This window comes from Brevundimonas variabilis, assembly GCF_014199945.1.
GTDB lineage: Bacteria > Pseudomonadota > Alphaproteobacteria > Caulobacterales > Caulobacteraceae > Brevundimonas > Brevundimonas variabilis.
In genome coordinates, this window is sequence record NZ_JACHOR010000001.1 from 732,106 (window position 1) to 788,005 (window position 55,900).

The following is a 55,900-nucleotide window of genomic DNA, read 5'->3' on the forward strand; positions in this document are numbered from 1 at the left end:
GCCCGCTTCATCCTGTTCGGCCTGCACGGGATCGCTGGTGTCCGGATCGAGTTCCGGGGGCTGGAACACCGTCCGGTCGGACCCGCACTGGTGGCCTGCAAACATCAGTGCATGCTGGACATCATCATCCCGTTCGTCGTGCTGGAAGACCCCTGCATCATCGCCAAGAAGGAACTGATGAGTCTGCCGTTCTTCGGCTGGTTCGCCATCAAGACGAAGATGATCTCGGTCGACCGCGAAGCCCATGCCAAGGCGCTCAAGGACATGATCCGCCAGACCCGCGCGCGCGCGGCCGAGGGCCGCCAGATCTGGATCTTTCCCGAGGGCACCCGGGCCGAACCCGGGACGCCGCCCGACTACAAGCCCGGGGTGATGGCCCTGTATCGGGAACTGGGTGGTCCCTGCTGGCCTGTGGCAACCAATGCCGGGGTCCACTGGCCGCCGCACGGCTTTCGCCGCTATCCCGGAACGATCGTCTACGAGTTCCTGCCCCGGATCGAGGCCGGGTTGAAGCGGCCGGACTTCATGGCCGAGCTGGAGGCCCGGATCGAAACCGCCTCGGATGCCCTTCTGCTTCCCCGCGCCTAGGTTGCCGCGAACTCGCTGAGCGCGTCGATGACAGCGCGGTTCTGGTCCTCGGTACCGACCGTGATGCGCAGCCCATCGTGGATGCCATAGCCGCCGACGGGGCGGACGATGATCCCTTTAGAGTTCAGATAATCATTGGCGGCTGCAGCCGTGCGCTTGCCATCCCGGAACAGCACGAGGACGAAATTCCCGGCGCTGGGCAGGACCTCGAAGCCGAAGCCGCGGATCGCCTGGGTCAGGCGCGGGCGCCAGCTCTGCACCAGATCGCGCGAGGCGGTCTGGTGCGCCTCGTCGGCCAGCGCGGCCGTGGCGGCGTCCAGCCCGGGGACCGACACATTGAACGGCAGCCGAATCCGGTCGATCGCCTCGGCCACGGCCAGGGGGGCATAGCCGAAACCGACCCGCAGCCCGCCAAGGCCATGGATCTTGGAAAAGGTTCGCGTGACGACAATGTTGGCGGCGTCGCGGGCCAGGGGAAAGCTGGTTTCCCAGTCGGCCTCGGTGACGAACTCGGCATAGGCCTCATCGACGACCAGTACGACATCGGCGGGCAGGGCCGCGTGCAGGCGACGGATTTCCTCGCCGCTATTGTAGCTCCCCGTAGGGTTTGACGGGTTGGAAACATAGACGATCCTGGTCCGGTCATCGACCTGTTCCAGCAGGGCATCGACCTCGGCCTTGTAGCCGGGTTCCGGGGCCAGCTTGACCTGGGCCTCGCAGCCCAGGGCACTGATCCGGTAGGCGAGGAATCCATATTGGCCGGTCACGATATTGTCGCCCGGCGACAGATAGGTCTGGTTCAGCAGGGCAAAGACCTCGTCCGAACCGTTGCCGAAGATCAGCCGATCGGGCTCAAGCCCATGCTTCTCGGCCACGGCATCGCGCAGCTTCGAGGCCCGCCCGTCGGGGTAGAGGGCGATGTTGCCCAACGCAGCCGCAAACGCCTGCTGTGCCTTTTCACCCGCCCCGAGCGCATTCTCGTTCGACGACAGCTTCATCGGCTTGTCGAAACCGGCGAGGCCCGACTTGCCACCGACATACGGAGCGATGTCGAGGATGCCGGGCTTGGGCGCGGGTCCGGTCACAGGGGCAGCGTCGGTCATGGGAAACCTCGAAATCGGAATAGAGGGTCAGAAAACAGGAGCGGCGCCGATGACGCCTTTCAGGGTGCCGGGGGCCATCGCCAGCCGCCCGTCCTCGACCTGCACATAGCCCGCGAGCGCGAACAGCTTCAACCCACCCGCCGCATGCACCATCGTCGCGACCAGACCTGCGCCGGAAAGCGCCTGGACAATCCCGGCCTGCGAGGCCGGGCTGTCGGTGACCCAGAAGGTCCGGTCGTTGCCGGTCGGGCCGGTCAAGGCCCGCGACACCATCAGCGCCTGCGGCCGGGCAGCAAGGTCGTCCGGCAGGGCCGCGACCACCTGCAGGTCCGGCATCGCCAGAAGCCGCCCCCACCACGGCCGCGCGCTGGCCATATCGATCAGGGCTCGCCCACCCGCCCGGACCTCGTTCAAGGCTGCATCAGGGTCGGCGACCATCCCCTGGACTGTGCCGTAGCGGTCAGCGGCCAGCAGGCCCGCGAGCGGGCCACAGGCCGTGATCGCGTCCCCCGTCGCGGCGTCGATCCGGCCCAGCACGGCCCTGACCGCCGCCCGGGCCGACGGCGCTACGTTCGGGCCCAGAAGGGACCGCAGCGCGATGGCATCGGCATCCGGCCCCGTCCGCACGCCGCCCTGCATGCGGGCTGTCACAGCCTCGACCACGGCCCTGTCGAGCTCAAGAAGGCGGGCGTCGCCGGGCGGTTCGACCAGCATCAGAACAGCCGGGGTGCGGGCGCGAGGGCAAAGGGTCCCAGAAAGGTGCGGCCCTCTCGGAAGACCAGCGTCAGTTCGACCGCATCGCCGCCTCCTGCCGCACCCTGGGCTGCGGAGGCCGCCGCCGCCCCTGCCGCACCGACCGGGTTGACGCCGGCGCTGCCGGATTGCGCGAGCCCGGCCAGGGCGTTGAGCGGGCGGTCAGCCTTCAGGGCGACATTGCCCTGCAACCGTCCATTGGCGTCGGCCGACAGGCTGGGACTGGACAGGATCGCGCGACTTTCACCGGCCGCAATCTCTCCGCGCGTGTTCAGAAATCGCCCGCCCGAAGCCGTCCAGGCCGCAAAGATCCCGGCGGAGTCCGCGCCGCGCAGGCGGCTGGCGTCGTCAATGACCGTCTCGATCTGGGCCGTGAGCTTGCCATTGCGCGCCATGCCCTGAACCGGCCCCCCGGCCCTCCCCTCGGCCTCGATCAGCCGGAACAGCACATCCACACTGTCTGGACCGGGCTTCAGCCGCGCTGCCGCATCGGCCGGGATTGCGGCACCCGCCGCAGGACCCAGATGCGGTCGCAGGTAGAATTCGACACGATCCGCGCGCGAGATCGGGAAGGCCTCGGCTCCGGGCTGGGCGGTGAACACGGGGTTGGCCAGTTCGATCGCGACGTTGGGGTAGGTCTGGGTCAACCCATGGATGCTGGCGCGGATCGCATCTCCCCGCACCGCGACCCTGCCCTTGGCCGCCCGTGTGAGGGTCAGGCCGTCCGGAGCAAGCACGACCCAGCGGGTCGGGGCGTAGGCATTGGCCTCGGCCACGAAGACCGGACTGGCCAGCGCATGGGTCGACGGGGCTGCAATGGAAACGTCCCGAACCTCGACCCGCGTCCGGAACGGCCAGCCGGTCGTGCTCATGTCCGTATAGGCTACGGTCCAGCCGGACTGACGCAGGCTCTCTGCCTGGGCGACCAGCCTCTGCTCGACCTGGGCGGTCAGCCAGAACCACCAGCCTGTCCAGGCCGCCAGCGCCAGTCCGACGAGTATGAAGGGAAGGAACAGGCCGGCGCGGCTGTGTTTGCGGGGAAGGGCTTCGCTCATGGCGCTCTGTTACAGCAGGGCGGCGGCGAAAAGAACGGCCTGCGGTTCGCTCGTGGCCCGGACGAAAAAGAACGTCGGCACGGCCGCAACCGCGCCGAACAACACGCGTTTACGGCCACGGTTCTTTTGCAAGGCATATCCCATGACCCATCGTCACCGTTCCATCCTTCCCCTCGTCGCCGCCATGGCCATGTCCTTTGGTATCACGGCCTGCACAGAGTCCGAGCAGAATGCAGCCGAAGCCGATGCCGAGGTTGCAGCTGACCGCACGGCCGATGTTGCGGCCGAAGCCGGTGACGCCCTCGTGGACGGAGCGGCTCAGGCCGGTGAGGTGATCGAGGGCGGGGCCATGAAGGCTGCCCAGGCTGTGGAAGACGTCTCCGGCGACGCGGCGCGCAAGCTTGAGGCGGAACAGGCGGAAGCCGCTGCCGAGGGGCGTCCGGGCGCAATCAATCCGGCCACCGACGAGCGCCAATAGGCTTAGCCCATGCTCCCTGGTTCGTCTGGCGCATGCGCCAGACGAACCAGGGGATCTAGTTTCTCGCGGCAATACGAAGCAGGCCGGTGGTAAGATTTGAGGCCGGGACGCTCATCGGCTTGCCGTGATTTGACGGGTAAGCGTTTGGCCGGGCACCAGACGTCTTCCGTGGCACTCAGGCCGAAGGGTCACCCGAGCACCGTATTTCAGTCTTCGGGTTTTGAAGGCATTCCCGCCGGCTCTGCCAGCAAGGCATCCACCAGGGCTCTCGCATCGGGCCCTGACCAGTCGGCCCCTCCGGTCAGGGTCGCGCGAACCCGCCCCTCACGATCCAGGAGAATGGTTTGCGGCATGCCGCCTCGACCCTCGAACGCAAAGGGCAGCTGAAATGCCGGGTCGTTGTAGAAGGGGAGCGGCGGCTGGCTGTCGATGAAGGCCACGGCCTTTTCACGCTGGTCCACCACATCGACGCTGACGGGCAGGACCAGAACCTCGGGATTGTCGCCATAGTGCCGAGACAGGGCGGCAAGTGTCGGCATCTCGGCGAGACAGGGGGCGCACCAGGTGGCCCAGAGATTGACGACGACGACCTTTCCCCTGAAGTCGGACAGGCGGGTCCCGGTTCCGTCACGGGCGAGGAAGGGATGGTCGGTCGCCGCTTCGGCCGCGTCCGGGATGGCCAGCTCCGCCAATTCTCCGGTCGCAAAACGCCTCACGTCATCGCCTGAGTCTTTGCCCGCGCCCGTCTGTTGTGCGTAGAACCACGCGGCTGCCGCCACTGCCGCGACAGCGAGCGCTGCAACTCCCGCCCAGACCGTCTTTTTCGAGCTGCCCATGTCATCCTCTTCCGACGCCGCTCCCGCACCGTCCGGCCAGTCTCTATGGGGCGGACGCTTCTCGGCCAAGCCCGCCGACATCATGCAGGCCATCAACGTCTCGATCGGGGTCGACAAACGCCTGTGGGCTCAGGACCTGGCGGGGTCGCGGGCCCATTGCCGCATGCTGATCGCCCAGGGCATCATCACGGCCGAAGACGGCACCGCGATCCTGGAGGGCCTCGACACCATCGAGGGCGAGATCACAAGCGGCAGCTTTCCGTTCCGCGATCAGTATGAGGACATCCACATGAATGTGGAGGCCCGGTTGGCCGAGCTGATCGGCGAGCCGTCGGGGCGTCTGCACACGGCGCGCAGCCGCAACGACCAGGTCGCCACCGACTTCCGGCTCTGGGTTCGCGACGCCTGCGACCGGACAATCCATCAACTCCAGGCGCTGCAACGCGCCCTGCTGGCCCGGGCGGAACAGCATGCCGGCGACCTGATGCCGGGCTTCACCCATCTGCAGACGGCGCAGCCCGTGACGTTCGGGCATCATCTGATGGCCTATGTCGAGATGGCCGGCCGCGATGCCTCGCGGTTCGCGGATGCGCGAGCCCGCATGAACGAGAACCCGCTGGGATCCGCCGCCCTGGCCGGATCGCCCTTCCCGATCGATCGCCATGCGACGGCGGCCGAACTCGGTTTCGACCGGCCGATGGCCAACAGCCTGGATGCGGTATCCGACCGGGATTTTGCGCTGGAGACCCTTGCGGCCGCCTCGATCTGCGCCGGGCATCTGTCGCGACTGGCCGAGGAAATCGTGGTCTGGATGACGCCGATGTTCGGCTTCGTCACCCTGCCCGACGACCTGACGACCGGGTCCTCGATCATGCCGCAGAAGCGCAATCCCGATGCCGCCGAACTGGTGCGGGCCAAGACCGGGCGGGTGTTGGGCGCCTTCGTGGCCCTGTCGACCGTGATGAAAGGCCTGCCTCTGGCCTATTCCAAGGACATGCAGGAGGACAAGCCGCCGGTCTTCGAGGCCATGGACGCGCTGGATCTGGCCCTGACAGCCATGACGGCCATGGTCGGCGCGCTTCGCCCGAACATCGACCGGATGCGCGCTGCCGCAGGCACCGGCTATTCCACGGCCACCGACCTGGCGGACTGGCTGGTTCGTGAACTGAACCTGCCCTTTCGCAGGGCACACCATGTCACCGGCGCGGCGGTGAAGCGGGCAGAGGCCCTGGGCGTGGATTTGGCGCAACTCCCGATTCAGGAACTGCAATCGCTGGAGCCCGGCGTCACCGAAGCGGTGTACAAGGTACTGACCCCTGAGGCTTCCTGCGCCAGTCGCCAGAGCTTTGGCGGCACCGCGCCGGAGCAGGTCCGGATGCGCATTGCAGAATGGAAGTTGCGTCTCGGATGAAAACCCTGATGACCCTGGGCGCACTCGCCCTTATCGCCGTCGCGACGGCAGGCTGCGGTCGGATGGCCGAGCTCGAAGCCCCTCAACCGCGCCAGACCGAGCGCGCGCCACGCTCGGCCTCGGCCCCCAAGCTTCCAGACCCGGCGACGGTGAACCGTCCGTCGAGCCAGCAACCGATCGATGGTGGCCCTTCAAACCCGTTCGGTGGACGCGCTGCCGACCGCGAGCCGCAGTAGTTGAACCATTTCGAACCGATAGACGGCATCCTGCATGCCGAAGAGGTCTCGCTGATCGACCTCGCAGAAACGGTCGGGACGCCGGTCTATGTCTATTCGACCGCAACGCTCGAACGGCATTACCGGGTCCTGGCCGAGGCAGTGGCGGCCAACGGCAAGGCGCTCGGCGACGTTCTGATCGCCTTTGCCGTCAAGGCCAACTCGAATGTGTCGGTGCTGGCGACCCTGGCCCGGTTGGGGTGCGGGGCTGACACGGTTTCGGAAGGTGAAATTCGCCGCGCCCTGAAGGCCGGCATTCCGGCCAGCCGGATCGTGTTCTCGGGTGTCGGCAAGACCGATGGCGAACTGGCCTATGCCCTTGATGTCGGGGTCCGCCAGATCAATGTCGAAAGCCCCTCGGAACTGGATCGGCTGATCGTCGTCGCTGAACGGTCAGCCGCCTGCCCGGACATCGCCATCCGCGTGAACCCCAAGGTCGGAGCGGGCGGCCATGCCAAGATCACCACCGGCGGCGAAGGCGACAAGTTCGGCATCCCGGTCGACGAGGCCCTCGCGCTCTATGCACGCGCAGCCTCGTCGCACCATGTTCGACCGGTCGGGCTTGCCTGTCACATCGGCAGCCAGATCACCGACCTGGCCCCGCTGGAAGCCGCGTTCGTCTTATTGCGCCAGATGACGATGACCCTTCGCGAACAAGGGCTGGAGGTGTCGCGGCTGGACCTCGGGGGCGGGCTTGGCGTGCCTTATCAAGGCGGTGCCATGACCGCCGCGCCCGCTGACTATGTCGCCATGGCCGCGCGCGTGCTTGACGGTCTGGACGTGGATGCCGTGTTCGAACCCGGGCGCCTGCTGGCCGCCAATGCCGGCATACTGCTGAGCCGGGTGATCCAGATCACCGAGAGAGCCGCGGATGCTGACGGTTCCGGACGGCGCTTCCTGGTTCTGGATGCGGCCATGAACGACCTGATCCGGCCGGCCATGTACGACGCCTTCCACGAGGTGGTGCCGGTGACACCCCGGTCCGGCGAAGCTGTCAGCTACGACATCGTCGGCCCGGTTTGCGAGACCGGCGACACCTTTGCGCGCGACCGGACCATGCCCCCGGTCCAGCCCGGCGATCTGGTCGCCTTCACCGGTGCCGGGGCCTATGGGGCGGTCATGTCGAGCGAATACAACACCCGCCCCCTGGTTCCGGAAGTGCTGGTCCGAAACGCAGACTGGGCCGTGGTACGACCACGGCCCAGCTACGAAGATATCCTGGATCGCGAGGCGACCGCCGGCTGGCTCGTGAAAGCCTAGACGGCTTCCTTCTGGCGTGACGGATGAAAGAACAGGGCCTGGCTGATCGCGGCCTTCACCGTTTCCGGCTGGAAGGGCTTGGTGATCAGGAAGGTCGGCTCGGGACGTTCGCCGGTCAGCAGCCGCTCGGGGAAGGCGGTGATGAAGATCACCGGCACGTCGAAACGCTTCAGGATGTCCTTCACGGCATCGATACCGGATGAGCCATCGGCCAGCTGGATGTCGGCAAGCACCAGACCCGGGCGGTGGCGCGCGACAGCATCGACGGCCTCGTCGTGGGTCGTGGCGGTTCCCGTGACATTGTGGCCAAGCTCGCGGACCAGGCTTTCGATATCTGCCGAAATGATGGCCTCGTCCTCGATGATAAGGACATCGGTGGCCAGCTCGGCGTCGATCTCGCTCTGCGCCGATCCGATCAGCCGCTCGACCTCATAGGCATCTGCTCCCAGGATCTGGGCCGCTTCCGAGGGGGTGAAGCCCTCGAGCGCCGTCAGCAGGAACGCCTGACGCGATCTCGGTGCGATCCGCATCAGCCGGCGAGACGCGTCGTCGTGGGCCTCGAGCCCGCTGGCGTCCTCCAGCTTGGCACCGGTCGAAACCCAGATCGTGTGAAACACATGATAGAGGGCCACGCGCGGGGTCATGTCCGCAGGCAGCTGCCGTTCGCCGGCTGCAAGCGCCTCGAGAGCGACGCGGACATAGTTGTCGCCGGTCGCCTGATCGCCCGTCAGGGCACGAGCGTAACGACGGACGTAAGGCAGATGCGGCGCAAGCCGGGCCAGAAGGCTCATTCAGAAAAATCCCCGAAAAGGCATGTTGGAACCCCGCACACGCGGGCCCCGTGGGCACAGGAACGTCACAAGCATGGCCGGGTTCCCTGTCACAACCCCCAAGCTTGAGCATTAAATGCGCTTAACCTAGGAACTCGTGCGGGGCCACCACGTTGACGGGGTCCATGGGGCGTGAAAACGCGAGCATATCGGCGGCGGTCTTGTTTATGATTGATACTCCAGAGTCCTCCAGGCGCAGCCCGCCCGACAAGGCAGAGGCCGGCCTGGAAGAAGCGCGCCTGCGGCAGCAGGCGATCGGCGTGAAGCTTCGGCACATGTTCGATCAGGTGGTCAACGAGCCCGTGCCGGACGAGTTTCTCGACATCCTGCGCCGCGCTGACGATCGTTCGTCAGGCGGGGACAAGACATGAGTGCCGGCCGCGCGCCCGCGCCTCCCAAGCCCCCTTCCGCCGACGATGCGGGTTTCAAACGCGAACTGGTTACCCTGATCCCGCATCTGCGCGCCTTCGCCCGCACCCTGACCGGCGATCCGACCGCAGCCGATGACCTGGCTCAGGATGCGATGATGAAGGCCTGGGATGCCCGGGCCAGCTATCAGATGGGCACCAACATGAAGGCCTGGACCTTCATGATCCTGCGCAACCAGTTCTATTCGGAAAAGCGTCGGTCATGGCGACAGTCGCAACTGGACCAGGAGGCCGCAGAGCGCACGCTGGTCGCCGTGGATGATCCGGAGGCACCCGTCGCCCTGGACGAACTGCGGCTGGCGCTCAACACGCTTCCCGAGGAACAGCGTGAAGCCCTGATCCTCGTCGGTGCCGGCGGTTTCGCCTATGAGGAGGCCGCTGCGATCTGCCAATGTGCGGTCGGAACGGTCAAAAGCCGCGTCAGCCGTGCCCGCAAGGCGCTCGCCGCGACGCTCGAGCGGGGCGGCTACACCCGCGACGGCCGTGCCGCCGGGGATGCAATGCGCTCCATCCTGGCCGATGCAGATCGCCTGAGCGGCTCGCGGTCGTTCTGAAAATGCTCGGGTCCGGCCGCGCATCTGGCCCGTCAGGGCGGCGGCCTGCCGTGCTGAGACCGGGCCCTCAGCGATTCAGGGGGATCCGGTTCAGACTGGGAATGGCCATGGCTCTGGCCCTCCTGCCGATCCTCCTGCTGGGCGGGTTTCAGGCCCGGGGCGATTTTCGAGAACAGGCGGCCGAGCGCAAGGCGGATCTTCTTCTGGCTGCGGAACGAAGCGCGACAGAGGCGCGCGCCAAACTTGACTCGGCGACGCTCGTCCTGACGGTCCTGAGCCCGGAATCGCTGGGTCCTTTTTGCGGGCCCCGTCTCGGAACGCTGGTGGATCGCCTCGAGGGCTATGATGGCCTTTACCGGATCAGTTCGAACGGGGCGATCGTCTGCCGCGCCGAAGCCCAAACCGGTCTGTCTGCCTCCGTGACTGATACGCTCTGGTTTGAGCGCCTGAAGGGCGGCGAAGATACGGTCATCGTGCGATCCCTCGCTGGTGTGCCCCAACACCCCGCCCTGATCGTCGCGGTCCGGGCCCAGCGGCCCATGGGCACCTTCGACGGCGCAATGGTCGGTCTGATCGACCTTGCCAGCCTTCAGCCAAGGGTTGACGACGCATCCCTGCCGGCTGGCGCGCAAGCGGCGCTCACGGACTCCAGTGGCCAGATCCTCACCGCCACCGACATGGCCGCCTTTGCGACCGTGAACGACGGCGACCCAAGCTTCATCGAGCAGACCCGTTCTACCGAAACCGCCATCTTCGAAGCCCGGGATGGCACGGGCCAGAACCGCGTCTATGCCGTGGCGGCACTGGCGGGTCGCGATATCCAGGTCCTGTTTTCGGCCCCTGCCCCCGGTTGGTTGTCGTGGGCGCGGCTGAACCCCATCGGCCTGGTGCTCATGCCGCTCGCGGCGTGGCTGACGGCCTTCATTGCCGTGATGACGGTGTCAGAGCGCATCATCATCCGATGGCTGACCTATCTGGAGCGGGTCGCCTCCATCTATGCCAAGGGGCGGTTCACTGTCCGTCCCACCCAGGCCGCAAACGCACCGTCCGAAATCCGCGTCCTGGCCAACACCCTGGACGAGCTGGCCGATACCATTCAGGCCCGGGATGCCGCCCTGAACGAAGGTCTGGCCGAAAAAGACGCGCTGATGCGCGAGATCCATCATCGGGTGAAGAACAACCTTCAGATCATATCCTCGCTCCTGTCGATGCAGCAGCGGGCGCTGACGGATGCACCGGCAAAGGCCGCCCTGGGTGACACACGGCAGCGGATTTCGGCCCTGGCCCTGATCTATCGGACGCTCTACCAGAGCGACAATATCCGCCACGCCGACGCACGCGACTTTCTAACGGAGCTGATCGGCCAGCTCGTGGCCAGCGAGGCTGGCCGCGGCCATCTCGTGACCAGTTCGGTACAGGCAGACAGCCTCCTGGTTGATCCCGACAAGCTGGCGCCTCTGGCCCTCTGGCTGGTCGAGGCGGTGACCAATGCCCAGAAACATGCCTTTGCGACCCGGGGCGGTGATCTGCAGGTCCGCTTCACCGTCGAGGGAGAGACAAGCGTGCTGGAAGTGCAGGATAACGGTCCCGGTCCCGACCAGGCCGCGGACTCCGGTGGCGTGGGCCGAACCCTGATGGGGGCGTTCGCCAAACAGCTGAGAGGCTCGGCCGAACTGATCCCGGCACCCTGCGGCGGTACGATCGCACGACTGGTCTTTGCGACCCCGGAAGCCCTCACGCCGACCGATCCACACGATGTCTCTGGAACCTCCGGAGCAGTATCGCGTTGATCGACCGCAAGAATGGCGAAATCGCCTCGCTTTCCCGGAGAGTTAACATGCGTAAAATCCTGATCCTCGTCGTTGCCGCCGCTGCCCTGTCGACGGCTGCCTGCAACACCATCGCCGGCGCAGGCCGCGACACCCAGGCCGTTGGCTCCGCCGTGACCGGTGCCGCAAACGACGCCAAGAACTAAAGCCTGCGTCATCGGGCGGTCGAACTGCGACCGCCCCGGTTTATCGACCACCTTGCGTGGGGGTCGAGGCTAGAGAACCCTGTCGGCACCCCCCCGGTCGACAGGGTTCTCGCTGTTTTGGACCCAAGCTTCCCCCACCGCTTGACCCCCGCTAGGCTGATCCGCAAAAGCGCGCCGGAGATGCCGCGTCCAGGGGAGAAAATCGATGAGCGAGCCTGCACAGGCCCAGACCGTGGGCGAGGGTCCGGGTCTCAGGACGGTCGTTGGCGCATCGGCGGCGGGCACGGCCTTCGAGTGGTATGATTTCTTCATCTTCGGGTCGCTGACGACCATTATCGCCCGGCATTTCTATGCCGATGTGGGTGAGGCAACGAGCTACATCCTGGCTCTGCTGACCTTCGGTGTCGGGTTCGTCGTCCGGCCCCTCGGTGCACTCGTGTTCGGCTGGTTCGGCGACAAGACCGGGCGCAAGACGACCTTCCTCGTCACCATCACCTTGATGGGAATAGCCACGGTCGCGATCGGTCTGCTGCCGGATTATGGACAGATCGGCATCCTGGCTCCGGTTCTGCTCATCTTTCTCCGCATCGTTCAGGGTTTTGCCCTCGGCGGAGAGTATGGCGGAGCCGCGATCTACGTCGCCGAACACGCTCCACCGAAGAAACGCGGCTTCCTGACGGGCTGGATCCAGACCACGGCCGCCATCGGCCTGATCATGGCACTGAGCGTCATCCTGATCACGCGGGCGGTCCTGGGGGTCGAAGCCTTCGATGAATGGGGATGGCGAATCCCGTTCCTGCTGTCCTTCTTCCTGCTGGTGATTTCGCTGTGGATCCGGCTCAAGCTGCACGAAAGTCCGGCCTTCAAGCGGATGGTCGCCGAAAGCACCGAGCGCCAGGCCCCCTTCCGCGAGAGCTTCGCGACCTGGAAGGTCGGCAAATATGTCCTGATTGCTCTGGTCGGCATCATGTTTGCCCAGGGGGCCGTCTGGTACGCGGGCTATTTCTACACGCGCTTTTTCATGGAGCGGGTGCTCAAGATCGAAGTTGCGACCGTGGATGGGCTGATCCTTGCGATCACTGTGGCATCCGCCGTGCTGTACGTCTTCTTCGGCTGGCTTTCGGACCGGATCGGCAGAAAGCCGGTCATGGTGGGAGGCATGATCCTGTTCCTGATTGCCGTGTTCCCGGGGTTCCACGCCCTGACACGCGCGGCCAATCCGGCTCTGGCTCAGGCTCAGGCCACCTCGCCGGTGACCGTGATCGCAGACCCGGACACCTGTGCGGTCCAGTTCGATCCGGTCGGCAAGACTGCCTTTGCCTCTTCATGCGACCTGGCCAAGAATGTTCTGTCCAATGCCGGCGTAAGCTACGACAACGTTGCGGCTCCTGCAGGCACCCTTGCCGAAGTGCGGGTGGGATCGGTGTCCATTTCATCGGTCGAGGGTGCCGGCCTTGACCCCGCTGCACTCAAGACCGCGAAGACCGACGTCGATACCCGGGTGAAGGCTGCCCTGACAGAGGCCGGTTACCCCGCCAGGGCCGATCCGGAACGGATCAATCTGTTGGCCGTGTTCGGCATTCTCCTGGTGTTCATGGTCGCAGCGACCGCTGTCTATGGTCCCCAGGCAGCCGCCCTGGTCGAACTGTTCCCGACACGGGTGCGCTATACGGCGATGAGCCTGCCCTACAACGTCGGGACGGGATGGGTCGGGGGACTGCTTCCGGCGGCCAGCTTTGCGCTGGTGGCTTGGTCAGGGAACATCTATTTCGGCCTGTGGTATTCGCTCGGCTTTACCGCTGTCGCCGCTGTGGTCGCCCTGCTGTTTCTGCCGGAAACCCGCGGTCGGGACCTGAACACCATCGGCGAATGAGCGTTGAAGCGCCACAGGTCTTGTCCAGGGAAGTCGTCATGAACACCACCGCCAAGGCCGCCGGCCTGAAGCTGCTTCGCCAGCACGCCCTGATCGCGGGCAGACCCGTAGGAGCCGGCTCAGACGCGATCGCCGTGGACGACCCCGCGACCGGCGAGATCATCGGCCACATCCCCAACCTCGGCGTGGCCGAAACCGAGGAGGCGATCCAGGCCGCCCACGCTGCCTTTGCCGACTGGTCGCGCTCCGACCCCCACAAGCGGGCGGCCTTCCTGCGGGAGTGGGCACGGCTGATCGATGCCAATCTTGACGGACTCGGCGCCCTGATGGCGCTCGAGAACGGCAAGCCGTTCGAGGAAGCCAAAGGTGAGGTGACCTATGCCAACAGCTTCCTGAAATGGTTTGCCGGCGAGGCCGAGCGGCTGATCGGCGAGACCCATGACAGCCCGCTTGGCCATCTGATCCTGACCTACCGCGAGGCCGTTGGTCCCTGCGCCCTGATCACGCCCTGGAACTTCCCGACCGCCATGCTGACGCGCAAGCTGGGACCGGCGTTCGCCGCGGGGTGTACAGCCGTGGTCAAGCCTGCATCCCAGACGCCATTCTCGGCCATCATTCTGGCGGAACTGGCCTATGAGGCGGGTCTTCCCAAGGGCGCCCTCAGCATCGTCACGGGCGACGCCGCCGCGATCGGCGGGGCCATGACGCGGTCTCCGCTGATCCGCAAACTGTCGTTCACGGGCTCGACCGGGGTCGGCGCGAAGCTGGCCGAACAGTGCGCGCCGACGCTCAAGCGGCTGTCGCTCGAATTGGGCGGGTCCGCCCCGCTGATCGTGTTCGAGGACGCCGATCTGGACCTGGCCGTGGCCGAGACGATCAAGGCCAAGTTCCGCAATGCCGGCCAGACCTGCGTCTGCCCCAACCGCGTCTATGCCCATGCCAGCATTGCCGCCGCCTATGCGGAAAAACTCTCGGCTGCCGTCGCGGAGATCAAGGTCGGGCCGGCCTTCGAAGAGGGCGTCAAGGTCGGCCCCCTGATCGAGGATAAGGCGCTGACCAAGGTCGAGGACCATCTGGCCCGTGTCAGGGCGTCGGGTGGTCGGGTTTTGACGGGCGGCGAGCGCCATGCCCTGGGAGGCCGGTTCTATACCCCGACCGTAACGCTGGGCGGGGATGACGAGATGTTCCGCCACGAGGAGACGTTCGGCCCCCTGATCCCCGTCTTCCCCTTCGACACCGAGGACGAGGTTCTGGCAAAGGCCAATGACAGCGAGTTCGGCCTGGCCTCCTACATCTTCACCCGGGACCTCGACCGGGCCATGCGGGTCAGCCGACGCATTGAAGCGGGCATGTGCGGCGTCAACACCGGCCTGATGTCTACGGCCGTCGCCGCATTTGGAGGGGTCAAGCAGTCCGGCTACGGCCGCGAAGGCTCGACCCACGGCATCGACGAATATGTGAACATCAAATCGGTGACACTGGCGTTGAAGTAGGCCCTTTGAACCGCACGCACCCGCGTCGCCCGTCACGGGTGCGCCACGAGATTGGACCGATCAAACGGGAAGCGCGCCGCGCTTGACCACCGTCCGCATGGCCACGCTGGAGCTGACCCGGGTCACGCCCGGGAGGGTTGTCAGGGCCTTGGCGTGGACCCGTTCGAGGTCGTCGACATCGCGCACCACAAGCCTCAGCAGATAGTCGGAGCCGCCCGTCATCAGATAGCATTCGACAACCTCGGGCACGGTGGCGATGGCAGTCTCGAAGGCCGTCAGGGTGCTCTCGGCCTGGGACGACAAGGTCACGGTCACGAAGACACAGATCGGCAGTCCGACAGACCGCTCGTTGATGATGGCGGCATAGTGATCGATCACGCCCGCAGCCTCCAGCGCCCGCAGGCGGCGGAGGCAGGCACTTTCGGACAGGGCCACTGTCTTCGCCAGATCGGCATTGGTGATCCGCCCGTCGTGCTGAAGGGCACGGAGCATCTTTCTGTCGATGGCGTCGAGCGTCACGGCGGAAACGGTCTGCATGGGGCGTCTTTCAAACAGGTTCTGCGAGTTTACGGCGTTCAGTCGCGCAAATGAACAGGAACCTGCGATCCGCGAGACGCTAGAATGCCGCGATACAGCGGCCCGCCGGTCCATGAGCAGGCCCGTCAACAGGGAAGATCACCATGCGCGTCGGCGTCCCCAGGGAAATCAAGAAGAACGAACACCGCGTCGGCCTGACGCCGACAGCTGTGCGCGAGTATGTCGCCCGCGGACACGCCGTCTCGGTCGAGACCGGAGCGGGTCTCGGGGCCGGCTTCACGGATGACGATTTCACCCGCGCCGGCGCGACCATCGTTGCCGACGCACCGACCATCTTTGCCAACGCGGACATGATCGTGAAGGTCAAGGAGCCGCAGAAGGTCGAGTGGGAAATGCTCCGCGAGGACCAGATTCTCTACACCTATCTGCACCTGGCTCCGGATCCCGAACAGACCAAGGGCCTGATGGCTTCGAAATGCGCGGCCATCGCCTATGAGACCGTGACCGATGCCCGTGGTGGCCTGCCGCTGCTGGCCCCGATGTCGGAAGTCGCCGGGCGGATCGCGGTCTTCTCGGCAGCCGAGACCCTGCTCAAGCACAATGGTGGCATGGGACTGCTGTTCTGCGGCGTGCCGGGCGTGGCCCCGGCGCGGGTGCTGGTCCTGGGCGGCGGTGTCGTCGGCCTGAACGCGGCCCGGATGGCCATGGGCCTGGGGGCCGAGGTGGTCGTGCTGGAGCGCTCGATCCCGCGGATGGCCTATATCGACGAGGTCACCAACGGCCGGGTCATCACCCGTTATTCCTCGATCGGGGCGATCGACGAGGAGGTCGTCAAGGCCGACGTCGTGATCGGGGCCGTTCTCGTTCCCGGTGCAGAGGCTCCCAAGCTGATCAAGAAGGCGCACCTGAAACAGATGAAACCCGGCTCGGTGCTGGTCGACGTTGCCATCGACCAGGGCGGCTGTTTCGAGACCAGCCACGCCACGACCCACGAAGACCCGACCTATGTCATCGACGGCGTCGTCCACTACTGCGTGGCCAATATGCCGGGTGCCGCGCCGCGCACCTCGTCGGAAGCCCTGAACAACGCGACCCTGCCGTTCGGCCTTGCCCTGGCCGATCACGGTCTGGAAGCCCTGCGCAAGGATCCGCATCTGGCGCGTGGGCTGAACGTCCTGAAGGGCGAGATCACCTACCCGGCCGTCGCCGAGGCCATGGGCCTGGGCTGGAGCGATCCATTCGGCGTCTGGGCCAAGGGCTGACGCCCGGCCGTCCTCCCCGGGCATTGCGCCTCGGGGAGGACGGGCTCAGGACCGGTAGTCGCCGTTGATCTCGATGTAGCCCTTGGTCAGATCGCAGGTCCAGACTGTGGCCGAGGCCCGGCCAGCACCGACGTCCACCAAGATGTCGATCTCGGAATTCTTCATATAGGCCGTCATCTTGGCCTCGTCGTAGGTCGGTGACGGTGCGCCGTCGATGGCGGCCTGATGCGGGCCGAATTTGATCGCGAGATGGTCGCGGTTGACGGGTTCCTCGGTCTTGCCGACCGCCATCACGACCCGCCCCCAGTTGGCGTCCTGACCGGCGATGGCGGTCTTGACCAGCGGACTGTCGGCGATCGACTTGGCCAGCTTCCGGGCCGAAGCCGGGCTCGCGGCACCATCCACGGTCACCTTGACGAATTTCGTCGCGCCCTCGCCATCGCGCACCAGCTGGTGGGCGAGATCCAGCATGATCCTCTCCAGCGCCTCGCTGAACCCCTTCAGCCGGCGGTCGCCGACTCGCCCGATGCGCGGCGCGCCCGACGCACCGGTCGCGAACAGCAGGCAGGTGTCATTGGTCGAGGTGTCGCCGTCCACCGTTACGCTGTTGAAGGTGGTGCGGACATGCAGACCCAGCAGCGCCCGCAGGACCGGCGGTGCGATCGCGGCGTCCGTGACGATGAACCCGAGCATGGTCGCCATGTCCGGCGCGATCATGCCCGAGCCCTTGGCGATGCCAGCGAGACGTACCCTGAACCCCTCGATCTCGCACTCGGCATAGGCCCCCTTGGGGAAGGTGTCGGTCGTCATGATGCCCCGACCGGCACCCGCCCATTGCTCGGTCGGATGGGTGTCGGCATCCATCCGCGCCTCGATCTCCCCGAGGCGGGCTGCGATCTTGCGGTCATCGAGCAGCACCCCGATCACGCCTGTGGAGGCCAGCATCACGTCTCGCTGTCGGCAGCCGAAGCGTTTGGCGATCTCCGAGGCCGTCCGTCGTGCCGCGTCGGCCCCCGGCTTGCCGGTGAAGGCGTTGGCGCAACCGGCGTTGACGACCAGCGCCCGGACATCGTCGCCCCCGCCGTCGCTGTCCAGCTGTCGGCGGCACCAGTCGACCGGTGCCGAGCCGATCTTGTGGCGGGTAAAGACGCCCGCGCAGGTCGTGCCGCGGGCGAAGCGGAAGACCACCAGATCATCGCGTTCGTGCTTGTAGAAGCCCGCCCGCGCGGTCGCGATCTCGACGCCGCCTATCGGCGGAATCGTCGGAAAGGGAACAGCAAGGGGCGAGACGGCCAGACCTGGCTTGCCCGGAGCAGCAGGCGTCGCCACTGCTGCAGCCGGAGCCTGCGTCGCCCGTTTCAGCGCGGAGGCGAAGGGATCCAGGGCCTTTTCGAGGGCATGCTCGATCTTCTGTCCGGTCGAAACGCGGGGTGGCGGGGTCGATTCACGGCTCATGCAGCGGCCTTTCGAGCAGGAACGGAAGCGGAGGGACGGTTCGGTCGGGGTTCAGGATTGCCGGTTTCGATCAGGACGTCGACATCGGCCTTGCCTCTTAGCTGCTCCAGCAGCTGTCTTACCCGCTCATAGGTCAGATATCGAACGATCTGGGGCCGTGCCTGCTCCAGCGTCGGCGGCGCCTCGGTGCGCCGGTCCTCGACCCGCAGGACGGCCCAGCCGCCGGTGGTCTGGACCGGACCGACCGTCGCGCCCGTGGGGGCGTCGCGCAGCGCATTGGCGAATGCCTCCGGCACCACATCCAGAGTGGCATAGCCCAGGTCGCCGCCTGAAAACCGCGTCGCCTCGTCGATCGAGCGTTCGGCGGCGACAGCCTCGAACAGAGCCCCCTGCCCCAGAATGCCGATCACGGCATCGGCCTCGGGCTTCGTCGCCGTGAGAATCAGCCGGAACCGAACCTCCTCCGATCCCCGGGCCAGACGCAGCTGTTCCCGGTACAGGGTCTCGACCGCCGTGTCGGAGATCGCGCCATCGACGACGCTCTCGACCAGCATGTCACCGAGAATTCGCTGGCGGGTCGCTTCCAGCCGCCGCTGTGCCAGGGCCGCATTATCGAGCCCCCGGCGCTCGGCCTCTGCTGCCAGAAGCTTCTGGTCGATCACTTCATCAAGAACACGCCGGAACAGGTCGCTGGTGACATCCAGAGGTTCATCCTCGCCGATCAGGCCCTGGGCGACAGCCTCGCGCCGGACGTCGGAGGCCCACAGGGTCTGGTCCTGCACCCGGGCAACGGCGGTGTCATCCGGCTCGGGGGCCGCCTCGCGGCGCGATCCCTGACCACAGGCCGACAGCATCACAACGGCAACGAACAGGAGGGGAAACAGGCGGGTTTTTGGGGGTCGCACCGGGCGCTCCGTCCGACTGGAGAGACCCGAAAGCCCGAAGGGCCAAAGGCCCTCGCGTTGACAGGGGTAGGGTCGGTGCTTAAGTCCCGCCTGCGCCCAAGTCGAGCGGTTTTCGATCGTCCGCGCGGACCTTGCAGCGCCAGTGGCGAACGCGGGGCCGCCGCCGGTGTCAGCCTCTCGTGCGGCGCATCAGACGCCGCCACCCGGGCCGACGCCCGGACCCTGTACCAGAGCCGTCAGACGCTCGACCGCCACCGGAACCTTCATGCTCGGCTTTGCCAAGAAACTCTTCGGCTCTTCCAACGACCGCAAGGTCAAGGACTTCATGGGTCGGGTTCAGCAGATCAATGCGCTGGAGCCCAAATTCGCCGCCCTGTCGGACGACGAACTGCGCATGATGACACAGTCGTTCCGTGACCGGCTGGCAGGCGGGGAGACTCTCGACAAGGTGCTCAACGAGGCCTTTGCGGTCGCCCGTGAGGGGTCCAAGCGCGCCTTGGGCATGCGCCAGTTCGACGTGCAGCTGGCCGGCGGGATGATCCTGAACGAGGGCGGTATCGCCGAGATGCGCACGGGCGAGGGCAAGACCCTGGTCGCCATTGCACCCGCCTATCTCAATGCGCTGACCGGCAAGGGCGTCCACGTCATCACCGTCAACGACTATCTGGCCCGGCGCGATGCCGAATGGATGGGCCGGGTCTACCGGTTCCTCGGCATGGAAGTCGGGGTCATCGTCAACGGCCTGTCGTCCGGTCAGCGCCAGATGTCATATGCGGCCGACATCACCTATGGCACCAACAACGAGTTCGGCTTCGACTATCTGCGCGACAACCTGGTCTATGACCGGACAGAGATGGTGCAGCGCCCGCACAATTTCGCGATCGTCGACGAGGTCGACTCCATCCTGATCGACGAGGCGCGAACGCCACTGATCATCTCGGGCCCGACCGAGGACCGCTCCGATCTTTACAAGATCGTCGACGGCATCGTGAAGGAACTGATCAAGGACCCCGCCACCTATGACCTGGACGAAAAGCAGCGCCAGGCCCTGCTGACCGAGCTGGGCTCCGAAAGGATCGAGCAGCTGCTCGAGGAGGGCGGGCATTTCGCCGAGGACACCACTGGCCTCTATGACGCCGCCAACATCAGCCTGGTCCATCACACCAACCAGGCGCTGCGCGCCAACACCCTCTACACCCGTGACAAGGACTACATCATCAAGGCCGGCGAGGTCGTCCTGATCGACGAATTCACCGGCCGCATGATGACCGGCCGCCGCCTGTCCGAGGGCCTCCACCAGGCCATCGAGGCCAAGGAGGACGTCAAGATCATGCCCGAGAACCAGACCCTGGCCTCGGTGACCATCCAGAATTATTTCCGCCTGTACGAAAAGCTGTCCGGCATGACCGGGACTGCGGCGACCGAGGCGCAGGAGTTCCTCGATATCTACAAGATGGACGTGCTGGAGGTGCCGACGAACCGGCCGATCCAGCGCATCGATTTCGACGACGAGGTCTACCGGACCTATGCCGAGAAGAACGTGGCGATCGCCAAGCAGATCGCCGAATGCCACGTGAAGGGCCAGCCGATCCTGGTCGGCACCGTCTCGATCGAGAAATCAGAGAGCCTGTCCGCCCTGTTGAACACCATCGACTATGAGGTCGAGGTCTCTCGCAAGCCCAAGCCCGAATACGTCGGTCGCGAGAAGGAGGCCGCCAAGGTCGGCGACGAGGCGTTCGACATCGAATACGTTCGCGGCAAGGGGATACCGCATTCCGTGCTGAATGCGCGTCAGCACGAGCAGGAAGCCTTCATCGTCGCCGACGCCGGCCTGCCCGGTGCGGTGACGATCGCCACCAACATGGCCGGTCGCGGGACCGACATCCAGCTGGGGGGCAACCTCGAGATGCGGCTGGAGAAATACCGGCTGGATCAGCGCAACATGGCCGTCGAGGTCACGCCCGAGATGCTCGCCGCCGAAGAGGCCCGTCTCAAGGCCGACATCGCCGTGCAGCGCGAGAAGTCGCTGGCTGCGGGCGGACTCTTCGTGCTGGGCACGGAACGTCACGAAAGCCGCCGGATCGACAATCAGCTGCGTGGCCGTACGGGCCGCCAGGGCGACCCCGGCACCTCGAAATTCTTCCTGTGCTGCGAGGACGACCTGTTGCGCATCTTCGCCGGAGACCGGCTGGATGCCATCATGCGCCAGTTCGGCGTGGCGGAGGGCGAGGCGATCTCGCACCCATGGCTGAACCGCGCCGTGGAGACGGCCCAGAAGCGGGTCGAGACCCGGAACTACGACATCCGGAAGAACCTGCTGAAATACGACGACGTCGTGAACGACCAGCGCAAGGCCGTATTCGAGCAGCGCCAGGAGTTCATGGACTCGACCGATCTATCCGAACTCGTCGGCGAGTTCCGCCAGGACGTGATCCGCGATCTGGTCGACCGCTACATGCCGCCCAAGGCCTATGCCGAGCAGTGGGACATCGACGGACTGGACGAGAAGGTGAAGTCGACCCTGGGTCTGGACCTGCCACTCCACGACTGGGCCGCCGAGGAGGGCGTGTCCAACGAGGAGGTCGAGGAACGGCTTCAGGCCGCCGCCGAGGCCCGCGCGGTCGAGCGTCTCGAGATGATCGGTGCCGACCAGACCCGGGGGCTGGAGAAGCAGTTCCTGATGCAGCAGATCGACATGAGCTGGCGCGAGCACCTGGTTCATCTGGACCATCTGCGCGGGGTCATCGGCCTGCGCGGCTATGGCCAGCGCGACCCGCTGAACGAATACAAGACCGAAGCCTTCAACCTGTTCGAAACCCTGCTGCACGACCTGCGGCACAATGTGACGCGCTGGCTGATGACCGTCGAGTTCCGCTTCCAGCCGCCGCCCGAGATGCCGGAGTTCCAGGAAATCCACCTGAATCCAGGCACCGGCGTCAACGAAATGGCCGATCCGCGTTCACAACTGCCGGAAGGCGGGCTGGACGGCGACGCCCGCTCGCGCTTGCCGGTGGATGCCCTGCCGGTCGGGTGGGAGCGCACCTCGCGCAATGCCGACTGTCCGTGCGGGTCGGGCCGCAAATTCAAGCACTGCCACGGGGCGCTGGTCTAAAGCGGCACACAGGCGTTGAGACCTGACGAGGCCGATAAGGCCGTTTGAGAGCCAGAGGCTGAATGTCCTACAAACCCCTCTTCTCGCGTGCGCTCGGCCTGGCTCCGGAGCGACTGCATTTTGCGGCGCACAGCCACCATCTCTGGCCGGACGCCTCGTTCGACGGGCAGGTACGCGCCTGGGTCGAGGCGAACCATTTCGCGGACCGAAAATGGGACCTGATCTTTGGCGAGGTGGTGCCCGAGGCACAGAAACACGTCGCCGCTGAACTGGGCCTGCCTGATCCCGAGACCGTGGTCTTCGCCCCCAATACCCACGACTTCCTGATCCGCCTGTTCTCGGGATTCGAGCACAGGCCGATCCGCATCCTGACCACGGACGGCGAGTTTCATGCCTTCCGCCGCCAGGCCGAGCGCTGGGAAGAGGCGGGCGAGGCCGTCGTCACGCGCGTCCCCCTGGAGCCCTTCGAGACGTTCGACGATCGCTTCGTCGCCGCCGCGACCGGCGGCGAGTACGACGCCATCGTGGTCAGCCAGGTCTTCTTCAAGACGGGCCAGGAAATCGGGTGCCTCGAAGCCCTGGCGGACCTCGCCGATCCGGCAGGGCCTTGGGTCATCGTCGATGGCTATCACGGGTTCATGGCGACGCCGACAGACCTCTCGGCCGTTGCCGACCGGATCTTCTATGTCACCGGCGGCTACAAATACGCCATGACCGGCGAGGGTGCGGGCCTGCTGCATGCGCCGCACGGCTATTGCGAAAGGCCCGTGGTGACAGGCTGGTTTGCCGAGTTCGGCAATCTGATGGGCCCGCCCGAGGGGGTCCAGTACCGGGGTGACGCCGGCCGGTTCTGGGGTGCCACCTTCGATGCCACGCCCCTGTACCGGTTCAATGGCGTGCGGCGGATGCTGGAGGAGCAGGGGCTGGATACCGCCTCGATTTCGGCCCATGCGCACGGTCTGCAGACCCGTTTCCAGGCCGCGCTGGACGGTGGGGAAGTCGGGCGTCTGTCGGAGGCGACCGTGATCAACCCCGTCGTCGGCAATGGCCACCGGGCCCGGTTCATGGCGCTGAAACATCCCGACGCCCAGGCCTGGCGCGCGCGGCTGCTCGAGGCGAATGTGGTCACCGATGTGCGTGACGAAACCATCCGTTTCGGCTTCGGCCTGTATCAGGATCCCGAGGACGTCGAGCGTCTGATCTCGGTCTGCGACCGGCTTTTCTGACGCGCAAAGCCGTTTCGAACCTCAGGCAATCGGGATCCGGAATGCCATGCGTTCAGCGATCGACCCGAGGATCCACGATATAGAGGTCAGAAGAAGGTCGTCTCGTCCTGACGTTGAGCCTCGGGCGGGCGGCGGCCCGGAGCCGCCGGCGCCTTTTCGGCCGGGGTCGGGCGGGCGACCGGCGCAGCCGCGGGCGTGGCAGGCGCGCGAGCGGTCGGGGCGGGCTCGACCGGCGCTCGCGGTGTTATGGCTGGTGCCGAGGGCCTCTCGTAGCGGGGTTCGGGCGCGGGCAGGATATCCTCCAGCTTCGGATAGGGCCGGGTGCCGGGACCGGTGTCCGCAGCGACGGGCGGCCCCTCGAGGCCCTCCACCCTTGTCGGCGTTTCCAGTGGCTGTGCGGCCGCTGGCGCACGGCGCACGGCCACGCCGAGGTCATCTTCGATGAAGGGCCAGGCGCGACGGTCCGAGCACGCGCAGGCCTTCAGGAAACCGCGCGGATCGCGCCAGAGAACCAGTGGCCAACGGGTCGGGACACCCGCGTCCCTCAGCAAGGCTGACAGTTCCGACGACATTTCGCGCGAACTTTCCACCACCCCCATGCGCACAGCATTGTCATCGGCGGCCGGCAGGCCTGCGGCGGTCCAGTTGGCCGGCGAGGTGGCCATCCAGCGCTCATACAGAGCCCAGTCCCGACTCAGCCAGAGCTCGGCGATGGTGGCGCGTTCGGCGGCGGTGGACTGGGCCACGCCGTCGCGATCAGGGCGGGCAAACAGCACGATCCGCGGCTCGATGCCTCCGGCGCGCAACCGGTCGGCTTCGGCTCCTGCAAAGGCCTGGGTGACTGCGCTGTCGCGATAGCCGACGATCCAGATCGGCACCCCGCCCCGCTCGGCCGAGAGATAGGGCGAAGCATCGAGCAGCAGCTGGATCTCGGCCTGGTTCCGGGTGATCGTCACCGGCTGGAACCGAGCGTACATCGACCAGTAGGCCCAGAAGCCCCCCGCCGCGAGCGCGACGCCCACGACTGCGGCCAGCAGGGTCCAGATCAGAAAGCGACGCATGCGGCAGTTGGCTCCGGCATCCACAGATACCGGAGCCTAACGCCAAAACCTTGCCGTCGTCGCCCCCGAACACCTGGGGCGCGAACGCGGCGTTGAGGCGTCACCCCATCGTCGGGATCACGAAGGACGAATCCGCGTGTTCCAGGTCGCTGTCCGGCCAGCGGGCGGTGATGGTCTTGACCTTGGTCCAGAATTTCACACCCTCCATGCCGTGCTGGTTGGTGTCGCCGAACGCCGAGCGCTTCCAGCCACCGAAGGTGTGATAGGCGACCGGCACCGGGATCGGGACGTTGATCCCGACCATGCCGACATTGACCCGGGCGGCAAAGTCGCGTGCCGCACGGCCGTTCTGGGTGAAGATGGCGACGCCATTGCCATACTGGTGCTTGCTGGGCAGGCTAAGCGCCTCTTCGAAGCTGGCAGCGCGCACGATCTGCAGCACGGGTCCGAAGATCTCTTCCTGATAGGCGCTCATGTCGGGCGTGACGTGGTCGAACAGCGACGGGCCGATGAAATAGCCCTTCTCGTGGCCCTGAAGGTTGAAGCCTCGGCCGTCGACGACCAGCTCGGCTCCCTCCTGAACCCCCGTCTCGATCCAGGCCTCGACCCGGGCCTTGTGCTGGGCCGTGACGACCGGGCCGTAGTGGGCTCCGGCGTCGGTCGAGATGCCGACCCGCATGGTCGGGATCTCCGCCACCATCCGCTCGCGCAGTTCGTCGGCCGTCTTCTTGCCGACCGGAACCACGACCGGCAGGGCCATGCAGCGTTCGCCGGCCGAGCCATAAGCCGCCCCCGACAGATCCTTGATCACCTGGTCCATGTCGGCGTCAGGCAGGACGATGCCGTGGTTCTTGGCCCCGCCCATGGCCTGGACCCGCTTATGGTTGGCGGCACCGGTCTGGTAGACATAGTGGGCGATGTCGGACGAACCGACGAAGCTGATGGCATGGACCAGGGGATGGGTCAGGATGGAGTCGACCGCGACCTTGTCGCCATGGACGACGTTCAGGACGCCCGCCGGAGCCCCCGCCTCCATCATCAGCTCGGCCAGGCGGACCGGCACCGACGGGTCGCGCTCCGACGGTTTCAGAATGAAGGTGTTGCCCACCGCGATGGCGACGCCGAACATCCACATCGGGATCATGGCCGGGAAGTTGAACGGGGTAATACCCGCGACGACGCCGAGCGGCTGACGCATCGAATAGACGTCGATCCCGGGGCCGGCACCGTGGGTGTACTCACCCTTGAGCACATGCGGGATGCCGCAGGCGAACTCGATTACCTCCAGCCCACGCTGGATGTCGCCCTTGGAATCCGCGATCACCTTGCCGTGTTCGGCCGACAGCATTTCCGCCAGGTCGTCCATATTGGCCTCAACCAGCCGCTTGAACTCGAACATCACCCGCGCCCGGCGCTGGGGATTGGTCGAGGACCAGCCCTCGAAGGCGGTCTGGGCGGCCTGGACGGCGCGATCCATCTCGGCCTCGGTCGCCAGCTGGACGCGCGCCTGCACTTCGCCGGTGTTGGGGTTCATGACATCGCCGAAACGGCCCGAGGTCCCGGTGAAGCTCGCGCCGTCGATGAAGTGGTGAATCTCGCGCATGGTCGTTTCCTGATGCCGTTTCTGGTCGCTGTGGCGGATCGTCTAGCGCCGCCGGACGCTCTACGCCAGCGTGACCAATCGGCTGACGCGGGCCCCGCCGAACTTGACCCCCTCGCAGGTGCGGCATAGGCGAGAGGGCTCTGAGACTGTCTGCGGAGACGCCCGTGCCTCGATTGATCCTGCTTCGCCATGGCCAGAGCCAGTGGAACCTCGAAAACCGCTTCACCGGCTGGGTCGATGTCGACCTGACAGCCCAGGGCGAGGCCGAGGCCAGACTGGGTGGCGAGCGGATTGCGCAGGCCGGGTTCCGGCCGGCCGTCATGTTCACCTCGGTCCTGAAGCGGGCCCGCCGGACCGGAGCCCTGGCCCTGCAGGCTGCGGGACTGTCCGACATTCCCATTGTCGAGGACTGGCGGCTGAACGAGCGGCATTACGGCGGCCTGACCGGGCTCAACAAGGCCGAGACGGCGGAAAAGCACGGTGAAGACCAGGTTCGTGTCTGGCGTCGCAGCTACGACATTCCGCCACCGCCCATGGAGCGCGGCAACGCATGGGATTTCGCCCAGGATCCGCTGTATGCCGGCCAGCCCATCCCGGACACCGAGAGCCTGAAGACCACGCTGGACCGCGTTCTCCCCTACTGGGATGCCTCGATCGCGCCGCGCCTGAAGGCCGGGGAGGATGTTCTGATCGTGGCGCACGGCAACTCCCTCCGGGCCATCGTCAAACATCTTTTTGCCGTGCCCGACGACCGCATCGTCGAGGTGGAAATCCCGACCGGCAATCCGCTGGAGATTGATCTGGACGCGAATCTGAAGCCAACCGCTGCCCGCTATCTGGACGAGGGGCGGGCCACCGCCCTGCCGGCCCTCGCGTGACGACCGCTCCCGACACCGACGCCGGCTTCATGGCGCGCGCCATCGATCTGGCACTGGGGGCCATGGGCGAGACCTGGCCCAACCCAGCCGTGGGCTGTGTCATTGTCAAGGATGGCCGGGTGCTGTCCGAGGCGGCAACCGCTGCCGGCGGGCGGCCCCATGCCGAGGAACAGGCCGTACCCGCTGCCGGACCCGACGTTGTGGGTGCCACCGCCTATGTGACCCTGGAGCCGTGCGGCGCGCGGTCGTCCGGCCGGCGGTCCTGTGCGCATTTCCTGGCCGAGGCCGGCGTCGCCCGGGTGGTGGTGGCCTGTCTGGACCCGTCGCCGTTTGCGGCCGGACGGGGTACCGAACGTCTGGTCCAGGCCGGGTTGACGGTCGAGACGGGACTGCTGGGCGACCGCGCCTCCGTCCTGGCCGAAGGGTTCCTGCACCGGATGGAGACCGGCCGGCCGATGGTCCGGATCAGCGAGGACGGTGTGGGCTTCGATGCCCGGTTTGCAGCCTCTCCCCGCGCCGACCTGGTGACCGAGCTGCAGCGACTGGGCGAAGCCGGCTATACCCGTCTGTGGACCGGCCCGGGCGAACTGGCCGAGGCCCTGCGTGAACAGGGCCTTCTGACGGCATGACCGATACCCCCAAGACCGGCTGGTTCAAGCGGCTGAGCGCCGGGCTGGCACGATCCAGCCAGCAGATGACCGAAACCGTCGTCTCGACCTTCGTCAAGGAACCGCTGGACGAGGCGGCGCTCGAGCGGCTGGAGGAACATCTGCTCGAAAGCGACCTCGGCCCTGCAGCCACGGGCCGGATCGTCGAGCGGTTCCGGGCCCTGCGGTTCGGCAAGACGTCCGATGCCCGCGAGGTCAAGGAAGCCCTGGCCGACGCCGTCGCCGCCGAACTCCTGCCACGGCAGGCGTCGTTCGATCCGCTGGGGTCGGGCATCAAGCCGTTCGTCGTCCTGTTTGTCGGGGTCAATGGCTCGGGCAAGACCACGACCCTGGGCAAGATCGCGTCGGACCTGACGGCCCGCGGGGCCAAGGTCATGGTGGTGGCCGCCGATACCTTTCGCGCTGCCGCCCGCGAACAGCTCAAGGTCTGGGCCGAGCGGGCCGGTGCCGATTTCGAGAGCCGTCGTGACGGGGCCGATCCCGCAGGGCTGGCCTTCGATGCCTTTACCCGGGCAAGGGCCGAGAATTTCGACGTCGTGCTGATCGATACCGCCGGACGGCTGCAGAACAAGTCCGCCCTCATGGACGAATTGCTCAAGATCGTTCGGGTGCTGAAGAAGATCGATCCGGAGGCCCCGCATGAGACCCTGCTGGTGCTGGACGCGACCGTCGGCCGCAATGCCCTGGCCCAGGAACAGATCTTTGGCCGCACCGCCTATGTGTCCGGACTGGTCATGACCAAGCTGGACGGTACGGCCAGGGGCGGCGTCCTTGTGCCCGTGGCCCAGGCGTCGGATGCTCCGATCAAGCTGATCGGGGTGGGCGAAGGGGTCGAGGACCTGCAACCGTTCGACGCGCGGGCCTTTGCCCGGTCGCTGGTCGGGCTCGAGGACTGAGATCGTGAGCACCGAAACCGCACCGACCCGCCATCCCGCCTGGATCCGCCAGGTGGTCGACTTCGGCGCACTGGCCGCCTTTGCCGCCGTCTTCCTGTTCTTCCGCGTGCGTGGCGTACCGGGGGATCAGGCGCTGGTGCACGCCACCTGGGGACTGGTCGGCGGCTCGGTGGTGGCTATCACTGTGGGTCTGCTGGTCGAGAAGCGGCTTGCCCTGATGCCCCTGCTGGTCGGCGGGTTCGCTCTGGTCTTTGGCGTACTGACGCTGGTTTTCAACGACGACCTGTTCGTGAAGCTGAAGGTCACGGTGCTGAATGCCAGCCTGGCCGTCGCCCTGCTGGGGGGAGCCTGGCTCGGCAAACAGCCGCTGAAGGCCCTGCTGGGCACGGTCATTCCCGTGAACGACCGGGCCTGGCGGATCCTGACCGTGCGCTACGGCCTGTATTTCGCCTGCGTGGCCCTGACCAACGAGGTGATCCGCAACGAGGCCCTGATGACGCTGGCGACCGAGAGGATCGGGTCCTCCATGGACCCGGCCGACGTCTGGGTCAGTTTCCGGGGTGTGCTGTGGATCGCCTCGTCCGTGTTCGGCCTGTGCCAGGTGCCGCTGATCATGCGCAACATGGTCTCGGACGAAAAACCCGACGTCCTCGCCCCGATCGAACCCGAGACCCTGCCCTAGATCAAACCTGCCTGGCCTCGAGCAGCGCAAAGCGCGGTAGGCCCCAAGCAACGACCTCAAACAGCGCAAAGCGCGGTAGGCCCTAGGAAACGGCCTCAAGCAGCGCAACGCGCGGTAGGCCCTAGGGAACGCCTCAAGCAGCGCAAAACCCTTCAGACCATCGACCACGGCCTCATGTAGCCTTAAGGGCGATAGGCCAAACATACTGTCGTCAAACCGTAAAGCCTCGCTGTTAATGCTCCGTCCACGGCACGGGGCGAGTTGAATCATGGTCAAGTCAGGCAAACAGGCACGCCGCGCGGGGTCGCTGGCGGATTCGCCCAGCCATCTGATGCACCGGGTGCTGCAGCTGTCCCTGGACATCTATGCCGAGGAGGCCGGCCCCGACGGTCCGACCCAGCGCCAGTATGCCGTGATGGAGGCTGTCTCGGTGAAGGAAGGCCTGACCCAGACCGATCTGGTCCGCGCCACCGGCATCGACCGCTCGACCCTGGCCGATCTCGTGGCCCGCATGACGACCAAGGGCCTGCTGTCGCGCGAACGCTCGGTAATCGATGCGCGCGCAAAGGCGGTGCGTCTCTCCCCCGAGGGTCAGGCCCTGCTCGAGGCGGCACGGCCCCGGGTCGCCGCGGCCGACAAGCGGATCATGGCGCTGGTGCCCAAGGCCAAGCGCGAGAATTTCCTCGACCTTCTGTGCGACCTGGCCTCGGCTGCAGACGCGGCGCCCGATCAGGCGAAGGCTGACGCCAAGGCGGCCCGCAAGGCGCTGAAGGAGGCCAAGAAGGCCGAGAAGTCCGCGCGCAAGGCGACGGTCGAGAAGAAGCCCAAGAAGGCCAAGGCCACGGGCGAAAAGGCCGCATCGACCAAGGCACCGAAAGCCAAGGTCGACGCAGCCTAGCGTCCAACTAGAGCGTCAGGCCTTTTTCGCTCGCGAGGTCCGCAAGGCTGACCATCGGCCGCGGGCCCCAGTGGGCGATGACTTCCGATGCCGCCAGCGATCCCAGCTGACCCGCCTGTTCCAGCGTCAGGCCCCGCGCGACGCCCAGCAGGAAACCGGCGGCATACTGATCGCCGGCCCCGGTCGTGTCGACGACCTTGTCCACGGGCACGGCGGCGACCGCGATCCGCTGATCCCCCGACACGATCACCGAGCCATGCTCGCCACGCGTGATGGCGGCGATTTCGACGATGGCGGCCAGTTGAGCGGCAGCGGCGTCGAAGTCCTCGGTCTCGAACAGCGCGGCCAGTTCGCTCTCGTTGGCCAGGACGATGTCTGCCGAGGCCGCGATGAAGGCCAGCAGCTCGGCGCGCCAGCGGGCAACGACGAAAGTGTCCGACAGGGTGATGGCGACCTTGCGTCCGGCCGCGTGGGCCGCGGCGGCGGCGGCCTCGAACGCCGCACGGGCCGGGGCCGGGTCGAACAGATAGCCTTCCAGATAGACGATGGCGCTGTCGCCGATCAGGGCCGCGTCGATATCTCCGACGCCCAGCTGGTTCGCGGCCCCCAGGAAGGTGGACATGGTGCGTTGACCGTCCGGCGTGACGTTGATCAGGCAGCGGCCCGTTCCGGCCCCGCCCTCCAGCACCGGCGTGTCGAAGGCCACGCCTGCGGCGCGGATGTCGTGGGTGAAAACCTGGCCTAGGGTGTCCGGAGCCACCTTGCCGACATAGGCCGCGCGCCCCCCGAACGATCCGACTCCGGCGACCGTATTGCCGGCCGAGCCGCCGGAAGCCTCCACGCCCGCAGCCATCGCATCATACAGGGCTGCGCTCTGGTCTTCGTCGACCAGGGACATCGAGCCGGGCGTCAGGCCCTGGGCGGTCAGGAAGGCGTCATCGCAGGGGGCCAGCACATCGACGATGGCATTGCCGACGGCGCAGAGATCGAAACGGGTATCAGAGGTCTGGGTCATGCCCCGCCTTAGCCGACCGGACGCCCGGTGTCACCCGATCGCATAAGGATCGCCTTATGGGTTTGTGGCCAAGGCCCGCCGCCTGGCCTATAGCGCCCTCATGACCCGCATCGCCGTCCTGACCCCAGACCCCCACGATGCCTCCTATGCCGGCCAGTGGCCCGGCGTGCTGGCGCGGCTGAGCGAGGCCATGGCGGCAGAGGGCATCACGCTCGAACCGACACCCTGGACCGACCATGTCGAGGATGCGACGGCGCTGACGGACTATCCGCTGGTCCTTGCTGTCATCGCTTGGGGCTATCACCGCGACCACGCCCGGTGGCTGGCTGCCACACAGGGCTGGGCCGAGGCGGGTATCGCCATCGCCAATCCGGCCTCGGTGCTGGGGTGGAATTCCGACAAGGCCTATCTGGGTCGCCTACAGGACCGGGGCGTCCCGATCGCTGCCACGCGGTGGTGCAAGGACGTCACCCTGGCAGACATCAACGCTGCCTTTGCCGAGTTCGGAAGCGAACAGGTCATCGTCAAGCCGGTGGTCTCGGCCGGGGCCTTCCGCACCCTGCGCCTGTCCCCGGGCCAACCGCTGATCGAGCCCCCCGTCGGGCGCGCGATGATCCAGCCCTATCTGCCGACCATCGCCAGCGAGGGCGAACTGTCGCTGCTGTTCTTCGGCGGACGGTTCAGCCATGCGGTCAACAAACGGCCCGTGCCCGGCGATTTCCGCATCCAGGTCCAGTTCGGCGGCCTCTACACCCCCGTCGCCGATCCCCCGGCCGCCGCCCTGGCATTGGCTGCACAGGTGCTGGAGGCCATCGACGAGGCCCTTCTCTATGCCCGGATCGACATGGTGCCCAACGGCACCGGTCGGTGGCTGCTGATGGAGGCCGAGCTGATCGAACCGGACTTCTACCTCGCCAGCGCCCCTGACCGCGGCGCGGCGTTCGTCCGGGCGGTCCAGAAGCGGTTGGGCTGAGACAAAACGGCTCCGGCAATCGCGCCAACGAGCCAAGTTCGGCAGATGTAGAAACGGGCACGGATGTCGACACGGCCAGCAGCAAGACCGGAACGATCCTTGCGGGATTTGATTTCCAGCGCGGGCGAGTCAGATGGGCCTTCGAAGCGAGGCATTCCCGGTCAAACCTGAATGGATCCTTCAGTCTTGGTCCGGTCACAGGGCCCGCGGTGCCCAACGGCATCGGGTCCATCGGCAACGTCACAATTCGAGAACTGACCGACACCGTCCTTGCATCGACACAGATCGACGATTTGACAGCACTGCAAGGAAGGCTGGGCTTCCAGCTTACAGATCGGTTCTCGGTCTTCGGAACTGCAGGCATTGCAGCAACCACCGCCAGGCTGGACATCTCCCAGACCACAGTCATCGATGGAACGGCGACGATCAGGCTGGGCGCCCCGATCAGGCCGATCCTCCCCTTCCCCGTAAACCTTACGGAAACAACCACGAACGGCAGCGGCAACCGGGTCCTCCTCGGTGCGCGCTATGGCGCATCTCTTGAATTCCGGCTCAATGACCGTTGGACGGTCCGCGGCGATGCGGGATTTACGGAATTCGAAACTCTGTCCTTGTCCCTGGTCCCCGCGCAGGCCGATGCAACGCGGGTCGACTATCGACCAGAAGTCGTGGAGGCCTCACTGAGTTTCGTGAGACAGTTTTAGGGCTGGCTCCCTGAACCTGGCTTCAACGACAAGGGAACCGTTCGACCATCCAGCTGCGCACGGCCCGGTTCACGGACTGGTCCTGTTGCGCCGGGGGAACCGCGCGCATGCGGGCGATGAAGTCGTTGGGCGAGATATTGGTCGTCCCCGGAATGCAGAAGGGCGGCGTCTGGCGCGACGCACGAGCCTGGGCCTCTTCGGCGCGGGCGGCGTTGATGGATCCTTCCATCGTGTCCCAGGCCCGACGGACCGACGGCCGCATCAGGGACAGGGGATTGCGCGGTGTGGAACCGGCGATGTCCACGAACTGGCGGACCGTCATCGCCGGGGCTTGAGCAGCCGCTGTGCCCGCCAGCGTCGCCAGCAGGAGCGCCAGGATCAGCTTGTTCGTCATGTCACGCCTCCTCGAAAGAACGCCGATCCTTCATGAAATCGGAGTGTTCGACAAGCGGTCGCGGCGCCCGACGTCCGACACCCAGGGGCGGACACGGTTGTCCCCCGGTCACGAGCCCTCTAGGAACAGGGGGCCCCCAGACCGAAAAGCCGACCCATGCCCGATCAGACCGACAAACAGACGTTTTCCGACCAGGACGCGCTGGATTTCCATCAGTTGCCGACGCCAGGCAAGATTTCGATGGCGCCGACCAAGGCGATGGCGACCCAGCGGGACCTGTCGCTGGCCTATTCCCCGGGCGTGGCCATTCCGGTGCTGGCGATCGCCGAGGATGTGGACAAGGCCTATGACTATACGGCCAAGGGCAATCTGGTCGCGGTGATCTCGAACGGCACGGCCATCCTGGGTCTGGGCAATCTGGGACATATGGCCTCCAAGCCGGTGATGGAGGGCAAATGCGTGCTCTTCAAACGCTTCGCCGACGTCGACAGCTTCGATGTCGAGGTCAAGACCACCGATTCCGACGAGTTCATCACCGTCGTCAAGAACATCGGCGACACCTGGGGCGGGATCAATCTGGAGGACATCAAGTCCCCCGAATGTTTCGTGATCGAGAGCGAGCTGCAGGACCTGCTGGACATCCCCGTCTTCCATGACGACCAGCACGGCACAGCAATCATCTCCACCGCCGGCCTGATCAACGCCTGCCACATCACCGGCAAGAAGCTCGAGGATATCAAGGTCGTGCTGGCCGGGGCCGGGGCCGCGGGCCTGTCCTCGATCGCCCTGATGAAGGCCGTCGGGGTGCGGGCCGAAAACACCGTGATCGTCGACCGGGACGGCGTCGTCTATCGCGGCCGCGAGAACATCGACCAGTGGAAGGCCGCCCATGCCACCGACACGCCCCACCGCACCCTGGCCGAGGCCATGGTGGGGGCGGATGTAGTGCTCGGCCTGTCGGCCAAGGGCGCGATCACCAAGGAGATGGTGGCGTCCATGGCTCCACGACCGATCATCTTCGCCATGGCCAATCCGGACCCGGAGATCACGCCCGAGGATGTGCTGTCTGTCCGTTCCGACGCCATCATCGCCACCGGCCGGTCCGACTATGTGAACCAGGTCAACAATGTCCTGGGCTTCCCCTACATCTTCCGCGGCGCGCTGGATGTGCGGGCCCGGCGCGTCAATCACGAGATGAAGATCGCCTGCGCCCAGGCCCTGGCCATGCTGGCGCGCGAGGATGTGCCGGACGAGGTCGCGGCCGCCTATTCGGGTCGCAAGCTGAAATTCGGGCCTGACTACATCATCCCGACCCCTTTCGATCCGCGCCTGATCTGGTACATTCCGCCGTTCGTGGCCCAGGCCGCCATGGATACAGGCGTGGCACGGGTGCAGATCACCGACATGGACGCCTATCGCACCCAGCTGCGCGAGCGGGTCGATCCGTCCGCCGCCCTGATGCAGAAGATTGCATCCTCCGTGCGGGCAGCCCCCAACAAGCGGGTCGTGTTCGCCGAGGGCGAGGAATCCGCCGTCATCCGTGCGGCCTGGGGCTTCAAACAGGCCGATCTGGGCACGCCGATCCTGCTGGGTCGCGAGGACCTGATCCGCAAGAATGCCGCCGAGGCCGGCCTGGATTTCGACGCCCTGGGGATCGAGATCGTCAACGCGCGCATCAGCGACAAGAACCTCGAATACACCGACTTCCTGTACGCCAAGCTGCAGCGCCGGGGCTATCTGCGCCGCGACGTGCAGCGGATGATCAACCAGGACCGCAACTATTTTGCCGCTGCCATGGTCGCGCGGGGCGATGCCGAGGCCATGGTCACGGGCAGCACCCGGAACTTCAACATGGTGCTGAAGGAGGTCCGGCGGGTTCTGGAGGTCGAGGACCGGCTGATCGGCCTGTCGATCCTGCTGGCCAAGGGGCGGACCCTGTTCGTCGCAGACACCTCGATCCACGAATTGCCAGATGCGGTCGAACTGGCCGAAATCGCCATTCAGGCTGCCGCGGCAGTGCGGCGTCTTGGGCGCACGCCCCGGGTGGCCTTCCTCAGCTATTCGACCTTCGGCAACCCTCCGGGCGACCGGGGCGAGAAGGTCCGCGAGGCGATCCGCATCCTGGACCAGCGCGGCGTCGACTTCGAATACGAGGGCGAGATGCCGCCCGAACTGGCCCTCGATCCCGGGGCCCGGGCCAACTATCCGTTCATGCGCCTGTCGAAGGACGCCAATGTGCTGGTCATGCCCGCCATCCACTCGGCCTCGATCTCGACCCGTCTGGTGCAGGCGCTCGGCGGAGCCACCGTGATCGGGCCCCTGCTGGTCGGGCTGGAGAAATCGGTCCAGATCGTCAACCTGAACGCCTCGGTATCCGAGATCATCACAGCCGCGACCTTTGCGGCCTATGACGGGGTGGATGTCAGCAGCTAAGGGCCGAAGGGCCCGGCGTGTTCACACGTCGGTCCCTTCTAGTTTTCGCCGGAATGGCCGGCATCAGGAGGGTCGGGCTTCGGCCTCACCGGCGGTGACGGCATCTCGGCCGATGGCCTCGATCGCGGTCTGCTTGCGAGCAACGACAAACGCCAGCACGATCGCAAAGATTCCGATCACTGTCGAATAAAGGAAGAAGACGACATAGCCTGCGCCCAGCGCTGCAGGGCTCACGCCACTGGTCGCGGCACCCTGCACAAGCGATCCCTCCGGCAGACGCGAAAACAGCGCCGTCAAGGGCGCGAACGGTCCGCCGACTTCGGCCGCCCTGGCCGAGGCCTCGACGATCCGGCCTGACTGCGAGGCGATCAGCTTTCCGGGCAGGGCATACAGCGAGCTGAAGAGGGCATACTGGGTGGCCGTGAAGCCGACAGAGGTCAGGCTCGACATATAGGCGATCAGGGCTGTCCCGGCGTAACCAGTGGCGACGTTATCGATCCCGATGGCGACGAACAGCGCGCTCAGCGTCGGGCCCTGTGTCGCCAGCCAGGCGAACACGAGGTTCGAGATCGGGCTCATGAAGGCCCCGATGACCATGGTCCGGATCAGGCCGAGGCGCGCCACCGACCATCCGCCGACGAGGACGCCGGCCGTGGTCGCGATGACACCGAACACTTTGCGCACTTCGGCCAGTTCGGTCTTGGTGAACCCCAGATCGAGGTAAAAGGGATTCATGATGTTCAGGACAAAATCGGCCAGTCGATAGACGCAGATCAGGGCAAGGATCAGCGTGGCAACGCCCGAAAAGCGGCGATAGAAGTCGCGCACGGGCTCCCCGAACGACCCCGCCAGATAGGCCCCCGGACGCGTGCGCGCGCCCGGAACGGGCCAGCAGGCCAGGACCAGAAGCGCCAGCCCGATGAAGACCGAGCCGACCTGAAGGAAGACGCCGCCGGGCTTGGCCTCCCACGCGGCCTTGAGACTGTCGAAACCGGCCTGGGACAGGCCGATGCCCCGCATGGCACCACCGGCAAGATCAAGCTGGCCGGTCAGGCCGGTTCCCACGATCAGGGCCGCGGCCGCGATCACGAGAAGCCGGGCAATCCATTCCACGATCTCGATCGCGGGTCGCGACGGGATGTCCCCGACCGGGATGGCGCGCAGGGTGTGCGCAGTTTCGCGCGGGGCGAACAGGGTCGCGGCAATGCCGATACCCATCAGGGCTGCCATCACGCCATAGGAGAGGTTCCAGTTGTAGAGCTCGGCCAGAACCAGCGGCACGGCTCCGGCAACGATGATCGCAACCCGGTAGCCAAGCTGATAGGACGCCGCCATCACCCCATGGCGGCTGTCGTCCGCGACCTCGATCCGCCAGGCGTCGATGACGATGTCCTGGGTCGCGCCAGCAAAGCCGACCATCACGGCAAAGAGGGCCACGGTCCCCAGCGCGTTCACAGGGTTGAGCCCGGCGATGAGCCACAGCCCCAGAATGACGATGGCCTGCGTCACCAGCATCCATGATCTACGGTGCCCGAGGAAGCGGGACAGCAAGGGAATCCGCGTCCGGTCGATCAGCGGCGCCCAGACGAATTTAAGCGAATAGCTGAGCGTCGCGAGGGCGAAGAAGCCGATGACCTCGAGCGTCACGCCGCTTTCCCGCAGCCAGGCCGACAGGGTGTCGAAGATCAGAAGGTTCGGCAGGCCGGCCGAGAACCCCAGCAGCAGCATGATGAAGACGCGCCGCTCGCCATAAACGGCGAGACCCGCCAGCCCGCGTTTCGGTGCCGGGTTTGCAGTCGTCGTTTCAGTCATTCGATCGGCGTCTCCGGGGACGCCCCCCGGCGTCGTCTATGCGTTGGCGACCTTGGCGAGGCGTTCGCTTCCTGTCCAGCGGCTGAGCGCCGATCGCAGGGCGTCGGGTTCGAGCGGCTTGGTCAGATGGTCGTTCATGCCCGCGTCGAGACACAGCTTCCGGTCCTCGGCAAAGGCATTGGCGGTCAGGGCCACGATCGGGGTCCGGTCTCCGCCGGCACGGATCAGCCGGGTCGCGGCGGGGCCATCCATGCCCGGCATCCGCATGTCCATGAAGACCAGATCATAGCGGGCCCGCTTCATGGCGGCGACCGCTTCCTCGCCCGTAGCAGCCGTTTCGACCACACAGCCCTCGCGGCGCAGGAGGGTCCGTGCCAGCAGGGCCCCGACCGGATTGTCCTCAGCCAGCAGGACCCGGGTTCCCGCGAACCTCACCGGCAGGACCCGATCGTCCTCGGCCGGCGTCACGCGACTGGATTGCCCTGCCGTTCCGGCCTGACTGGCCGCCAGAACGCGTTCGGACAGCGACGCCCGACGCAGGGGCTTGATCAGATAGCCATGGAAGCCACTGGACCGATAACGGGCGATCAGCTCCCGTTCCGACGGCTTCAGCAGCACGATTCCCCGACCCAGAGCCGGCGGCGCGACCAGATCGGTTCCGTCAATGGCCGCCCGGGCGTGGTCGACGAGGGTGATTGTGGCCATGTCATCGACCACGCCACCGCTGGCCACGATCTGGGCCTTGGCCGCCCGTGTCACCATGGCGTCGGGTGACTGCACCGCAATCCTGACCCCATCCAGGGTCCCGGCACGCGGAGCCATGTCCGTTGCGACAGCAAAGGGAGCCTCGAAGCGGAAGCGCGAGCCCGATGCGCCGGGCCTGTCCGCGACCGAGACCGTGCCGCCCATGGCATCGGCCAGTTTCCGCACCACGGCAAGCCCAAGCCCGGCTCCGCCGAACTGGGTGGCATCGGTCGCATCCACGTGACCGAACTCCTCGAAGATCCGCTCCCGGGCCTCGGGCGGGATCCCGGGCCCCGTGTCATCGACGATGAAGGCCAGTCGGGGTCGGCTGGCCGTACCGCCAGCCCGCTCAACGGTGATGCACACGCCGCCGGCCACTGTGAATTTGACGGCATTGCCCGCGAGATTGAACAGCACCTGACGCAACCGGCCCTCGTCCGCGAGGATGTCCGGCGCGTCGGCGGCCACGGCCCAGACGATTTCCAGGCCCTTCTCGTGGGCACGCGGGCTCAGCAGTTCGGTCACGCCGCGTACCAGACCCTCAAGGTCGGTCGGGCCCGGATCGAACTCGAGCTTGCCGGCCTCCAGCCGGGCATAGTCCAGCAGATCGTTGACCAGGCCCAGAAGATGCTCGGCCGAGTCCCGTGCCGCTTCGGCATAGGCACGCTGGGCGCCATCCAGCCGTGTTCGTGTCAGCAGGCCGAGCATGCCGATCACCCCGTTCAGGGGCGTGCGCATTTCATGGCTCATGAGTCGCAGGAACGGATCGGCGCCGCCCGCCAGCCGCTCTGGCACGGCGGCTGATCGTTCCGCCGCAGGCGCTTTCGCCCGTCCCGTCCCTGTTCGAGCCATGACGTCTCCCTCGAGGAAGCCTATGGCTGATAAACCTTTAAGGAGGGTTCATCCCGGGAATGGCGTGTCCTCTCACCATGATGCGGCGGGGCTTCGTGAAGAGACTTGCCGATCGAAGGAGGCCTCTGCGCCAACAGTTGTACGCCGATAGATCAGGGCCTCTGCGATGTGACGGCGCAGGACACCCGTTGAACCCTCGAGGTCGGCAATGGTGCGGGCGAGGCGAAGCGTGCGGGTCCAGCCGCGCGCCGTCAGACCACCCGCCTCGCCCGCCCGCATCAGCAGGGCACGCCCGGCCTCGTCGGGGGTCGCGAACCGCTCCAGCGCCTCTCCGGACGCCCGGGCGTTCAGGGCCTGCACAGGATCCAGCCCGGCCTCGCGCACCCGCCCTTCCTGCATGGCCCGGGCGACCGCGACCCGCGCAGAGGCCTCGGCGGTGCCTTCCAGGGGCGGAGGCAGGGCCATATCGGCAGCGGTCACGGCGGGTGTCTCCACGGTGAGGTCGATCCGGTCGAACATCGGGCCGGAAATCCGGTTCTGATAATCGCGCTGGCATCGAGGGGCCTTGCCGCAAGCCCCCTTTCCGCCCCCACCCAGTCCGCAGCGACAGGGATTCATGGCGGCGATGAGCTGGAACCGTGCGGGGTAGCGGACATGGGCATTGGCCCGTGCCACCACGATCTCGCCGGTTTCGAGCGGGGCACGCAGGCTGTCGAGCGCCTGGGCACTGTATTCCGGCAACTCATCCAGAAACAGCACACCATTGTGGGCGAGCGAGGCCTCGCCCGGCTTGGCCCGGTGCCCGCCGCCGGTCAGCGCCGCCATGGACGCCGAATGATGCGGCGCGCGAAACGGGCGGTCACGGGTCAGGGCCCCCTTGTCGATCAGCCCCGCAACCGACCAGACCATCGAGGTTTCCAGCAGTTCCTGCGGGGTCAGGGGCGGCAGCAGTCCAGGCAGGCGCGCGGCCATCATGGACTTGCCCGACCCTGGAGGACCGACGAACAGCAGGTTATTTCTTTAACAACCCAAAATTCCAAGCTAAGCCTTATGCATGTTGGCTGTCGCTTACGCTCGCTGGAGCTCCTTGGAACAGGGCAAGGGATCGACGCTGGAGCGGCAGCTCCAAGTGGTTGAACGATATTGCGCCCAACACCAGCTCGAAATCATCGAGAGGGTCACAGATGAGGGGTCTAGCGCCTATGCGGGCACAAACGTCCAGACCGGAAACCTAGGTGAGCTCATTCGGAGGGTTGAGGCCGGAAGACTTCCCCGAGACATAACCATCGTCGTTGAACAGTTGGATCGGATCAGCAGGCTTCCACCAGCCAAGGTGATCGCTTGGATTCAGCGAGTCACTGACCTTGGTGTCTCTATCGCCACGGCAAACGACGGATACGTCATCACAGCGGAAAGCATCAGCACCAACCTGATGGGCTTCATGGGACTGGTGTTCAACTCGTTCAGGGCTCACGAGGAAAGTCGTCACAAGAGCGAGCGTCTAGCCGCCAGCTGGAAGATTAAAAGGGATCGTCTTGGAAACGGTGACAGGCGCCCAATCACAGGCGTCTGTCCGGCTTGGTTGCGGATTGATCCAAATAAAGTGGGCTTCGAACTGATCCCCGATCGAGCAGCGATTGTGCACGAGATTTTCCAGCGTTCTGCGGACGGAGAGGGCAAGCGATCGATCACCATCGACCTAAACCGACGAGGTATCGAACCGTGGGGCAGAGGTAAGAGCCAAGCGACCGCCTGGCATTCAAGCTATGTCCAGAAAATCCTGTTCAACCCGGCTGTCATTGGCGATTTTCAGCCGCACACCAAGCCGCGAGGATCGACCCGCAGAGTTCCTCTAGGCGAACCGATATCGGGCTACTTTCCGCCGGTGGTTTCGGAAAAACTTTGGGCAACGGTGCGAGGAAGCCGGAAGGCGAGCCGCGGTAATGACGGCCAACGAGGCCAAGTCAACAATCTCCTCAGTGGGCTATGTCGATGCGGCTCTTGCGGGGGGCCCATGGTGTATCAGGTGAAAACCCACGAGGGGACAAGATTGCGTGGAGGCGTCTCGCAGCCACAGCGCCAGGCAAGTTACCTCAGCTGTGCGCTTCGTGTTCGCGGGGGCAGCTGCGATCACGCTAACCACTATCGGTATGAACCGATCGAGAAGGGCATCGTGAGTGCCTTTCTGCATTCAGCGCTGACTGATCGATTCTTCGAAAATTCGGACGGGGCGGCCAGCCTCGTGGATGCTGAGTACCGAGCGCTGAGAGAGCTGGAGACAGCAAAAGCTCGCGCCAAGCGGATGCTCGACCTGTTCGAAGAGACTGGCGATCAAGAAGCTCGAGAGCGGTGGCTGGGAGCCCGCACAGAGATTGAGGCGGCCGAAGCAGCAACCAATGCATTGAGAGTTCGGCTCGAACACGCCCGAGGGTCAGTGAGCCCAGAGATGCACATCAATCGGGTCGCAGCCGTTCAGGACCTACTGGATGGACCGCCATCAGATGAACGGCGAGATGCTAGAATGAGAACGGCCAGCAGCCTCCGAGAACTCATCGACCATATCGAGTTCAATGTGGCTTTGTACGTAGCGATACGAGGTGCCCCAACAGTGGTTGAGATGGACGTCACCGGTGAAATTTTAGGTGACATTACCATCCCGAACACGCCGCCGGATGAGGCGCATGCGGCGGGGAAGCTCAAATTGCGTTGGGAATGAAAGGTCAGCCATCTGTCGGGAGGGACCCAAGGCTGACCTTTGAAAACACTATTTGGCTTTAGCAGACTTCTTTGGTTTGAACCTGGTTTGAAGCTCTGCCGCTGCAGCAGCCAAGGTCGCATCAAAGGACCCCGTCAGCGTCTCTTGCCTTAGCGGTGGTAGAATCTGACGGAGGTCGTCAAGGGAGTTGCACACAACGGTGTCGTTCGTGCCCCTCAGTTTCAAACGCACCGCCCCATAGCGAATAGCGAAATGCACTTTGCCGTCGGCGTCTATCGACCACCACGGCGATACCGATCGAGCATCGTGTGCCGTGACCACATCATTCGTGCCCTGCACAGTTAGTTTTCGAACCCTCGACTTCTTGTGCGTCTCACCCTGACCGATGGCGTCGATCAACTTGATTTGATCCAGCAGTCCGGCGGCCAATTTTCGACGACGCACTTGCACTGGGTCGTAGGTGGATCGGCGTTCGCCGATGGTGGCAAGATCGACATTATCCAGAACACTCATATAGGCCTCCTTCAGTTCAAGAAGGCCCCTTCCGGTCAGACTCGGTGAAGGACAACGCCACACACCTCGCTCCGGGCGTTGGGTGAAGCACGCTCTTTGGGGAGGTCCGCTTATCGTTCGTGGGTCATGGTCTATTTTCGACCCATAGGCGACGCCAAAGTCCGGCATGGATGCACGGTCAGCTCATCTGTCAGCCTGGCTTTGCCTTTAGGCCTCCGGGGTTACAACATCCCCAGGCTGAGCAGCCAATCCCTGACCTGGTCCGGCCAGTCCGTCGTGATGTGATCGGTCGTCGGCCGCATTCCGAAGGCATGGCCGCCCTCGGCATAGACACGCAGGTCCACCGGCACACCTGCATCGTTGAGTGCCAGTGCATAGGCCATTGGCTGGCGGATATCGTCCACGGGGTCATCCATCGCGTGGATGATAAGCGTCGGTGGTGCCTGTGCGCTGACCTGAACCCAGGGCTGAAGCTGAAGGTTGTTCCTGCCTTTGCTATTGTCCAGCATACGGGCGGTATAGGCCACAATCGCGAAGTCGGGACGTGATGACTGCTCGTCTGCTGCATCAGTCCGCGGGTAAGTCCGCTCAACGGTGTTGCTCATGTTAGCAACGAGATAGGCTCCGGCTGAGAAACCAATCACGCCGATCTTCTGCGGGTCGATACCGTAGGTGGAGGCGCGCTGCCGGAGCAACGACATTGCGCGCTGGGCGTCTTCGAGGCCCAGCAATACCTCCGGTCGCCGTTGTCTGCCGTTCTCCTGTGGCCAGACCTGCGGCGTGCGGTACTTCAGCACCGCGCATGTCATCCCCTGCTGGACAACCCAGTCACAGATCTCGGTGCCTTCCAGATCCATGGCGACGGCGTAAAATCCGCCGCCTGGCAGGACAAGCATGGCGGCCCCGGTGTTTTGGCTCCGCGGTCGGTAAATCGTCATGGTGGGCCGAGTGACATAAGTCGCCCAATGCCATTTCCGACCGCCTACAGTCGGGGAACCATTGCCCGTCGCTTCAGGCCTGTCGCCACTATCGGGTTTGGCCAAGGCCACAGCGGTGGGCCACAGCGGCACCTGCTCACCGTCCGGGCCCGGTTGCCATACACCTACCTGCTCGACCTTTGGCACCTCGGTTCTTGCGGAAGATAATCCTGTGTTGGCGGATGGAAGCGTTACCTCTGCTGTTGCGCCCTCAGGCTCCGTCACCTGACCACAAGCGACCAGAGCAAAAGCAAAGGCGACCGGCAGGCTGCGCAAGAGTGAGGCCTGCAAGGCGGCCGGCTTGGCGAAGCGATCGACGCAGTCATTACGGGGCGTGAATGTCTTCGTCGTTTGAGGGCTGGTGGCAGAGGCGGGCCGCCTGGATGGTGCCGTCTTGCCGGGGAGGGCGAGGGTCGAGAGCAGGTAGCCGACGATGGCACTGCCCCCATAGGCGATCAAAGGGACGGGTTCGGTTCCGAAAATGGCTGCGGCAACGAGAGCCAGCCAGGTCGCGCCGAAGGTAGCGTGGGCCGCACGGGCTTGCCGACGGCGGCATAGGCCCAGGATTGCCGGAAGCAGAAGCAGAACCGTTCCACTCCAGACGGCGAGGGCTGCGATCGGGCTGGATAAGGACGCGGTGCGGAATACGTCGTTGACGAACGGCGTGGCCGCGACCTCGCCGGACCGCAGTTCCGTCAGGATGAAACAGGCGAGGGCGACGGCCAGCAGCACCCATGCCGGTCGGTCCGGCTTCATCAGTGTTGCCACAGCGGCGGCCGCCAGCAGGGCACTTGCCATGGCGGGGTCGGGCTGCAGGCCGAGGGCGATGGCCCCGAGGACAAGGCCGGTCGTCGTCAGGATGTCGCGCGATCCTGCGAACGCCACCAGCAGGAAGGGGAGACCGATCAGACCGGGCTGGAGCACTACGTCGCCCAGGGACACCCACCGTCGGGCACCCTCCGCAGCATCTCCCAGAGCCGCCGTCAGCAGGAGCGCCAGACCCACAGTGATGGAGACAACCCCGATAAACGGGGCCTCGACCGGGTCCTTGCGCCGGAAGGGCAGGACAATGATCAGCCCGGCGATCAGGGCCGTCAGGTTCAGGATCACGTACCGGCCCGGCGCGCCCGCTGCGGACAGGAACAGGAGGCCGAGGCTCGCCGCCGCGACAGCACAGGCCAGAGCCACGTCGCGCGACGCCCACCGGTCTTGACGGGGTTGGGTCTGGGCCGGATCGATGTCCGGCGGGGACACGGCGGATCGCAGGGCATGGGCGAGGGCATGGCCAAGGATCCAGCCGCTGCAGCCGAGCGCGAAGGCAAGGGCTGCGCCCGGTGACCGGATCGACGCGGCCTCCTGCGCCATGGCCTCGCCCCAGTCCCTGAGGCGCGGGGCGAGGAGGCTGCAGGCGAGGCGCAGGAGCCGTTCGGCGAGGGTCATGCGGGGCGTTCGACCGGCGCGGGGCTGGCCGGGACCAGCGGGGGGTTTTCTGACGCCAGACGGTGGCCCGTGGCCGTGAGCCTGTAGACATGGCGCGGCGGTCGTCCGGGCTCGGCCGGCAGCCATTGCGCCTCCAGATGCTGTTGCTCCTCGAGGCGGATCAGCAGGGGATAGAGAGTGCCGGATTTGACCCCCGCCTTGCGGCAGAGGTCATAACCATAGGACCAGCCGGACCCGGCCTCGGCGAGCAGAAACAGGATCGACCGGGCAGCGGGTGACAGGGATCGGGGGCGGGTCATGGCTCTAAATCTACCTAGGTCGAGACCAAGTCAATCTGCGCCTTGACTCTAAATCTATATAAGTAGAGTTATTGAGGAGGCGACAATCTGTCGTCGCCTATCCACCTCCAATGCCCGGAGCGCTGACCCATGGCCCTACGTCTTCCCCGCCTGTCCCGCAGCCAATGGATCTTGGGTCTGGCAGCGCTGGTCCTGGTCGGCCTGCTGCATCAGGGCTGGACGCGAATGACCCGTCCGTGGGGGAGCCAGGCGGTCGTGTTCGACGCAGCCGACCAGACCTGTGGGGCGTCGGGTGAACTGCGCTACTGCATCTATCGGGCGAAACAGGGGGCGAATGGCGACGTCCTCTACCATCTGCATGGTCGCGGTCTGGACGAGCGGATCTGGAATGACGACACCTATCTGACGGCCATGCTGCAGGCACAGTGGCGCGATCGCGGGACTCCGCCGCCGACGGTAGTCAGCCTGTCCTACGGGCCGGACTGGCTTCTGACACCGGCGGGCCAGCGACCGCAAAGCGGCCTTCTGGACGACATGATGCGTCGCCTGCCCGGGATAGAGGCGCGGACCGGCACGCCCCGTCGCCGGATGCTGATGGGCGAGTCCATGGGAGGGCTGAATGTCCTGATCGCTGGCCTGTCGGAGCCCCAGGCATTCGACCGGATCGCGGCCCTGTGCCCGGGCGTCTATGTCGACTCGCCGTTCGGCACGTTGACCTCAATGCGGGCAGCGATCGAGCGCACGGGTGCCGATCCGGAGCGCGCGTTCGCGATCTGGTGGCTGGCACGGACCTACTTGGCGGACGAAGCCGAATGGCGGCGCGTCTCGCCGCTCTCTCTCATCGAACGGGCCGGACCCGACCATCCCGCCCTGTATCTGTCCAATGGCCTCTATGACGCGTTCGGCAACTATGAGGGCATCCGGATGCTGGCTGACCGTGCGGCGAAGCTGGGGGTGCGCACCGAATGGCACCCGCTATATGGCGGTCACTGCGCCACCGATATCACCTCGCTTGCAAAGTTCCTGACGGACTGACCCTCAAGTCGTCCATGGCCGGCGGAGGGCGATCGTTCTTTGATGGTCGAGGTCAGTTCATGGCCAGGTCCCGGGCAGAAGGTCGGCCCGGTTAGGCAATGGGCATCTATCTTCGGGTCCGCGATCCACCCATAGCGGCGGTTCAGAAGGTCCGGCTCCGGGCATAGGATCGAATGTCCGTTTTCTGCCTGCTAGGTCATGTCAGAACCCGACCCGTTGCGGACATTTGCAGCCCGCAGTTCTTGCCTCCGAGCGTGGCTCTCAGGGGGCGGTCCCGCCCCATCTGATGGTGCGATCCCATAGCGGGTTGGGCGGCCCGGCCCTATTGTTCCGCACAGATGCCGGGCCACCCCCTCACTGGACGAGGCTGGGCACACCACCTAGTGAGGCCGATTCAAGTCGCTTACCGACGGTATGTTCCCTGAGAACGAGTGACGGCTCTGCAACTATCAGTTGTTGCAATGCTACGCGCGCGAAAACATCCTCGCTCAACCTGTGCCTTACGGAGTCGTCGATCATGGTCTAGCTATTTGCTGCCGTCTTCCTGTCACATGCGGTGCCAATCTGTGTTCATACTGAGCCACCGCCTAACCAGGTAGAATGTCAGCGTGGCCCAGACCAAACCACCCATGCGGCCGCCACGACCAGAAGCACCGTGATGACCATGAGCAGGGCTCGTCCTAGGTGTGTTGTGGTCATCGACGTGAAGGTGGCCTGTCCCTGTTTGGTTGCGTCGAGCGTCGAGCGTCGAGCGTCGAGCTCAGCATCAAGCTGATATGTCCGTTCGCCCACACAGGAACGGCGGTCATCGGGCGCCGTTAGCAATATGGCGAGGGGGCCTTCCTCTCAGCCTTTCGCTAGTAGCCAACGAATGAAGTCAGCCCCTCGGCCTTCGGGTCGGGGGGTTTTCTTGCTGTTTGGAACAACGGTGTCCGAAACGCGTTAGTTCGTTGCATAGCCAGATGCCAGCGAGGCACCCCGGCAAACTGGGCCTCGCAGCTAAGACAAGGATCCTGCCGACGTTCATCGGGCGCCAGGGTGTTCCGCTCTCAAGGCATCGATCAGCTTTTCGAGGTGCTCGATCCGATCCTTGGCAGCACTGCGCTCAGCATCTGTTATGTCGATTGAGCAAACCGCGATCCGAAGGCCAGTCGCGTCGAGGAAGTCCAACGTCCTCTGACATTGCTCGATCGAGCTTCGCCAGAGCGCGATCAACTCGCTTTGAAGGGTCTTTTCCATGCGCGGGGGTGTACCGACAAAAAAAGTCAGTTGCTACCTTTTGACGCGCCCACGCCTTTCGAAACTTGCACGCATGAGTCGTCGCCTCGCGGCGCACACCCAGTCCCATGCGCCTTGAGCGTCGGCTGTCCCGCAGCCGCCAGCAGCTTGCGCGACAGGATACGCCGTCACATCAGCGTGTAGAAGCCAGCACTCTTTTCGACAAGCGCCAGCATGATTGCGGTGATCTGCGAACCGCTGCCGACGTCGTTGATTATCCGAAGCGATTGTTGGTGAAGCGGTGCCAGGTCCGGCCTGGCCATAGTCCATCCAGTAAAAAGCCTGGATGGCGTGAGCCACTGCCCGATTGTGGCCATGTCGGCGTGGCGCTCATCCAGAGCGAGCCGTCCCATAAGAGACTGGACCTTAGATTTCTCGCCTTCGATTACCTGGACAAAATGACCGTCGGGATGCGCCAGGCAACCTGTAAGTTTGTCTCGGCGATTGTTTTTGTGTGCTGCCCTGAAGATCTTATCAAGCTCTTCGACATTGTCAGGATGTAGCGTCGACCGACTTCGGTAAACCACTCGCAGAAGTTCGGATGCCATTTATTTGAGGTACTTTGGAGCGCTGCGCTCTAGCGCCAAAAGCGCCTCGCCGGGCTGATTGTCTACACATTTCTTGGTGTCGGATATTACTGATCAAAAGTTATGCGGCCCGGCTAGTTAGCTTTTTTAACTGGTGCCGTTCGGCCAACCTGACAGACCTAAAGACGCTGCGACACAGCGGCACCTTTTGGTACGCAACCGGACAGTTTTAAGCGACTTCCGGTTCGCCTGCGGAGTTCTTGAACATGGACAAGTTGACGGTTCTCGTGATCGACGACGAGCACCTAATTGCCCTGTTGGTCGAGACTGCATTGGTTGAGGCTGGGTTTGCTGTAGTCGTAGAGCACGACGTTGCTTCAGGCATTGCCCGCATCGAGACTTTGGGTCCACGCTTGTCCGCTTTAGTGACGGATATCCGTATTGGATCAGGATCAGGATGGGATGTGGCGAGGCACGCGCGCGGGGTGACTCACGATTTGCCGGTCGTCTATATGTCGGCCGACAGCGTGCGCGAGTGGGCTATCCGGGGCGTGCCAGAAAGCGTGATGATCCAAAAGCCGTTTGCGGTAGCGCAGATTGTTGCGGCCGTCACAACGCTTCTAAACTCTTGCAGGCCACTAGTCTGAACGTCTCCACGTTACGACACTAGCGCTTTTTTTGCGTTACTCATCGGTCGGAACAATGTGGACGCAGTCATAGAGCCCAGCGACGCCCTTGCGGGGGAAGGCTGCGAACGGTCCGTTGTAGTCAATCACGAGACGGGCCAGCGCATTGAACTGTTGCTCCCGACCAGGAATTGGCCGGATCAGAAAGCCGTCCTCGAGATGCTCGACCGAGTGGTCAGCCGACGGCTCGCGGAGGGTCGTAAGGAACAGCGCCATTGGCTCACAGGGGAACATCGTTAACGACCAATATGGCCCGACCCACCGATGTTATATCAAACGGGGTCACCCTTATCCACTTGAACAGAGTCTCAGAGGTGCCCGTTTTGGGTAACGATCCGCCACGCTCTGGAAGATTGCTCTCAAAGATAATCTATGTTGGCGTTTCGCTGCCGGTTTTGGTGCACCTTGATGTATGGCGTCATCCCCTGCCCTGACCCGGTTCCATCTCCATATCAGGGGGCCAGACACCGAAATCCTGGACCCCGAGGGCTCTGTGCACCCCGATCTGAGGTCCGTTAGAGCGGCGATGATTGCTAGCGCGCGTGATATGTTGGCCCATGATCTCCTAGAGGGTCGCCCCTTAGATCTGCGTTGCCGTATCGATGCGGAGTCAGACCAAGTGATTGTGGCGACATTGGCGTGGCAAGATGCTTTGGAAATCCTCAGCGACGGTCCGCAGCTGAACGACATCTGACACGACTAGGGACAGGAGAAGCGGAGCTCGGTGCCCTCGATTCCATAGGGGTGAAATGGCGCGACCTGCTACAGTCAAGGCATGAGGACCGAGGCCCAATGTCGGCTGAAGGCAGCCGAGATGGTCATGCTTTCAAATCTGTGTCCGGCGGGCGCATGCCGTGACAGCTATGCAGGCTTGGCTCTGAGTTGGAATCGTATTGCGGACGCAGCCGCAGCTAAAGCGATCCGATTGGGTAAAGGTTAGAAGCAGCGAAACGGAACGCATGCTGCCCGCTCGCGCTGGTAACGATGTTAGTCAAGTTACCATCGAAGCCCACATCAAGAGCCCGGGCGGTTCAATGGCTGATTTGCGAACGAATCCCACACATCGCGTTGTTCCAGCATGTCAGCATTGACGAGCCTGCTAATGCAGCGAGGTTCGAAGACTGGCTTTCGATCCAGGAGTGATAGGCAGATTGGACTTTAGCCAACAGTGTTGCTGGCGTCGGCTATGAGTCGGAAACGGACATGACCTGGCAGGCGGAAAGCGGACATTCGTTGAGATGCCCGGAAGCGGACGTTCCGAAGCGCCGCTATGGGTGGATGGCGGACATAAAAACGGCCCCGCTGTCGCCAGCGAGGCCGCAGCTATCATCTCACCCTGAACTACGCGAACTGTTGGCGGCGCTGGATATACAGGGCCGCGCCGCCCGCGAGGATCGTGCCGAAAAGGATCATCGCCCATTCGGACAACGTAGGCACGGGCGCCACGGGCGCGCCAACGAGGGTCCCTGTCGCGATACTTCTTCCAGCTGTGAAGTTGCCGTTCGTACAGACCCCCGAGCACGTAAACAAACCGCCGCTACCTTGCCCCGTGATGATCGTCAGCGTGCCGCCTGCGTTCGTTTTGTTTGCTGTATTAAACAGAATACCGTTTTGCCCGGGTCCTGCAGGCGTCTGTATGAATATGGCAGCCCCCGCGGTGCTCGCAGTCGCTGGATAAAGCGCCGTGAATGGTCCCACGCCTCCGGTCGAAAGGACATTGATGGCGCTGTATGTGTTGGTATCAGCGTCATAGGTGAACGAGCCGGTAACCGTCTGCCCATCCAGCGTCGTGACGCCGTTCAGAGTCCAAACGACCGGATCCGCCAAAGCTGCGCTTGCGAAGAGCGACGCCGCCATCGAGACGGCAAGAGCCAAAAGTTTCATAGTTCCCCCTAGTGATTTCGCCATATCACTGGCATCGGAACGCGCGTCAATGTTCATCTCCCCGCGTGGAAATGTTTTAGGACTCACATCGCCGAGATGCCCGCTGTGAGACGATATGTCGGTTTTGGGTCGGTAGCAGGCATCGCGTGCCAATCGATTGGCAGACTTTCAGCGGTAATTGGTGCCCGCTTTTTCGAGATGCTGCTGCAACGAGCGACATGCTCATCCCAAAAGGATCCGAGCCGCAAACCGGGCGATGATGAGCGTGACAATCACGCAGATGCCGACCGTGATCCAGAAGGCAGCTCCCCGACGTCGTGACATTGGTCAGGCTCGCGCGGACTGACGAAACAGCATCGCAGATGCCAACCAAACACCGCCAAAGATGGCGAGGCCAACGACCTCCATCACCGGGTTGCCGTCCGAGACGCCTCTCGCGGATGCCAGGATCGCAACGCTGGTCACAATGTGAGCCAGCGCGGCGGCCGACATTGCCCAGGCCATTTGTTTGGGTCTGAGCCGAGCGCTGTAGCTGCCGATGATGGCGACCAAAATCACTAAGAGGAAAAAGAGGTTATGAGCCTCGTCTTCGGTGCCTACGAGGCCAACCGCTCCATTGACGACAAAGACCCCGAAACTTGCGGCAAGCGCCGCTGACACCGCTAGGAGGTACTCCAAGTTTGGGGATCGCCTTGCGGCGAAATCGAACAGCAGACACCCCGCAAATAGAATGGCGGCGATGATGATGAAGTCAGCCAAGCTCCAGCCAAAATTGCCGCGGGACAGCTGTATGGTGATCGGCACCAACATCAACAGGCCTCCTGCCGACCATGTTGCGATCCTCCACGGCGCGCTGTGCCACTGACCTCTTACTACCGCCATCTTGCTCCCCCGAGCTGCAGCCATAGGCGCAGGCTTATTTTGCCTACACCTGCTAGTAACATCGTCGAATTGGCGTGATTTCCAAATTATGGGTTATTTTTAGCTTTAAGCAAAATTCGCAAAATACGGGTGATTGCAACAACTACGCTCAGAATTTGAGCGACGCACTATCAGAGCTTAGTGATGCGAGGTCATGTTGCGAACCTCATATAGGGCTTGGATGAACCGCCAGCGCCTCAATGGTATCGCGAGGATGCCGCGGCTGCAGAGGCCTGACAGGCTCCGGAGCACTCTCGCGATGTTCGATCGGGACGCTTTGACGGGATGACCCGTCACCTAGACAATCTGATCGCTGGTTCGTGTGTGGCACACATTCAAACAGAGCGTTTCGCTTTCTACTGTAATCTGTAAGTTGGGCTGTGAGGCGCTGAACTCCGTGGATAGTTGGATGGACAGGCGACGGGCACGCTAAGCCATGCAGTATGTAGGGAGAAAAGCAGCGGCCATAAACGTTAGTTATCTAAACACGACAAACTCGAGCCTGCTGCGGGATTGGGCGGACTCGTCAGCAGTGACAACGCACGGCGCTCGCTGCTCGTCATGTCAGAAATGGCCAGAGTGACGCAGGCTGCTGAATATGCGAATGAACATGCTCCAAGTAAGGAGCGTGTTTTTTTGGATTTTGTTGAATTTGTTGGTGCGCCTGGCTCACCTCAGGCTGGAAAGCCGATTTTTGTTAATCCTGAAATGGTCGGCATTGTCGTCGAAAGTGAATCGTCGCAACCGGGCAACGAAATCACTGCCATAGAATGTGGAGGATTTCCGGTGCTTGTTGCCGGCACTGTAGAGCAGGTTCTCTTCGCCCTGATGACATCTAAAGGTCAGATCTGAAGCTGATTTGAAAAATTAATGACAGAGGGCTCGTCTCTTCAGCCGCCCCTGCTGATCATGGCAACTCCAAGAACGGATGAGGTCGCCGCCGTTACCCACAAGCTTCCCCACAAGCTGAATGACTGACCGAAAACTGACATTTAATCGGAGGAAGCCGCCGCCTGCAATGCATTCTCAGCACGGCGAGAATAGCTGCGTAAAAATACGGTCACACTGAATAATGTCTTGCGGTTCGAGCCAATCTTGGGAGATTTGCTCGAACCGCTTGCACCGTCGGGCATTGCAAGCCGCCGGCGCGCGAACACCGTGCTTGTTAAACCGACTGAAGACAACCCGTCCTACGTGTTCGCGGGCCGCGATCAGATGTGCGGGCTATCCAGCATTCCAAGTCCTGCCATGCCGAGAATGATGATCGTTACGAGCAGCAGGATGGCATTCAAGCGCCTGCCCGAAAGCATCAAAATCTTGCTAATCACCGCCTCAGGCTCCTGTTGGAGGGACGCAGTTTAGGTTTCTTCGCCAGTTCAGTCGCGGCCCGCTTGGCCTCCTCGGCCAGAGCGCTTCTGCCCTCCGCGACCGTGTTCCCGTCTGCGTCAACGCTCTTCCAGGACCAGCCGTTTTCATCGGAGCCTGTAATCTGAACCATCTGGTCGTACTGCGCCCGCGCCATTGTGTTCCCTGTCTCATAACGAGATGCACACGGCGCTCAATGCAATCTGCGGTCCATAGTTCCAGACGCGAGCGCGTCGGTTTAACGTCCAACCCTGACTGCTCGAGTTCTCCATGAAATGCGAAGACGCGCGTCAAACGCAGTGAGACTCTGTCGCTTGCGCCGAGAATGGCATCTGAGAGCTTGGCTGGCGCGACGTGAGCGATGTGAAGAGGTATACTTTCAACTGCGCCACAGCGGCGTGTCGCTGCGAATTTCTGGGCTGTCACTGCCGACACATCCATGGCGGACCGGGGGGGGTGGCAGGCGCTCGTAATGGTCTCCGACGACCCGAAGTCTCTCCCGACCGCTGCGGCCAACCAGTCTTAGTTCCCATTGCCTGAATCTGCGTAGTCCCGCTTGCAGCCCGTAGTGCCTTCTGAGCGGTGATAAGCAATCTGCGGGGCGGCCCGGTGTTAGTTACCAACGAGGCACCGGACCGCCCTTCCACCGAGGGCCCAAGGTTGGAGCATTCGGTGACGCCATTCTAATCCGGAATTGCATACAATGTTCCTTGGCAAAAAGGGCAGTCCTATTCTTCCAACCACGCCCGCCTATGCCGCTTCGGCGATTCTATTTGCTGCTTAATTGGTGAAAAGGTGGACGGCGCCAGTTTCTGGCAAAAGAACACTGCGTGATCCCGATTGCCGGATGGGGTCGGGTGATTACAGTTTGCAGTCCACTCACATGCACTTGCATCAGGCGAACGCAGCTACGCCCAGCCAAATCACCACCCCCAAAAAGAGACTGTCAGTACACCGAGCGCTATAAACAGTAGGTTCGTTACCAGCCTGGACTGAGGGCGATGCGGCTCGTCTTCCTTGTAGTTCACACAGCGCTCCACAAAAAGTTGGGCGGCCCGACCCTATTGTTTCGCACCGGTACCGGGCCGCCCTCTCACTAGGTGAGGCTGGGCAGACTGCCCAGTGAGACAGACTCAGGTCCCAGATCGACGGTATGTTCCCTGAGGACGAGTGCCTACAGCGCAACCAATGAGCGTCGATAACTTTCGGGTGTCAGAAATTTTCTCGCTACAGGCGCGAAATACCGAGCATCGACATGGCTCCTACGCTTTGCTCGCATAAGGCATAATAGGCAGCGGGGTAGGTGGTGGTGCCCTCTGGCGCAAAAATTGCCAGCGAACCACGGCTGAACCCCTTCGCACTCCAAAATCAGAGCGGCCAAGTTAACAGTCGTCACGGCGGCCTTGCGCATCAAACTGGACACATGTGTCTAGGGTATCGTCGCTGACCAAGGGCCAATTTATCGACAGTCTCGAGGCCGACACGGGAAACCTGAAGCAGAAGAACAAGTACTGCCTATCCGGGAGCATGTCCTTGATGAATATGTCGAGGGCGAAATTTTGACTGTAGCTCACTGCGTTGCGGGTTGCTTTGGCACTCATAGTGAAAGGCCAGTAGCATGCTGCGACCGTCCGCAGGCCTGCTCAGAGAAGTGCATAGACAAGACGCAGGCCCGCGTCTTCGCTTTCTACTTTACAGACCCGGGTGCTACGCAGACATCAACGTTGCCTGATTATCGGCGCGATCCCGGCTTGGTGATCACCCGCATATCCCGTCTCCTACATTTTGCCAGAGCTAACTAGAATGACGGGGCAGAGCGGCGCTCGCAATTTAATCACACGCGCGTGAACCGTCTGTGATCGGTGGCGTTACGGGAGTTCCAATCAAGGAAGGGGACTATCCTAATGCGTAAGTTCATCATTGTCGCCGCCGCCACCTTTGCCCTGACCGGCCTCGCCGCCTGCGGTGAAAGCGCCGCCGACAAGCAAGCCGAAGTGCAAGCCGATGCTCTGGAAGAGCAGGCCGCTGCTGCGCCGACCGAAGCCGCCGAAACTGCCCTCAACGCAGAGGCCGACCGCATCGAGCAGGAAGCTGGCAACGCTGACGGCGGAATGACGACTGCCAACACGCCCGACACCTCGCCGAGCACGAGCCCTGCTAACCCTGTCAACTGAGGCAGTAACTTACGGCGGGCCTCATGACCCCGCTACCTATGCTTCAGAACGGCCAAACCCCCGCCGCGCAAGCGACGGGGGTTTCCTGTGCATGCAGACTCTGCGAAGCCGCATCACGTTGGGGATCTTCGTCCACCAAACGTCGTCGGCATGGCCGCGCTTCCTGGCCGTGGCCATTGGGCAAGGCAGCGTGCCTGAAGTGGCAAGTCATAGCTCGCCAGCCAGGCGAGGCCCTTCACGAACCGCAATCACAATGCCGTCTGGGCAAGTCTCAAGAGGAAGTCATTGATGCTGGAAGCCGATACAACATGCTGGCGCCTGGAGACGGCACAACGCGCAGCACTTCTGGTCGACATGGAGCCCTATCTGGCGGCAACCAAGGCCGCCATGTCCAAGGCCACCCGCACCATTCACTTTCTGAACTGGGCCTTTGATCCCGACACTGTCCTGGATCACGCCCCGGATGGATCTGGCTCAACACCCCAGACGATCGGTTCCTTTCTTCGCGAGCTGACTGGGTCTCAACCGGGTCTGGAGATCCGGATTCTATGCTGGCAGTCGGCGCTTCCGGTTGCCGCGACTCAGCGGTTCTTTCCTTTAAGGAGCCGCAAATTCTTCGCGGGCACGCCGATCGATTTCCGGCTGGATGGATCATTGCCTCTGGGGGCATCCCATCATCAGAAGGCTGTCATCGTGGATGACGCAGTCGCCTTCTGCGGCAGCTGTGACATAGGCCCGGATCGCTGGGATACGCCAGAGCATCTCAATCCTGACCCCCGTCGGGCAAAAACAGCCAAAGGGTCGACCTGTTACGACTGCCGCCACGAGGTCATGGCCATGGTGGACGGCGCACCCGCCGCGACCCTCGGTGCACTTTTCCGCGAGCGCTGGCTCCGTGCCACCGGCGTCAGCCTCCCAGAGCCTTCTACGCAAGAGGCAGATGTCTGGCCCGATCATGTCCAGCCAGACTTTACCGGTGTCACGGTCGGCCTGTCGCGTACACAGGCTCCCTGGAAAGCGTTTCCGGAGAGACGGGAAGGCGAAGCGGCCACCCTGGCGGCAA

At 64.3% G+C, this 55,900-nt stretch carries 52 protein-coding genes and 1 pseudogene (2 of these 53 running past the window's edge); 29 read left to right on the forward strand and 24 right to left on the reverse strand.

Going from position 1 to position 55,900, the window contains the following annotated elements; translation table 11 throughout:
* Positions 1-588, forward strand: partial view of a lysophospholipid acyltransferase family protein gene (locus GGR13_RS03555; RefSeq protein ID WP_183212294.1) — the 3' portion only. It extends 126 nt beyond the left edge of the window; 588 of the gene's 714 nt are visible here — the last part of the coding sequence; the start codon falls outside the window, past its left edge; its stop codon occupies positions 586-588.
* On the opposite strand, the gene hisC is transcribed toward GGR13_RS03555, so the two are convergent.
* Genes hisC through GGR13_RS16730 form a run of 4 tightly spaced genes read right to left on the reverse strand, consistent with a single transcriptional unit; the run spans position 585 to position 3,643 of the window.
* The gene (hisC, locus tag GGR13_RS03560; protein WP_183212061.1) at positions 585-1,691 is read right to left on the reverse strand and encodes a histidinol-phosphate transaminase; all 1,107 of its coding nucleotides are present in this window, start codon (positions 1,689-1,691) and stop codon (positions 585-587) included. The two genes, GGR13_RS03555 and hisC, sit on opposite strands and share 4 nt — an antisense overlap.
* Positions 1,692-1,718: 27 nt before the next feature.
* Positions 1,719-2,405, reverse strand: coding sequence for a hypothetical protein (locus tag GGR13_RS03565; RefSeq protein WP_183212062.1), 687 nt, complete (start codon positions 2,403-2,405; stop codon positions 1,719-1,721).
* Entirely contained in the window at positions 2,405-3,499 is a 1,095-nt protein-coding gene (locus GGR13_RS03570; RefSeq protein WP_183212063.1) for a DUF2125 domain-containing protein, read from the reverse strand. Before GGR13_RS03570 ends, GGR13_RS03565 begins: the two co-directional genes overlap by 1 nt.
* Before the next feature lie 9 nt (positions 3,500-3,508).
* Positions 3,509-3,643 (reverse strand): hypothetical protein, encoded by a 135-nt coding sequence (locus GGR13_RS16730; RefSeq protein WP_281380535.1) that lies wholly within the window; start codon positions 3,641-3,643, stop codon positions 3,509-3,511.
* Between GGR13_RS16730 and GGR13_RS03575 the strand changes: the two genes are divergently transcribed.
* Positions 3,642-3,977: a hypothetical protein gene (locus GGR13_RS03575; RefSeq protein ID WP_183212064.1), complete on the forward strand. Its 336-nt coding sequence runs from the start codon at positions 3,642-3,644 to the stop codon at positions 3,975-3,977. The genes GGR13_RS16730 and GGR13_RS03575 overlap by 2 nt on opposite strands.
* A gap of 206 nt (positions 3,978-4,183) precedes the next feature.
* Here GGR13_RS03575 and GGR13_RS03580 read toward each other — a convergent pair whose 3' ends face one another.
* Positions 4,184-4,813 (reverse strand): TlpA family protein disulfide reductase, encoded by a 630-nt coding sequence (locus tag GGR13_RS03580; protein ID WP_183212065.1) that lies wholly within the window; start codon positions 4,811-4,813, stop codon positions 4,184-4,186.
* Between GGR13_RS03580 and argH the strand changes: the two genes are divergently transcribed.
* The 3 genes from argH to lysA are packed head-to-tail and all read left to right on the forward strand — an operon-like array spanning position 4,812 to position 7,759.
* Complete coding sequence (argH, locus tag GGR13_RS03585; RefSeq protein ID WP_183212066.1) at positions 4,812-6,224, forward strand: argininosuccinate lyase; 1,413 nt, start codon at positions 4,812-4,814, stop codon at positions 6,222-6,224. The two genes, GGR13_RS03580 and argH, sit on opposite strands and share 2 nt — an antisense overlap.
* Positions 6,225-6,232: 8 nt before the next feature.
* Entirely contained in the window at positions 6,233-6,460 is a 228-nt protein-coding gene (locus GGR13_RS03590) for a hypothetical protein (RefSeq protein ID WP_246347650.1), read from the forward strand.
* Positions 6,461-7,759: a diaminopimelate decarboxylase gene (gene lysA / locus GGR13_RS03595; protein ID WP_183212068.1), complete on the forward strand. Its 1,299-nt coding sequence runs from the start codon at positions 6,461-6,463 to the stop codon at positions 7,757-7,759.
* Here the strand turns inward: lysA and phyR are convergent.
* Positions 7,756-8,550, reverse strand: coding sequence for an anti-anti sigma factor/receiver protein PhyR (gene phyR / locus GGR13_RS03600; protein WP_183212069.1), 795 nt, complete (start codon positions 8,548-8,550; stop codon positions 7,756-7,758). The two genes, lysA and phyR, sit on opposite strands and share 4 nt — an antisense overlap.
* Positions 8,551-8,756: 206 nt before the next feature.
* Here phyR and nepR point away from each other — a divergent pair, with 206 nt between their 5' ends.
* From nepR to GGR13_RS03630, 6 genes are all read left to right on the forward strand, one after another.
* Positions 8,757-8,960 carry an anti-sigma T factor NepR gene (nepR, locus tag GGR13_RS03605; protein ID WP_183212295.1) on the forward strand — a complete coding sequence of 68 codons (204 nt, stop codon included), beginning with the start codon at positions 8,757-8,759 and terminating at the stop codon, positions 8,958-8,960.
* Positions 8,957-9,571, forward strand: a complete 615-nt coding sequence (locus GGR13_RS03610; protein WP_183212070.1) for a sigma-70 family RNA polymerase sigma factor — start codon at positions 8,957-8,959, stop codon at positions 9,569-9,571. The genes nepR and GGR13_RS03610 overlap by 4 nt, the downstream gene beginning before the upstream one ends.
* A 107-nt stretch (positions 9,572-9,678) precedes the next feature.
* Positions 9,679-11,361, forward strand: a complete 1,683-nt coding sequence (gene phyK, locus GGR13_RS03615; protein ID WP_183212071.1) for a sensor histidine kinase PhyK — start codon at positions 9,679-9,681, stop codon at positions 11,359-11,361.
* A 47-nt stretch (positions 11,362-11,408) separates the two neighbouring features.
* Positions 11,409-11,546, forward strand: coding sequence for an entericidin A/B family lipoprotein (locus GGR13_RS03620; protein ID WP_183212072.1), 138 nt, complete (start codon positions 11,409-11,411; stop codon positions 11,544-11,546).
* A gap of 205 nt (positions 11,547-11,751) precedes the next feature.
* Positions 11,752-13,419, forward strand: coding sequence for an MFS transporter (locus tag GGR13_RS03625; protein WP_183212073.1), 1,668 nt, complete (start codon positions 11,752-11,754; stop codon positions 13,417-13,419).
* Between the two features lie 38 nt (positions 13,420-13,457).
* Positions 13,458-14,912: an NAD-dependent succinate-semialdehyde dehydrogenase gene (locus GGR13_RS03630; protein WP_183212074.1), complete on the forward strand. Its 1,455-nt coding sequence runs from the start codon at positions 13,458-13,460 to the stop codon at positions 14,910-14,912.
* Positions 14,913-14,972: 60 nt separating this feature from the next.
* On the opposite strand, the gene GGR13_RS03635 is transcribed toward GGR13_RS03630, so the two are convergent.
* Positions 14,973-15,449 carry an Lrp/AsnC family transcriptional regulator gene (locus GGR13_RS03635; RefSeq protein WP_183212075.1) on the reverse strand — a complete coding sequence of 159 codons (477 nt, stop codon included), beginning with the start codon at positions 15,447-15,449 and terminating at the stop codon, positions 14,973-14,975.
* A 143-nt stretch (positions 15,450-15,592) separates the two neighbouring features.
* Here GGR13_RS03635 and ald point away from each other — a divergent pair, with 143 nt between their 5' ends.
* Complete coding sequence (gene ald, locus GGR13_RS03640; RefSeq protein WP_183212076.1) at positions 15,593-16,711, forward strand: alanine dehydrogenase; 1,119 nt, start codon at positions 15,593-15,595, stop codon at positions 16,709-16,711.
* Positions 16,712-16,756: 45 nt separating this feature from the next.
* Here the strand turns inward: ald and argJ are convergent, their stop codons facing one another.
* Positions 16,757-18,166 carry a bifunctional glutamate N-acetyltransferase/amino-acid acetyltransferase ArgJ gene (gene argJ, locus GGR13_RS03645; RefSeq protein ID WP_183212077.1) on the reverse strand — a complete coding sequence of 470 codons (1,410 nt, stop codon included), beginning with the start codon at positions 18,164-18,166 and terminating at the stop codon, positions 16,757-16,759.
* Positions 18,163-19,020 (reverse strand): peptidylprolyl isomerase, encoded by an 858-nt coding sequence (locus GGR13_RS03650; RefSeq protein WP_183212296.1) that lies wholly within the window; start codon positions 19,018-19,020, stop codon positions 18,163-18,165. Before GGR13_RS03650 ends, argJ begins: the two co-directional genes overlap by 4 nt.
* Before the next feature lie 316 nt (positions 19,021-19,336).
* Here GGR13_RS03650 and secA point away from each other — a divergent pair, with 316 nt between their 5' ends.
* Together secA and GGR13_RS03660 are read left to right on the forward strand one after the other, a co-directional pair.
* Positions 19,337-22,183, forward strand: coding sequence for a preprotein translocase subunit SecA (gene secA, locus GGR13_RS03655; RefSeq protein WP_183212078.1), 2,847 nt, complete (start codon positions 19,337-19,339; stop codon positions 22,181-22,183).
* Positions 22,184-22,245: 62 nt separating this feature from the next.
* Positions 22,246-23,409, forward strand: a complete 1,164-nt coding sequence (locus GGR13_RS03660; protein ID WP_183212079.1) for an aminotransferase class V-fold PLP-dependent enzyme — start codon at positions 22,246-22,248, stop codon at positions 23,407-23,409.
* Positions 23,410-23,495: 86 nt separating this feature from the next.
* Here GGR13_RS03660 and GGR13_RS03665 read toward each other — a convergent pair whose 3' ends face one another.
* Together GGR13_RS03665 and GGR13_RS03670 are read right to left on the reverse strand one after the other, a co-directional pair.
* Positions 23,496-24,470 (reverse strand): hypothetical protein, encoded by a 975-nt coding sequence (locus GGR13_RS03665; protein WP_183212080.1) that lies wholly within the window; start codon positions 24,468-24,470, stop codon positions 23,496-23,498.
* A 100-nt stretch (positions 24,471-24,570) separates the two neighbouring features.
* The gene (locus GGR13_RS03670) at positions 24,571-26,073 is read right to left on the reverse strand and encodes a CoA-acylating methylmalonate-semialdehyde dehydrogenase (RefSeq protein ID WP_183212081.1); all 1,503 of its coding nucleotides are present in this window, start codon (positions 26,071-26,073) and stop codon (positions 24,571-24,573) included.
* Positions 26,074-26,237: 164 nt separating this feature from the next.
* Here GGR13_RS03670 and gpmA point away from each other — a divergent pair, with 164 nt between their 5' ends.
* The 5 genes from gpmA (at position 26,238) to GGR13_RS03695 (ending at position 30,095) form a co-directional block, all read left to right on the forward strand.
* Entirely contained in the window at positions 26,238-26,951 is a 714-nt protein-coding gene (gene gpmA, locus GGR13_RS03675) for a 2,3-diphosphoglycerate-dependent phosphoglycerate mutase (RefSeq protein ID WP_183212082.1), read from the forward strand.
* Complete coding sequence (locus GGR13_RS03680; protein WP_343060287.1) at positions 26,948-27,580, forward strand: bifunctional diaminohydroxyphosphoribosylaminopyrimidine deaminase/5-amino-6-(5-phosphoribosylamino)uracil reductase RibD; 633 nt, start codon at positions 26,948-26,950, stop codon at positions 27,578-27,580. The genes gpmA and GGR13_RS03680 overlap by 4 nt, the downstream gene beginning before the upstream one ends.
* Positions 27,577-28,515, forward strand: a complete 939-nt coding sequence (ftsY, locus tag GGR13_RS03685) for a signal recognition particle-docking protein FtsY (RefSeq protein ID WP_183212083.1) — start codon at positions 27,577-27,579, stop codon at positions 28,513-28,515. Before GGR13_RS03680 ends, ftsY begins: the two co-directional genes overlap by 4 nt.
* A gap of 4 nt (positions 28,516-28,519) precedes the next feature.
* Positions 28,520-29,197, forward strand: coding sequence for an inner membrane-spanning protein YciB (locus GGR13_RS03690; protein ID WP_343060288.1), 678 nt, complete (start codon positions 28,520-28,522; stop codon positions 29,195-29,197).
* 268 nt (positions 29,198-29,465) lie between these two features.
* The gene (locus GGR13_RS03695) at positions 29,466-30,095 is read left to right on the forward strand and encodes a MarR family winged helix-turn-helix transcriptional regulator (protein ID WP_183212084.1); all 630 of its coding nucleotides are present in this window, start codon (positions 29,466-29,468) and stop codon (positions 30,093-30,095) included.
* 7 nt (positions 30,096-30,102) lie between these two features.
* Here GGR13_RS03695 and GGR13_RS03700 read toward each other — a convergent pair whose 3' ends face one another.
* Positions 30,103-31,110, reverse strand: a complete 1,008-nt coding sequence (locus GGR13_RS03700; protein ID WP_183212085.1) for an adenosine kinase — start codon at positions 31,108-31,110, stop codon at positions 30,103-30,105.
* 100 nt (positions 31,111-31,210) lie between these two features.
* Between GGR13_RS03700 and GGR13_RS03705 the strand changes: the two genes are divergently transcribed.
* Positions 31,211-32,083, forward strand: a complete 873-nt coding sequence (locus GGR13_RS03705) for an ATP-grasp domain-containing protein (RefSeq protein WP_183212086.1) — start codon at positions 31,211-31,213, stop codon at positions 32,081-32,083.
* Positions 32,084-32,292: 209 nt separating this feature from the next.
* Positions 32,293-32,787 carry an outer membrane protein gene (locus GGR13_RS03710; protein WP_221230382.1) on the forward strand — a complete coding sequence of 165 codons (495 nt, stop codon included), beginning with the start codon at positions 32,293-32,295 and terminating at the stop codon, positions 32,785-32,787.
* A gap of 22 nt (positions 32,788-32,809) precedes the next feature.
* Here the strand turns inward: GGR13_RS03710 and GGR13_RS03715 are convergent, their stop codons facing one another.
* On the reverse strand, positions 32,810-33,181 hold the full coding sequence (locus GGR13_RS03715) for a hypothetical protein (protein ID WP_183212087.1): 372 nt from the start codon (positions 33,179-33,181) through the stop codon (positions 32,810-32,812).
* 156 nt (positions 33,182-33,337) lie between these two features.
* Here GGR13_RS03715 and GGR13_RS03720 point away from each other — a divergent pair, with 156 nt between their 5' ends.
* Positions 33,338-35,614 carry an NADP-dependent malic enzyme gene (locus GGR13_RS03720; protein WP_183212088.1) on the forward strand — a complete coding sequence of 759 codons (2,277 nt, stop codon included), beginning with the start codon at positions 33,338-33,340 and terminating at the stop codon, positions 35,612-35,614.
* A gap of 63 nt (positions 35,615-35,677) precedes the next feature.
* On the opposite strand, the gene GGR13_RS03725 is transcribed toward GGR13_RS03720, so the two are convergent.
* The 3 genes and pseudogenes from GGR13_RS03725 to GGR13_RS03735 all read right to left on the reverse strand — a co-directional run.
* Positions 35,678-37,426, reverse strand: a complete 1,749-nt coding sequence (locus GGR13_RS03725) for an AmpG family muropeptide MFS transporter (RefSeq protein WP_183212089.1) — start codon at positions 37,424-37,426, stop codon at positions 35,678-35,680.
* 36 nt (positions 37,427-37,462) lie between these two features.
* Complete coding sequence (locus GGR13_RS03730) at positions 37,463-39,022, reverse strand: response regulator (protein ID WP_183212090.1); 1,560 nt, start codon at positions 39,020-39,022, stop codon at positions 37,463-37,465.
* 72 nt (positions 39,023-39,094) lie between these two features.
* Positions 39,095-40,039, reverse strand: a pseudogene (locus GGR13_RS03735) (ATP-binding protein); the annotation flags it as partial.
* 37 nt (positions 40,040-40,076) lie between these two features.
* On the opposite strand from GGR13_RS03735, the gene GGR13_RS03740 reads away from it, so the two are divergent.
* Positions 40,077-41,738: a recombinase family protein gene (locus GGR13_RS03740; protein ID WP_183212091.1), complete on the forward strand. Its 1,662-nt coding sequence runs from the start codon at positions 40,077-40,079 to the stop codon at positions 41,736-41,738.
* A gap of 48 nt (positions 41,739-41,786) precedes the next feature.
* Here the strand turns inward: GGR13_RS03740 and GGR13_RS03745 are convergent, their stop codons facing one another.
* The 3 genes from GGR13_RS03745 to GGR13_RS03755 form a co-directional block, all read right to left on the reverse strand.
* The gene (locus GGR13_RS03745) at positions 41,787-42,251 is read right to left on the reverse strand and encodes a hypothetical protein (RefSeq protein WP_183212092.1); all 465 of its coding nucleotides are present in this window, start codon (positions 42,249-42,251) and stop codon (positions 41,787-41,789) included.
* A gap of 221 nt (positions 42,252-42,472) precedes the next feature.
* The gene (locus GGR13_RS03750; RefSeq protein WP_221230384.1) at positions 42,473-44,668 is read right to left on the reverse strand and encodes an alpha/beta hydrolase; all 2,196 of its coding nucleotides are present in this window, start codon (positions 44,666-44,668) and stop codon (positions 42,473-42,475) included.
* The gene (locus GGR13_RS03755) at positions 44,665-44,967 is read right to left on the reverse strand and encodes a PadR family transcriptional regulator (RefSeq protein WP_183212093.1); all 303 of its coding nucleotides are present in this window, start codon (positions 44,965-44,967) and stop codon (positions 44,665-44,667) included. Before GGR13_RS03755 ends, GGR13_RS03750 begins: the two co-directional genes overlap by 4 nt.
* A 129-nt stretch (positions 44,968-45,096) precedes the next feature.
* Here GGR13_RS03755 and GGR13_RS03760 point away from each other — a divergent pair, with 129 nt between their 5' ends.
* A complete protein-coding gene (locus tag GGR13_RS03760; protein WP_183212094.1) occupies positions 45,097-46,002 on the forward strand; it encodes an alpha/beta hydrolase-fold protein in 906 nt (301 codons plus the stop codon).
* Positions 46,003-47,025: 1,023 nt separating this feature from the next.
* On the opposite strand, the gene GGR13_RS03765 is transcribed toward GGR13_RS03760, so the two are convergent.
* Both GGR13_RS03765 and GGR13_RS03770 read right to left on the reverse strand, forming a co-directional pair.
* The gene (locus GGR13_RS03765) at positions 47,026-47,241 is read right to left on the reverse strand and encodes a hypothetical protein (protein WP_183212095.1); all 216 of its coding nucleotides are present in this window, start codon (positions 47,239-47,241) and stop codon (positions 47,026-47,028) included.
* A gap of 167 nt (positions 47,242-47,408) precedes the next feature.
* Entirely contained in the window at positions 47,409-47,828 is a 420-nt protein-coding gene (locus tag GGR13_RS03770; protein ID WP_183212096.1) for a BLUF domain-containing protein, read from the reverse strand.
* A 245-nt stretch (positions 47,829-48,073) separates the two neighbouring features.
* Here GGR13_RS03770 and GGR13_RS03775 point away from each other — a divergent pair, with 245 nt between their 5' ends.
* A complete protein-coding gene (locus GGR13_RS03775; protein WP_183212097.1) occupies positions 48,074-48,454 on the forward strand; it encodes a response regulator in 381 nt (126 codons plus the stop codon).
* Between the two features lie 36 nt (positions 48,455-48,490).
* Here GGR13_RS03775 and GGR13_RS03780 read toward each other — a convergent pair whose 3' ends face one another.
* Positions 48,491-48,709, reverse strand: a complete 219-nt coding sequence (locus GGR13_RS03780) for a hypothetical protein (RefSeq protein WP_183212098.1) — start codon at positions 48,707-48,709, stop codon at positions 48,491-48,493.
* A 196-nt stretch (positions 48,710-48,905) separates the two neighbouring features.
* Between GGR13_RS03780 and GGR13_RS16910 the strand changes: the two genes are divergently transcribed.
* A complete protein-coding gene (locus tag GGR13_RS16910; RefSeq protein WP_425486065.1) occupies positions 48,906-49,187 on the forward strand; it encodes a DUF6894 family protein in 282 nt (93 codons plus the stop codon).
* Positions 49,188-49,834: 647 nt separating this feature from the next.
* On the opposite strand, the gene GGR13_RS03785 is transcribed toward GGR13_RS16910, so the two are convergent.
* Positions 49,835-50,434, reverse strand: a complete 600-nt coding sequence (locus tag GGR13_RS03785; protein WP_183212099.1) for an IPTL-CTERM sorting domain-containing protein — start codon at positions 50,432-50,434, stop codon at positions 49,835-49,837.
* Between the two features lie 270 nt (positions 50,435-50,704).
* A complete protein-coding gene (locus tag GGR13_RS03790) occupies positions 50,705-51,187 on the reverse strand; it encodes a hypothetical protein (protein ID WP_183212100.1) in 483 nt (160 codons plus the stop codon).
* A gap of 624 nt (positions 51,188-51,811) precedes the next feature.
* On the opposite strand from GGR13_RS03790, the gene GGR13_RS03795 reads away from it, so the two are divergent.
* The 3 genes from GGR13_RS03795 to GGR13_RS03805 all read left to right on the forward strand — a co-directional run.
* A complete protein-coding gene (locus GGR13_RS03795) occupies positions 51,812-52,150 on the forward strand; it encodes a hypothetical protein (protein ID WP_183212101.1) in 339 nt (112 codons plus the stop codon).
* Positions 52,151-54,567: 2,417 nt separating this feature from the next.
* Positions 54,568-54,837 carry a hypothetical protein gene (locus GGR13_RS03800; protein ID WP_183212102.1) on the forward strand — a complete coding sequence of 90 codons (270 nt, stop codon included), beginning with the start codon at positions 54,568-54,570 and terminating at the stop codon, positions 54,835-54,837.
* Between the two features lie 288 nt (positions 54,838-55,125).
* A protein-coding gene (locus tag GGR13_RS03805) for a phospholipase D-like domain-containing protein (protein ID WP_183212103.1) crosses the window boundary here: on the forward strand, positions 55,126-55,900 show its 5' portion. It continues 737 nt past the right edge of the window; 775 of the gene's 1,512 nt are visible here — the first part of the coding sequence; the start codon lies at positions 55,126-55,128; its stop codon lies beyond the right edge, outside the window.

What these genes read in the sequence shown, in the direction of transcription:
- GGR13_RS03610 (WP_183212070.1), top strand. Translation starts at nt 8,957, where the DNA reads ATGAGTGCCGGCCGCGCGCCCGCGCCTCCCAAGCCCCCTTCCGCCGAC.
- phyK (WP_183212071.1), top strand. Translation starts at nt 9,679, where the DNA reads ATGGCTCTGGCCCTCCTGCCGATCCTCCTGCTGGGCGGGTTTCAGGCC.
- GGR13_RS03700 (WP_183212085.1), bottom strand. Translation starts at nt 31,110, where the DNA reads ATGACCCAGACCTCTGATACCCGTTTCGATCTCTGCGCCGTCGGCAAT.
- GGR13_RS03650 (WP_183212296.1), bottom strand. Translation starts at nt 19,020, where the DNA reads ATGCTGTCGGCCTGTGGTCAGGGATCGCGCCGCGAGGCGGCCCCCGAG.
- ftsY (WP_183212083.1), top strand. Translation starts at nt 27,577, where the DNA reads ATGACCGATACCCCCAAGACCGGCTGGTTCAAGCGGCTGAGCGCCGGG.
- GGR13_RS03580 (WP_183212065.1), bottom strand. Translation starts at nt 4,813, where the DNA reads ATGGGCAGCTCGAAAAAGACGGTCTGGGCGGGAGTTGCAGCGCTCGCT.
- GGR13_RS03775 (WP_183212097.1), top strand. Translation starts at nt 48,074, where the DNA reads ATGGACAAGTTGACGGTTCTCGTGATCGACGACGAGCACCTAATTGCC.
- GGR13_RS03725 (WP_183212089.1), bottom strand. Translation starts at nt 37,426, where the DNA reads ATGACTGAAACGACGACTGCAAACCCGGCACCGAAACGCGGGCTGGCG.
- GGR13_RS03565 (WP_183212062.1), bottom strand. Translation starts at nt 2,405, where the DNA reads ATGCTGGTCGAACCGCCCGGCGACGCCCGCCTTCTTGAGCTCGACAGG.
- argH (WP_183212066.1), top strand. Translation starts at nt 4,812, where the DNA reads ATGTCATCCTCTTCCGACGCCGCTCCCGCACCGTCCGGCCAGTCTCTA.
- GGR13_RS03765 (WP_183212095.1), bottom strand. Translation starts at nt 47,241, where the DNA reads ATGGAAAAGACCCTTCAAAGCGAGTTGATCGCGCTCTGGCGAAGCTCG.
- GGR13_RS03750 (WP_221230384.1), bottom strand. Translation starts at nt 44,668, where the DNA reads ATGACCCTCGCCGAACGGCTCCTGCGCCTCGCCTGCAGCCTCCTCGCC.
- GGR13_RS03785 (WP_183212099.1), bottom strand. Translation starts at nt 50,434, where the DNA reads ATGAACATTGACGCGCGTTCCGATGCCAGTGATATGGCGAAATCACTA.
- GGR13_RS03630 (WP_183212074.1), top strand. Translation starts at nt 13,458, where the DNA reads ATGAACACCACCGCCAAGGCCGCCGGCCTGAAGCTGCTTCGCCAGCAC.
- GGR13_RS03575 (WP_183212064.1), top strand. Translation starts at nt 3,642, where the DNA reads ATGACCCATCGTCACCGTTCCATCCTTCCCCTCGTCGCCGCCATGGCC.
- secA (WP_183212078.1), top strand. Translation starts at nt 19,337, where the DNA reads ATGCTCGGCTTTGCCAAGAAACTCTTCGGCTCTTCCAACGACCGCAAG.
- GGR13_RS03705 (WP_183212086.1), top strand. Translation starts at nt 31,211, where the DNA reads ATGACCCGCATCGCCGTCCTGACCCCAGACCCCCACGATGCCTCCTAT.
- GGR13_RS03715 (WP_183212087.1), bottom strand. Translation starts at nt 33,181, where the DNA reads ATGACGAACAAGCTGATCCTGGCGCTCCTGCTGGCGACGCTGGCGGGC.
- GGR13_RS03800 (WP_183212102.1), top strand. Translation starts at nt 54,568, where the DNA reads ATGCGTAAGTTCATCATTGTCGCCGCCGCCACCTTTGCCCTGACCGGC.
- GGR13_RS16910 (WP_425486065.1), top strand. Translation starts at nt 48,906, where the DNA reads ATGGCGTCATCCCCTGCCCTGACCCGGTTCCATCTCCATATCAGGGGG.
- GGR13_RS03620 (WP_183212072.1), top strand. Translation starts at nt 11,409, where the DNA reads ATGCGTAAAATCCTGATCCTCGTCGTTGCCGCCGCTGCCCTGTCGACG.
- GGR13_RS03665 (WP_183212080.1), bottom strand. Translation starts at nt 24,470, where the DNA reads ATGCGTCGCTTTCTGATCTGGACCCTGCTGGCCGCAGTCGTGGGCGTC.
- GGR13_RS03730 (WP_183212090.1), bottom strand. Translation starts at nt 39,022, where the DNA reads ATGGCTCGAACAGGGACGGGACGGGCGAAAGCGCCTGCGGCGGAACGA.
- GGR13_RS03745 (WP_183212092.1), bottom strand. Translation starts at nt 42,251, where the DNA reads ATGAGTGTTCTGGATAATGTCGATCTTGCCACCATCGGCGAACGCCGA.
- argJ (WP_183212077.1), bottom strand. Translation starts at nt 18,166, where the DNA reads ATGAGCCGTGAATCGACCCCGCCACCCCGCGTTTCGACCGGACAGAAG.
- GGR13_RS03720 (WP_183212088.1), top strand. Translation starts at nt 33,338, where the DNA reads ATGCCCGATCAGACCGACAAACAGACGTTTTCCGACCAGGACGCGCTG.
- GGR13_RS03770 (WP_183212096.1), bottom strand. Translation starts at nt 47,828, where the DNA reads ATGGCATCCGAACTTCTGCGAGTGGTTTACCGAAGTCGGTCGACGCTA.
- phyR (WP_183212069.1), bottom strand. Translation starts at nt 8,550, where the DNA reads ATGAGCCTTCTGGCCCGGCTTGCGCCGCATCTGCCTTACGTCCGTCGT.
- GGR13_RS03695 (WP_183212084.1), top strand. Translation starts at nt 29,466, where the DNA reads ATGGTCAAGTCAGGCAAACAGGCACGCCGCGCGGGGTCGCTGGCGGAT.
- GGR13_RS03780 (WP_183212098.1), bottom strand. Translation starts at nt 48,709, where the DNA reads ATGGCGCTGTTCCTTACGACCCTCCGCGAGCCGTCGGCTGACCACTCG.
- nepR (WP_183212295.1), top strand. Translation starts at nt 8,757, where the DNA reads ATGATTGATACTCCAGAGTCCTCCAGGCGCAGCCCGCCCGACAAGGCA.
- GGR13_RS03625 (WP_183212073.1), top strand. Translation starts at nt 11,752, where the DNA reads ATGAGCGAGCCTGCACAGGCCCAGACCGTGGGCGAGGGTCCGGGTCTC.
- GGR13_RS03570 (WP_183212063.1), bottom strand. Translation starts at nt 3,499, where the DNA reads ATGAGCGAAGCCCTTCCCCGCAAACACAGCCGCGCCGGCCTGTTCCTT.
- GGR13_RS03635 (WP_183212075.1), bottom strand. Translation starts at nt 15,449, where the DNA reads ATGCAGACCGTTTCCGCCGTGACGCTCGACGCCATCGACAGAAAGATG.
- GGR13_RS16730 (WP_281380535.1), bottom strand. Translation starts at nt 3,643, where the DNA reads ATGGGATATGCCTTGCAAAAGAACCGTGGCCGTAAACGCGTGTTGTTC.
- GGR13_RS03755 (WP_183212093.1), bottom strand. Translation starts at nt 44,967, where the DNA reads ATGACCCGCCCCCGATCCCTGTCACCCGCTGCCCGGTCGATCCTGTTT.
- GGR13_RS03590 (WP_246347650.1), top strand. Translation starts at nt 6,233, where the DNA reads ATGACCCTGGGCGCACTCGCCCTTATCGCCGTCGCGACGGCAGGCTGC.
- ald (WP_183212076.1), top strand. Translation starts at nt 15,593, where the DNA reads ATGCGCGTCGGCGTCCCCAGGGAAATCAAGAAGAACGAACACCGCGTC.
- GGR13_RS03790 (WP_183212100.1), bottom strand. Translation starts at nt 51,187, where the DNA reads ATGTTGGTGCCGATCACCATACAGCTGTCCCGCGGCAATTTTGGCTGG.
- GGR13_RS03660 (WP_183212079.1), top strand. Translation starts at nt 22,246, where the DNA reads ATGTCCTACAAACCCCTCTTCTCGCGTGCGCTCGGCCTGGCTCCGGAG.
- hisC (WP_183212061.1), bottom strand. Translation starts at nt 1,691, where the DNA reads ATGACCGACGCTGCCCCTGTGACCGGACCCGCGCCCAAGCCCGGCATC.
- GGR13_RS03740 (WP_183212091.1), top strand. Translation starts at nt 40,077, where the DNA reads ATGTTGGCTGTCGCTTACGCTCGCTGGAGCTCCTTGGAACAGGGCAAG.
- GGR13_RS03670 (WP_183212081.1), bottom strand. Translation starts at nt 26,073, where the DNA reads ATGCGCGAGATTCACCACTTCATCGACGGCGCGAGCTTCACCGGGACC.
- GGR13_RS03760 (WP_183212094.1), top strand. Translation starts at nt 45,097, where the DNA reads ATGGCCCTACGTCTTCCCCGCCTGTCCCGCAGCCAATGGATCTTGGGT.